Origin of the sequence: Bacteroides sp. 51, assembly GCF_010500965.1 — a bacterium.
GTDB lineage: Bacteria > Bacteroidota > Bacteroidia > Bacteroidales > Bacteroidaceae > Bacteroides.
The window spans coordinates 1-57,671 of sequence record NZ_QVMI01000033.1 but is presented as its reverse complement, the minus strand read 5'-3'; the positions used below and the strand labels follow the sequence as shown (position 1 = coordinate 57,671).

51 protein-coding genes and 1 pseudogene (1 of these 52 running past the window's edge) are annotated in these 57,671 nt (G+C 42.2%); 34 read left to right on the top strand and 18 right to left on the bottom strand.

What is annotated here, in order from left to right; genetic code table 11:
• The 6 genes in view from D0T87_RS19545 to D0T87_RS19520 are tightly spaced (at most 38 nt apart) and all read left to right on the top strand, a layout consistent with a single transcriptional unit that may run on beyond the window.
• On the top strand, positions 1 to 503 hold the 3' portion of the coding sequence (locus D0T87_RS19545; RefSeq protein WP_163177217.1) for a glycoside hydrolase family 2 TIM barrel-domain containing protein. The gene continues 2,617 nt to the left of window position 1, outside the view; the window shows 503 of its 3,120 coding nt (coding positions 2,618–3,120); the start codon falls outside the window, past its left edge; it ends in the stop codon at positions 501 to 503.
• Between the two features lie 18 nt (positions 504 to 521).
• Positions 522 to 2,471: a glycoside hydrolase family 97 protein gene (locus tag D0T87_RS24730; RefSeq protein ID WP_239063781.1), complete on the top strand. Its 1,950-nt coding sequence runs from the start codon at positions 522 to 524 to the stop codon at positions 2,469 to 2,471.
• Positions 2,472 to 2,509: 38 nt separating this feature from the next.
• On the top strand, positions 2,510 to 4,129 hold the full coding sequence (locus D0T87_RS19535; protein WP_163177215.1) for an alpha-L-fucosidase: 1,620 nt from the start codon (positions 2,510 to 2,512) through the stop codon (positions 4,127 to 4,129).
• Positions 4,130 to 4,166: 37 nt separating this feature from the next.
• The gene (locus D0T87_RS19530) at positions 4,167 to 6,185 is read left to right on the top strand and encodes a glycoside hydrolase family 97 protein (protein WP_163177213.1); all 2,019 of its coding nucleotides are present in this window, start codon (positions 4,167 to 4,169) and stop codon (positions 6,183 to 6,185) included.
• An 8-nt stretch (positions 6,186 to 6,193) separates the two neighbouring features.
• Positions 6,194 to 7,069: an esterase family protein gene (locus tag D0T87_RS19525; protein ID WP_163177211.1), complete on the top strand. Its 876-nt coding sequence runs from the start codon at positions 6,194 to 6,196 to the stop codon at positions 7,067 to 7,069.
• 9 nt (positions 7,070 to 7,078) lie between these two features.
• Positions 7,079 to 9,361: a glycoside hydrolase family 3 C-terminal domain-containing protein gene (locus D0T87_RS19520; RefSeq protein WP_163177209.1), complete on the top strand. Its 2,283-nt coding sequence runs from the start codon at positions 7,079 to 7,081 to the stop codon at positions 9,359 to 9,361.
• Positions 9,362 to 9,720: 359 nt separating this feature from the next.
• Here the strand turns inward: D0T87_RS19520 and D0T87_RS19515 are convergent, their stop codons facing one another.
• Complete coding sequence (locus D0T87_RS19515) at positions 9,721 to 10,020, bottom strand: hypothetical protein (RefSeq protein WP_163177207.1); 300 nt, start codon at positions 10,018 to 10,020, stop codon at positions 9,721 to 9,723.
• Between the two features lie 143 nt (positions 10,021 to 10,163).
• On the opposite strand from D0T87_RS19515, the gene D0T87_RS24725 reads away from it, so the two are divergent.
• From D0T87_RS24725 to D0T87_RS24715, 4 genes and pseudogenes are all read left to right on the top strand, one after another.
• On the top strand, positions 10,164 to 11,048 hold the full coding sequence (locus D0T87_RS24725; RefSeq protein ID WP_239063779.1) for an IS1634 family transposase: 885 nt from the start codon (positions 10,164 to 10,166) through the stop codon (positions 11,046 to 11,048).
• Positions 11,045 to 11,713 (top strand): hypothetical protein, encoded by a 669-nt coding sequence (locus D0T87_RS24720; RefSeq protein WP_239063777.1) that lies wholly within the window; start codon positions 11,045 to 11,047, stop codon positions 11,711 to 11,713. Before D0T87_RS24725 ends, D0T87_RS24720 begins: the two co-directional genes overlap by 4 nt.
• 26 nt (positions 11,714 to 11,739) lie before the next feature.
• A pseudogene (locus tag D0T87_RS19505) lies at positions 11,740 to 11,928 on the top strand (PcfJ domain-containing protein); the annotation flags it as partial.
• A 25-nt stretch (positions 11,929 to 11,953) separates the two neighbouring features.
• Positions 11,954 to 12,640 (top strand): hypothetical protein, encoded by a 687-nt coding sequence (locus D0T87_RS24715; protein ID WP_163177206.1) that lies wholly within the window; start codon positions 11,954 to 11,956, stop codon positions 12,638 to 12,640.
• Between the two features lie 158 nt (positions 12,641 to 12,798).
• On the opposite strand, the gene D0T87_RS19495 is transcribed toward D0T87_RS24715, so the two are convergent.
• The 8 genes from D0T87_RS19495 to D0T87_RS19460 all read right to left on the bottom strand — a co-directional run bounded on the left by D0T87_RS19495 (position 12,799) and on the right by D0T87_RS19460 (position 21,547).
• Positions 12,799 to 14,193, bottom strand: coding sequence for an IS1634 family transposase (locus D0T87_RS19495; RefSeq protein ID WP_203558741.1), 1,395 nt, complete (start codon positions 14,191 to 14,193; stop codon positions 12,799 to 12,801).
• A gap of 613 nt (positions 14,194 to 14,806) precedes the next feature.
• Positions 14,807 to 15,898 (bottom strand): nucleotidyl transferase AbiEii/AbiGii toxin family protein, encoded by a 1,092-nt coding sequence (locus D0T87_RS19490; RefSeq protein ID WP_163177202.1) that lies wholly within the window; start codon positions 15,896 to 15,898, stop codon positions 14,807 to 14,809.
• A 41-nt stretch (positions 15,899 to 15,939) separates the two neighbouring features.
• Entirely contained in the window at positions 15,940 to 16,650 is a 711-nt protein-coding gene (locus D0T87_RS19485) for a DUF6577 family protein (protein ID WP_163177200.1), read from the bottom strand.
• A 129-nt stretch (positions 16,651 to 16,779) separates the two neighbouring features.
• Positions 16,780 to 17,670: a toprim domain-containing protein gene (locus tag D0T87_RS19480; RefSeq protein ID WP_163177198.1), complete on the bottom strand. Its 891-nt coding sequence runs from the start codon at positions 17,668 to 17,670 to the stop codon at positions 16,780 to 16,782.
• 80 nt (positions 17,671 to 17,750) lie between these two features.
• Complete coding sequence (locus D0T87_RS19475; RefSeq protein WP_163177196.1) at positions 17,751 to 18,824, bottom strand: AAA family ATPase; 1,074 nt, start codon at positions 18,822 to 18,824, stop codon at positions 17,751 to 17,753.
• Complete coding sequence (locus D0T87_RS19470; protein WP_163177194.1) at positions 18,817 to 19,143, bottom strand: helix-turn-helix domain-containing protein; 327 nt, start codon at positions 19,141 to 19,143, stop codon at positions 18,817 to 18,819. Before D0T87_RS19470 ends, D0T87_RS19475 begins: the two co-directional genes overlap by 8 nt.
• 187 nt (positions 19,144 to 19,330) lie before the next feature.
• A complete protein-coding gene (locus D0T87_RS19465) occupies positions 19,331 to 19,612 on the bottom strand; it encodes a helix-turn-helix domain-containing protein (protein ID WP_239063775.1) in 282 nt (93 codons plus the stop codon).
• A gap of 537 nt (positions 19,613 to 20,149) precedes the next feature.
• A complete protein-coding gene (locus D0T87_RS19460) occupies positions 20,150 to 21,547 on the bottom strand; it encodes a hypothetical protein (protein ID WP_163177192.1) in 1,398 nt (465 codons plus the stop codon).
• A gap of 544 nt (positions 21,548 to 22,091) precedes the next feature.
• Here D0T87_RS19460 and D0T87_RS19455 point away from each other — a divergent pair.
• Complete coding sequence (locus D0T87_RS19455; RefSeq protein WP_163177190.1) at positions 22,092 to 23,315, top strand: site-specific integrase; 1,224 nt, start codon at positions 22,092 to 22,094, stop codon at positions 23,313 to 23,315.
• Positions 23,316 to 23,377: 62 nt separating this feature from the next.
• Here the strand turns inward: D0T87_RS19455 and D0T87_RS19450 are convergent, their stop codons facing one another.
• Together D0T87_RS19450 and D0T87_RS19445 are read right to left on the bottom strand one after the other, a co-directional pair.
• Entirely contained in the window at positions 23,378 to 24,655 is a 1,278-nt protein-coding gene (locus tag D0T87_RS19450) for an ImmA/IrrE family metallo-endopeptidase (RefSeq protein ID WP_163177189.1), read from the bottom strand.
• A 204-nt stretch (positions 24,656 to 24,859) separates the two neighbouring features.
• The gene (locus tag D0T87_RS19445) at positions 24,860 to 25,384 is read right to left on the bottom strand and encodes an antirestriction protein ArdA (protein ID WP_163177187.1); all 525 of its coding nucleotides are present in this window, start codon (positions 25,382 to 25,384) and stop codon (positions 24,860 to 24,862) included.
• Between the two features lie 782 nt (positions 25,385 to 26,166).
• On the opposite strand from D0T87_RS19445, the gene D0T87_RS19440 reads away from it, so the two are divergent.
• The 16 genes from D0T87_RS19440 to D0T87_RS19365 all read left to right on the top strand — a co-directional run bounded on the left by D0T87_RS19440 (position 26,167) and on the right by D0T87_RS19365 (position 41,946).
• Positions 26,167 to 26,499 (top strand): hypothetical protein, encoded by a 333-nt coding sequence (locus D0T87_RS19440; protein WP_163177184.1) that lies wholly within the window; start codon positions 26,167 to 26,169, stop codon positions 26,497 to 26,499.
• A 1-nt stretch (position 26,500) separates the two neighbouring features.
• Positions 26,501 to 26,821, top strand: coding sequence for a DUF4134 domain-containing protein (locus D0T87_RS19435; protein WP_163177229.1), 321 nt, complete (start codon positions 26,501 to 26,503; stop codon positions 26,819 to 26,821).
• 50 nt (positions 26,822 to 26,871) lie between these two features.
• Entirely contained in the window at positions 26,872 to 27,237 is a 366-nt protein-coding gene (locus D0T87_RS19430) for a DUF4134 domain-containing protein (protein WP_163177182.1), read from the top strand.
• Between the two features lie 5 nt (positions 27,238 to 27,242).
• Entirely contained in the window at positions 27,243 to 27,548 is a 306-nt protein-coding gene (locus tag D0T87_RS19425) for a DUF4133 domain-containing protein (RefSeq protein ID WP_163177180.1), read from the top strand.
• 39 nt (positions 27,549 to 27,587) lie between these two features.
• Complete coding sequence (locus D0T87_RS19420) at positions 27,588 to 30,284, top strand: conjugal transfer protein TraG (protein ID WP_163177178.1); 2,697 nt, start codon at positions 27,588 to 27,590, stop codon at positions 30,282 to 30,284.
• A 17-nt stretch (positions 30,285 to 30,301) separates the two neighbouring features.
• The gene (locus tag D0T87_RS19415) at positions 30,302 to 32,857 is read left to right on the top strand and encodes a hypothetical protein (protein WP_163177176.1); all 2,556 of its coding nucleotides are present in this window, start codon (positions 30,302 to 30,304) and stop codon (positions 32,855 to 32,857) included.
• A 19-nt stretch (positions 32,858 to 32,876) separates the two neighbouring features.
• Positions 32,877 to 33,584: a hypothetical protein gene (locus tag D0T87_RS19410; protein ID WP_163177227.1), complete on the top strand. Its 708-nt coding sequence runs from the start codon at positions 32,877 to 32,879 to the stop codon at positions 33,582 to 33,584.
• A 14-nt stretch (positions 33,585 to 33,598) separates the two neighbouring features.
• Positions 33,599 to 34,330, top strand: coding sequence for a DUF5045 domain-containing protein (locus D0T87_RS19405; RefSeq protein ID WP_163177174.1), 732 nt, complete (start codon positions 33,599 to 33,601; stop codon positions 34,328 to 34,330).
• 42 nt (positions 34,331 to 34,372) lie between these two features.
• Positions 34,373 to 35,515, top strand: coding sequence for a hypothetical protein (locus D0T87_RS19400; RefSeq protein ID WP_163177172.1), 1,143 nt, complete (start codon positions 34,373 to 34,375; stop codon positions 35,513 to 35,515).
• 95 nt (positions 35,516 to 35,610) lie between these two features.
• Positions 35,611 to 36,225, top strand: coding sequence for a conjugative transposon protein TraK (gene traK / locus D0T87_RS19395; RefSeq protein ID WP_163177170.1), 615 nt, complete (start codon positions 35,611 to 35,613; stop codon positions 36,223 to 36,225).
• A 1-nt stretch (position 36,226) separates the two neighbouring features.
• Positions 36,227 to 36,559 carry a hypothetical protein gene (locus D0T87_RS19390; RefSeq protein WP_163177168.1) on the top strand — a complete coding sequence of 111 codons (333 nt, stop codon included), beginning with the start codon at positions 36,227 to 36,229 and terminating at the stop codon, positions 36,557 to 36,559.
• Positions 36,546 to 37,742, top strand: a complete 1,197-nt coding sequence (gene traM, locus D0T87_RS19385; protein ID WP_163177166.1) for a conjugative transposon protein TraM — start codon at positions 36,546 to 36,548, stop codon at positions 37,740 to 37,742. Before D0T87_RS19390 ends, traM begins: the two co-directional genes overlap by 14 nt.
• A gap of 16 nt (positions 37,743 to 37,758) precedes the next feature.
• Positions 37,759 to 38,604 carry a conjugative transposon protein TraN gene (traN, locus tag D0T87_RS19380; RefSeq protein WP_163177164.1) on the top strand — a complete coding sequence of 282 codons (846 nt, stop codon included), beginning with the start codon at positions 37,759 to 37,761 and terminating at the stop codon, positions 38,602 to 38,604.
• A complete protein-coding gene (locus tag D0T87_RS19375; protein WP_163177162.1) occupies positions 38,601 to 39,107 on the top strand; it encodes a hypothetical protein in 507 nt (168 codons plus the stop codon). The genes traN and D0T87_RS19375 overlap by 4 nt, the downstream gene beginning before the upstream one ends.
• Positions 39,104 to 39,751, top strand: coding sequence for a DUF1566 domain-containing protein (locus D0T87_RS19370; RefSeq protein ID WP_163177160.1), 648 nt, complete (start codon positions 39,104 to 39,106; stop codon positions 39,749 to 39,751). Before D0T87_RS19375 ends, D0T87_RS19370 begins: the two co-directional genes overlap by 4 nt.
• A 5-nt stretch (positions 39,752 to 39,756) precedes the next feature.
• Positions 39,757 to 41,946 (top strand): type IV secretory system conjugative DNA transfer family protein, encoded by a 2,190-nt coding sequence (locus D0T87_RS19365; protein WP_163177158.1) that lies wholly within the window; start codon positions 39,757 to 39,759, stop codon positions 41,944 to 41,946.
• A 32-nt stretch (positions 41,947 to 41,978) separates the two neighbouring features.
• Here the strand turns inward: D0T87_RS19365 and D0T87_RS19360 are convergent, their stop codons facing one another.
• On the bottom strand, positions 41,979 to 42,431 hold the full coding sequence (locus D0T87_RS19360) for a RadC family protein (protein WP_163177156.1): 453 nt from the start codon (positions 42,429 to 42,431) through the stop codon (positions 41,979 to 41,981).
• A 511-nt stretch (positions 42,432 to 42,942) separates the two neighbouring features.
• Here D0T87_RS19360 and D0T87_RS19355 point away from each other — a divergent pair.
• Genes D0T87_RS19355 through D0T87_RS19345 form a run of 3 tightly spaced genes read left to right on the top strand, consistent with a single transcriptional unit; the run spans position 42,943 to position 46,170 of the window.
• Positions 42,943 to 43,998, top strand: coding sequence for an MBL fold metallo-hydrolase (locus tag D0T87_RS19355; protein ID WP_163177154.1), 1,056 nt, complete (start codon positions 42,943 to 42,945; stop codon positions 43,996 to 43,998).
• An 11-nt stretch (positions 43,999 to 44,009) separates the two neighbouring features.
• Positions 44,010 to 45,302: a patatin-like phospholipase family protein gene (locus tag D0T87_RS19350; RefSeq protein WP_163177152.1), complete on the top strand. Its 1,293-nt coding sequence runs from the start codon at positions 44,010 to 44,012 to the stop codon at positions 45,300 to 45,302.
• A gap of 7 nt (positions 45,303 to 45,309) precedes the next feature.
• Positions 45,310 to 46,170: a ComEC/Rec2 family competence protein gene (locus D0T87_RS19345; RefSeq protein ID WP_163177149.1), complete on the top strand. Its 861-nt coding sequence runs from the start codon at positions 45,310 to 45,312 to the stop codon at positions 46,168 to 46,170.
• Positions 46,171 to 46,359: 189 nt separating this feature from the next.
• On the opposite strand, the gene D0T87_RS19340 is transcribed toward D0T87_RS19345, so the two are convergent.
• The 6 genes from D0T87_RS19340 to D0T87_RS19315 form a co-directional block, all read right to left on the bottom strand.
• Positions 46,360 to 46,587, bottom strand: a complete 228-nt coding sequence (locus tag D0T87_RS19340) for a hypothetical protein (protein ID WP_163177147.1) — start codon at positions 46,585 to 46,587, stop codon at positions 46,360 to 46,362.
• 172 nt (positions 46,588 to 46,759) lie between these two features.
• Positions 46,760 to 47,092: a molybdenum ABC transporter ATP-binding protein gene (locus tag D0T87_RS19335; protein ID WP_163177144.1), complete on the bottom strand. Its 333-nt coding sequence runs from the start codon at positions 47,090 to 47,092 to the stop codon at positions 46,760 to 46,762.
• A gap of 42 nt (positions 47,093 to 47,134) precedes the next feature.
• Complete coding sequence (locus D0T87_RS19330; RefSeq protein WP_163177142.1) at positions 47,135 to 49,006, bottom strand: ParB/RepB/Spo0J family partition protein; 1,872 nt, start codon at positions 49,004 to 49,006, stop codon at positions 47,135 to 47,137.
• Positions 49,007 to 49,695: 689 nt separating this feature from the next.
• A complete protein-coding gene (locus D0T87_RS19325) occupies positions 49,696 to 51,642 on the bottom strand; it encodes a DUF262 domain-containing protein (protein WP_163177140.1) in 1,947 nt (648 codons plus the stop codon).
• A 7-nt stretch (positions 51,643 to 51,649) separates the two neighbouring features.
• Positions 51,650 to 53,407, bottom strand: a complete 1,758-nt coding sequence (locus tag D0T87_RS19320) for a DUF262 domain-containing protein (RefSeq protein WP_239063773.1) — start codon at positions 53,405 to 53,407, stop codon at positions 51,650 to 51,652.
• 75 nt (positions 53,408 to 53,482) lie between these two features.
• Positions 53,483 to 54,088 (bottom strand): M23 family metallopeptidase, encoded by a 606-nt coding sequence (locus D0T87_RS19315; RefSeq protein ID WP_163177136.1) that lies wholly within the window; start codon positions 54,086 to 54,088, stop codon positions 53,483 to 53,485.
• A gap of 269 nt (positions 54,089 to 54,357) precedes the next feature.
• On the opposite strand from D0T87_RS19315, the gene D0T87_RS19310 reads away from it, so the two are divergent.
• Genes D0T87_RS19310 through D0T87_RS19295 form a run of 4 tightly spaced genes read left to right on the top strand, consistent with a single transcriptional unit; the run spans position 54,358 to position 57,572 of the window.
• Positions 54,358 to 55,122 carry a DUF4099 domain-containing protein gene (locus tag D0T87_RS19310; protein ID WP_163177134.1) on the top strand — a complete coding sequence of 255 codons (765 nt, stop codon included), beginning with the start codon at positions 54,358 to 54,360 and terminating at the stop codon, positions 55,120 to 55,122.
• 3 nt (positions 55,123 to 55,125) lie between these two features.
• Positions 55,126 to 56,697, top strand: a complete 1,572-nt coding sequence (locus D0T87_RS19305) for a hypothetical protein (protein ID WP_163177132.1) — start codon at positions 55,126 to 55,128, stop codon at positions 56,695 to 56,697.
• Between the two features lie 27 nt (positions 56,698 to 56,724).
• Positions 56,725 to 57,096 (top strand): hypothetical protein, encoded by a 372-nt coding sequence (locus D0T87_RS19300; RefSeq protein WP_163177130.1) that lies wholly within the window; start codon positions 56,725 to 56,727, stop codon positions 57,094 to 57,096.
• Positions 57,097 to 57,098: 2 nt separating this feature from the next.
• Complete coding sequence (locus D0T87_RS19295) at positions 57,099 to 57,572, top strand: PH domain-containing protein (RefSeq protein WP_163177128.1); 474 nt, start codon at positions 57,099 to 57,101, stop codon at positions 57,570 to 57,572.
• Positions 57,573 to 57,671 lie beyond the last annotated feature (99 nt).

The window sequence follows — 57,671 nt, the reverse complement described above, 5'->3', positions numbered from 1 at the left end:
TCGAAGCCACCTACCAGCCCGAGAAAGAGAACATCCCCCTCATGCCCAAGTTTGGCATGCGGATGTGCCTCGCCCCAGATAGGAACGAAGTAACTTGGTATGGCCGCGGCGAGTTCGAGAACTATCCCGACCGCAAAACCGCCGCATTCGTCGGGCTTTACCGCCTGCCGCTCCACCGGTTCATCACCCACTATATCGTGCCGCAAGACAATGCCAACCGGTGCGATGTACGCTGGCTCTCCCTCGGCAATCCCGCGGGTGAAACCATCAAGATCACCGGCCTGCAACCCCTCTGCTTCCGCACCTGGCCTTACGGCGAGGACGATTTGGAGCAGGCCGAGCATATCCACGAGCTTCTCACGCGCGATTTCATCAACCTGAACATCGACCTGAACATCCACGGCGTGGGTGGCGACGATGGCTGGGGCGCCCGCACAATGGATAAGTACACGATTGACGGCAACAAACCGTACCATTATGGATTTATCATAGAAACATATTAAATAAAATAGCAAATAATCATGAGAATCTTTATCATCATCGCAGCCCTGCTGGCCTTTTCAATCGGTAGCGTTGCGCAAACAGTAAATTTGAAATCCCCCAACGGGGAAATTTCCCTCGCCATCAACCACGGAGGCGAGTTATCCTACACCGTCTCCTACCGCGACACACAGATAATCAATGAATCCCGACTCGGCTTCGAGTTCCAGAATGAGCCCGATATGCGCGGCGGTTTTACTCTGCTGAATACCCCGCAAACTATCGTCCAAAGCGATTCGTGGACACCAGTCGTCAAAAACAAACACGCCCACATAGAGGTGCAGTGGAATGAAACCCACCTTGCCCTCGTCGAGAAAGACGGCGAACGCCGCCGCATGGATCTCTACTTCCGCGCCTACGACAACGGCATCGCCTTCCGCTACCAACTGCATGGCAGTAATACCATCGGCAACCGCGCCATCACCCGCGAGTTGACAGGATTCTCACTACCGGCGCACGCTCACGCTTGGGTGGCTGAATACTACCCCGCTTACACATCGAGTCAAGAGAGCGAGTTCAACAAAAAAACGATGACGGAAATCACTGCACAGACCGTGGCGGGACTGCCATTGCTTGTTGAGGTGGACAAACAAAACTATCTCGCTATTACCGAGGCCAACATCGACAACTACCCCGGCTTCTACATCGGGGGCACCGAGGCAGGGCAGCCAGGTTCTCTTACTACCAAGCTTTCCCCTCTGCCCAGCGAAAAAGAAGAAGGTATCAAAGCCCGTTTCGACGACCGTATCTACACGCCTTGGCGCGTGGTGATGGTGGGCGACAACCCCGGCCGCTTCATCGAATCGGAGATTGTGCAGTCGCTCAACCCGCCCTGCGCCCTCGACGACACATCGTGGATACGCCCCGGACTGTGTGCGTGGGACCACTGGTGGAGTGGAGAAGTAAAGATGGAAATGCCCGTCATCAAAGAATACATCGACTTTGCCGCCTCACAGGGATGGCCTTATATGCTTATCGATTGGCAATGGTATGGTCCTTTCAACCAGCCTGAGGCCGACATCACCAAGCCCGCACCTCAAATCAATATGCCCGAAATCCTGGCTTGTGCAAAAGAGAAGAACGTGCGTATCTGGCTTTGGCTGTACAGTACAGACGTAAATCGCAACAACGCCTTTGAAGAAGCCTTCGCCCTATACCAACAATGGGGTGTGGCAGGCATCAAAATCGACTTTATGGACCGCGACGACCAGGAAATGGTGAACTGGTATCGCAAAATCATTCGCACCGCTGCCAAACATCAACTGATGGTGAACTTTCACGGCTCGTATAAGCCCGATGGCATCGAGCGCGCCTATCCCAACATGATGACCCGCGAGGGCGTGCTGGGCGAGGAATATTCCAAGTTTTCCGACCGTATCATTCCCACGCACAACGTCACCCTGCCTTTCACCCGTATGTTGGCCGGACCGATGGATTACACACCGGGCGGTTTCCTCAACGTAACGCCCGAGCAGTTTAAGCAGCAATCGCCCACCATGGTCATGAACACGCGCTGCGCCGAACTATCTAAGTTCGTGATTTATGAAAGTCCGTTCACCGTGTTCTGCGACCATCCCAAGCACGTGCTCGGCCAGCCGGGTAGCGACTTCCTGCAAATCGTCCCCACGGTGTGGGATGATACCCGCTTTATCGACGGCTATCCGGGCGAGTTTATCGTGATGGCGAAGCGTTCGGGCGATGAGTGGTTCCTCGCAGGGATGAATAATGAGACGGTGCGCACCGTTAGCGTTAATACCAACTTCCTGCCCGCCGGCAAGTACGAATTAGAGTATTGGGAAGACCAGCGAGGCGCTGGAGCCAAGTCTCCAACGAAGCTAAATAAGAAGCGCATGGTAGTACAAGCGGGTAAGCCGATAAAGATACAGATGGTTAGCGGCGGCGGGTATGTAGCTGTACTTAAACCGCTCTAAAATCATTCATAAACAATAATCAAAATAGGAATAGACTGATGAACAAAGTTACACTAAAAACATGGCTACTATCCGTAGTCCTTACCGGGGCATTAGCTGCCCCTGCCCATGCGCAGAGAGTTGAACCCGCTGCTCAAGGCAAGTTCGCTCCTACCTGGGAATCTCTATCAGCGTACCAAACCCCCGAGTGGTTCCGCAACGCCAAGTTTGGCATCTGGGCGCACTGGGGCCCACAGTGTCAACCCGAAGCCGGCGACTGGTACGGCCGCGCCATGTACGAAGAAGGCGGCGACGCCTACAAAGTACACCTCGAAAAGTACGGCCACCCCTCCGAGTTCGGCTTCAAAGACGTGATCAACGAGTGGAAAGCCGAGAATTGGGATCCCGAAAAGCTTGTAGCCCTCTACAAGCGCACCGGCGCCCAGTATTTCTTCGCCATGGGCAACCACCACGACAACATGGATCTGTGGGACAGCAAATACCAACGCTGGAACTCAGTAAACATGGGTCCCCGGCGCGACATCCTCGCCGAGTGGGAGCGCGCCGCCCGCAAGCACAAGCTGCCCTACGGCGTCAGCATCCACTCCTCGCACGCCTGGACGTGGTACGGAACTGCCCAGGGCGCCGATAAAACCGGCCCTTACGCCGGAATCTCCTACGATGCCCGCGTGGTACGCAAGGAAGACGGTAAAGGCAAGTGGTGGGAAGGCTACGACCCCGAAGAACTATACGTGCAGAACCACTCTCTCAGCGGTCACGCCTGGGGCGCGTGGGACTGGCCCGAAGGCACCTCCGTACCCACCCAGGCGTATTATGATAACTTCTTCGACCGCACCGTCGACATGATAAACCGCTACAACCCCGACCTGGTTTACTTCGACGACAGCGTGCTGCCGTTCTTCCCCATCGACAACACCGGCCTGGACGTCGTGGCGCACTATTACAACCAAAACATGAAGCGCAACAAAGGGAAGCTCAACGCCGTTGTCTTCGGCAAGAAGCTGCAAGATCAGCACAAGGAAGCCCTCGTTTGGGATGTCGAAAAGGGCGTGCCTTCCACCCTGCAAGACAAGGCCTGGCAAACCTGTAGCTGTCTCGGTACCTGGCACTACAACCGCTCTACGTACGTAGATAACTGGTACAAATCCGGCAAAATGGTCATCCACATGCTTGTCGACATCGTCAGCAAGAACGGCAACCTATTGTTAAGCGTCCCCATGAAAGGCGACGGCACCATCGACGATAAAGAAGAAAGAATCCTTGAAGACATCGCCGCCTGGATGGACGTCAACAAAGAGGGCATCTTCGACACCCGCCCCTGGCGCATCTTCGGCGAGGGCCCCTCGGCCGAGACTGAAATTCCGCTCGACGGAGCGGGTTTCAACGAGGGCAAGAACAAGCCGTACACTGCCGCCGATATCCGCTTCGTGGAGAATGGCAAGACGCTGTATGCCCACGTAATGGAGTGGCCTGCGGATGGCAAGGTATTAATCAAATCGCTGGCATCGGATAGCCCGTACCATAGCGGTAAGATAAAGAAAGTAGAACTGCTCGGCGCCGGCAAAGCGGATTTCCAACGGACGAAGAATGGTCTGCTGGTGAGTTTGCCGAAGGGCGGGAAGCCGAATGAGATTTCGCTGGTGCTGAAGATAAATTAAGCCCATTAATAAATCATATAAACCAATTAAAATAACAATGAAACAAACCCTTTTAATCCTTTTAATAACCTGCCTGGGGTCGCTGCCCCCCGTCTCGGCCCAGAAGCAGCATAAAGCCGCTTCCCCCGACGGTCGCATCACCGCCACCGTCACCCTCGGCGACAAGCTCACATACACCATCGCCCACGACGGTGAAACCATCCTCCACGAATCCCCCATCTCCCTCACCCTGAGCAGTGGCGAGGTATGGGGCGACAAACCCCAGCTTGCACAAAGCGCTCAAAAGAATATTAGGCAAACTATCGCCTCACCCTTTTATCGTAAAGAAAAGATTGACGACGAGTACACCCTGCTCACCCTCAACTTCAAGAAGCAATGGGGCGTTGAATTCCGCGTTTACAACGACGGCTTGGCCTACCGCTTCGTCAGCAAGCGCGCTAAACCCTTCACCATCGCCGGCGAAGAAGTGGCCTACAACTTCGGCGACGACGTTACCGCCACCGTGCCCTACGTCATGTACGGCGACGACGGCAACTACGAATCGCAATTCCATACCTCGTTCGAGAATACCTACACCACCGAGAAACTCTCCCGGCTCAATAAAGAACGCCTCATGTTCCTGCCCCTCGTGGCCGAAACCGCCAGCGGAAAGAAAATCTGCATCAGCGAGTCCGACCTCGAAAGCTACCCCGGCATGTTCATGAGCAGCGCCCATCCGCATGGAGACCTGGCAACGGCACCTTGCCGCCTTACGGGTATATTCGCAGCCTATCCCCGCACCTCGAAGCTCGGCGGACATAACATGCTGCAATTCGAGGTCACCGAGCGCGAGCCTTACATGGCTAAGGTAAACGGCCCCCGCACCTTCCCCTGGCGCATGGCCATCGTCACCACCGCCGATAAAGATCTGGCCGACAGCGATATGACCTATAAGCTCGCCGCCCCCTCGCGCATTGCCGACATCTCCTGGATCAAGCCCGGCAAAGTAGCCTGGGACTGGTGGAACGACTGGAACATCACCGGTGTCGACTTCGTCGCCGGCATCAACAACGACACCTATAAATACTACATCGACTTCGCCGCCGCCAACGGCATCGAATACGTCATCCTCGACGAAGGCTGGGCCGTGAACCTCAAGGCCGACCTGATGCAGGTGGTCGACGAAATCGACATCAAGGAACTCGTCGACTACGGCGCCGCCCGCAACGTCGACATCATTCTCTGGGCGGGTTACCACGCCTTCAACCGCGACATGGAAAACGTCTGCCGCCACTACTCCGAGCTCGGCGTCAAAGGTTTCAAGGTCGATTTCATGGACCGCGACGACCAGGAGATGGTAGAATTTAACTACCGCGCCGCCGAAACCTGCGCCCGGTACAAAATGATCCTCGACCTGCACGGCATGTACAAGCCCGCCGGACTGAACCGCACGTATCCCAACGTCCTCAACTTCGAGGGTGTTCACGGGTTGGAGCAGATGAAATGGTCGTCGGCCGAAGTCGACCAGATGAAGTACGATGTTACTATTCCTTTCATCCGTCAGGTGGCCGGCCCGATAGACTATACGCAGGGCGCCATGCGCAACGGCTCGCGCGGCAACTATCACCCCTCGAACTCCCAACCGATGAGTCAGGGCACCCGCTGCCACCAGTTGGCCGGCTACGTGGTGTTCGAATCGCCCTTCAACATGCTCTGCGATTCGCCTACGAACTACATGCGCGAACCGGAATCGTTAGAATTTATCGCTTCTATCCCCACTGTATGGGACGAAACCATTACCTTAGACGGTAAGATAGGCGAGTACATCGTCACCGCCCGCCGCAAAGGCAACACCTGGTACATCGGCGGCATGACTAACTGGGATGCCCGCGACCTGCAAGTCGACCTGTCTTTCCTCGGCGAGAAAGCACGCACGGCTACGCTGTTCAGGGATGGGGCGAATGCGCACCGCAATGGAACTGATTATAAGAAGGAGAGTATTCAGTTGAAAGGGAATAAGGAATTGGATGTTCATCTGGCACCTGGGGGCGGGTTTGCGCTTCGGGTACAATTATAAAAGACAATATGAAACGAATCACACTATCCATTATCGCGCTCTGCCAGCTATGCCTGGTATTCGGGCAGTGGGGGCCGCAAAGCAAAGTCCTTCACGAGAGCATGCGCAGCAAAGTGCTCAACGCCCAGCGCGAGTATAGTATTTATCTCCCCAAAAGCTACAACGCCGGGCCCGACAGGAAGTACCCTGTCCTCTACCTGCTCCACGGCATGACGGACACCGACAAAGCCTGGTTCTGGCGCGGACACGCCGGCGAAGTGGCCGACCAGCTCATCGCCTCCGGCGAGGCTGTCGAGATGATCATCGTATCGCCCAACGCCGGCGGCAGCTTCGACGAAGGCCACTGGAACGGCTACTTCGACATGCCCGGCTGGAAGTACGAAACCTTCTTCTACACCGAATTCCTGCCCCACATCGAAAGCACCTACCGCATCATAGGCGACAAAGCCCACCGCGCCGTGGCCGGTCTGTCGATGGGTGGCGGCGGAGCCACTGGATACGGTCAGAAGCATCCTGAGCTGTTCTCGTCCGTCTACGCCATCAGCGCTTTAATGTCTATTCCGCAGGAACACCTGGGCGGGGCGCCTCGCCCCCCGGGGGATAAGCTGGCCATCCTCACCCAATCCGTGATAGACAACAGTTGCGTGAAGTTCGTGGAGGAAGCCGACGAAGCGCGGAAGAACCAGCTACGCACTGTCAAGTGGTTTGTGGATTGCGGGGATGATGATTTCCTGCTCGACCGGAACATCGAGTTCTTTCAGGCCATGCGCAGGGCACATATTCCATGTGAGTTTCGCGTAAGGGATGGCGGGCATACGTGGGAGTATTTCCACTCGGCGCTGTATACCTGTCTGCCGTTTGTGAGTCGTAACTTTATCAATTAACAATATATTATGAACCAAACCATCAGAACCGCTACGCTATTCATGTCAATAGCCGCCGTAACCTCCTGCCAGACCCCGCAGGGAAACCCGGCCGGAGCGCCTCGCTCCCCGCAGGAGAAGCTTACTGTGAACGATAAAAAGATCAACGAAATCATTGCCGACATGTCCCTCGAGGAAAAGGTCGAGATGCTCCACAGCAAAACCATCATGTCGTCCGAGGGTGTTCCCCGTCTGGGCATCCCGGACATTAAATACGCCGACGGACCCTTCGCCGTGCGCGAAGAAATTGGCGACGGCTTCCGCCCCCTCGGCTGGACAACCGACTCGGCCACCTACTACCCGACCGGCTCGGCACTGGCCGCCACCTGGTCGTACGACCTCGCCTACGACTACGGTAACGCCCTCGGAACCGAAGCCCGCCGCCGTGGGAAAGACATCATCCTCGGCCCGGCGATGAACATCCAGCGACTGCCGATTGGCGGGCGTACGTACGAGTATTTCAGCGAAGACCCCGCCCTCAACGCCGTACTCGCCGTGGGCTACACCAAAGGGATGCAGGACGCCGGGACCGCCGCCTGCCTCAAGCACTACGCCCTGAACAACCAGGAGACGAACCGCGGTAGCGTCGACGTCATCATCGCCGAGCGGCCGATGCGCGAAATTTACCTTAAAGCCTTCGAGGCGGCCGTGAAAGAGGGTGGTGCCATGAGCGTGATGCCTGCTTACAACAAGGTGAACGGCTACTACGGCTCCGAAAACAACCACCTGAACAACGTTATCCTCCGCGGCGAATGGGGCTTCAAAGGCATGACCGTTTCCGACTGGGGAGGAACCCACAGCACCATGGGCGCCGCCCTCGGCGGACTTGACGTGCAGATGACGGGCGATAATTACTTCGGCCCCGCACTGATTGATTCCGTGCGCGCGGGCAAGCTCAACGAAAGCATTGTCGACGACAAAGTGCGCGAAATCCTCCGCCTGCGCTTTGCCATCGAACCCATTGCGGACGACAAGGCCAACACCGTTAAAATCTCACAGAAGGAGCAACAGCAAGTGGCTTACAATGTGGCCGCCAAATCCATCGTATTGCTTAAGAACGAGGGAGCCGTGCTGCCCATCAACACCGCCAAGGTGAAGAAGATAGCCGTTATCGGACTCAATGCCACCGCCACCACCGCCTCGGGCGGGATGGGAGCCGGCGCCAAGACACCTTACGAAATCACCCCGCTGCAAGGGCTCAAAAACCGCATCGGCAAGGGTGTGGAAATCAGCTATGCCCCCGCCTACAAGCACTACATGGGCATGTTTGCCGGGTACCGCGCCGGCACGACCGAGATAGCCCAGACTCTCGATGAAGCGCCCGACGCTAAATTGCTGGCAGAAGCCATTGCCGCCGCCCGGGGTGCCGACCTGGTTCTCTTCTTCGCCGGAACTAACAAGTTCATCGAGAGCGAGGGCATCGACCGCGAAAACATTCTATTGCCCGTGAGCCAGGATATCATCATCGCCCGGCTGGCCGAGGTGAACCCGAATATCGTAACCGTAGTCGTATCCGGCGGCCCATGCGATTTGAGGGTAGTTGACGAGAAATCTAACGCCGTTGTACAGGCCTGGTGGAACGGCCTTGAAGGCGGGCATGCGTTGGCCGATGTGCTGCTAGGCAATATTTCGCCATCGGGCAAGCTACCTTTCACTTATCCGCTGAAACTGGAAGATTCGCCTGCTTTCGCCCTGGGCAACTTCTCGAATGATGTGGTGACCGACGGCGATGTCTTTGCCGCCCAGTTCCGTCACGATATCGTTGGCGAAACGGAGTACGACGAGAACGTCCGCTCACCTAAGGCGTACTATTCCGAAGGTCTGCTGGTGGGATACCGCTGGTTCGATACGAAGAACGTACCGGTGCTTTATCCTTTCGGCCACGGGCTGTCTTACGCAAGTTTTGAATATGCCAATATCAAAAGCGATAAGAACAAATATGGCGCAGATGATGTGATTAAAATCAGCTTCGATATAACCAATAAAGGCGTAATGGAGGCCGATGAAGTGGTTCAACTTTACGTCCGTCGCCCCGGCGCGAAAGTGGAATGGCCGGAAAAGGAACTGAAAGCTTTCCAGCGGGTCACGCTCGGCGCGGGCAACACGCAGACCGTTACGCTCGAGGTGCCGGTTGCGGAATTGCGCTACTGGGACGAGGCTGCAAACGGCTGGAAACTGGAAAACGGAACGATTGAGGTTCTGGTGGGCGGCTCTTCGGCCACGTTGCCGCTGAAAGCTACTGTTACTATCTAAAGATTTTGAACCGCAGAGTTACACAGAGTTACGCGGAGTTTTTAATTTCCATGCGGCAACGCAATGAAAACTCCGCGTAACTCTGCGGTTCAAACCTCATAACCCCATCTGATAAGTAACTGTTCGTAAAGTGTGCTGCTTTTGACAAAGAAGTGCGTTGCCTTTGGCTCAGTTTTGCAACCACTTTTGTCACAACTGTGCCAACCGCCTTTGGCACAGTTGTGACATCGCGAATGCACTCTGCTGCCATGCTAAGTGCACTCTGGTGCCATAAGCACCGCACTTTTCTACCATAAGCAGCGCACAAAATTGCCTTAAGCATGGCACAAGATTGCCCTTAGCAGGATATGGATAATTATCTACATTTGAGGTAGTTGCCACTCTTTCCCGAAATAAGTACTCAATACTCCCAGTATAATGTCGTTTAACGGATAGGCGACGCCATTTGAGGTCAGTGCAATAGATACTTTTTCTGTAGTGAAATAAAATGTAGTTGCTTGAAAACCGTCTATTCCACCTGTATATCCATAACCTTTCATGTCATAAAATGGGACCTGTATCAAACCCAAACCAAAATTGTCCGTTACTGTGGTCATTTGTTTCAGACTTTCGTCCCTGACGAGTTTTTTCTCAAATAAACAATCGAAAAAAGTATTCAAATCAAAAGGGTTTGAGACAATATATCCTCCTGACTTCATCACTTTTCCTTGCCATCATATAGCGCACAATGATAATCAGCATATTAGCTTATAAAAATGGGTGACTTTGGGTGACGCAAGCGTAAAATACGTACCTTTACCCTATGTTTGTACGGAAGAAAAAGAATCGCTCAGGAAGCATAAGTATTGTTGTGGTAAGTAAATCACACGGGCAATTCAAGGAGGTAAAGAGCTTTGGTGTTGCTCAGACAGAGAGTGAAGCGCAAAATCTTTATCAAACAGCCCTCCGGTGGCTAAGAACCTATAACGGTCAACAAGATCTTGACTTCGAAAATAATAAAGACCGGGAGATTGAAGAGACCAAGCGAGTAATCGACAATATGGATGCCGTATTGATTAACGGGACTCAGTTGCTTCTTGACCGCATCTATGATGATATTGGCTTCAATCGCATACCTGACGAGATATTGCGTCATCTTGTTACTGCGCGTGTATCTCAACCTGCGAGCAAACTCGCTACCACAGAATATCTTAAGTCTTATTATGATGAAGATATAGACCTAAATCATATCTATCGATATATGGACAAACTGTACAATACTCAACAGGTATTAGTACAGCAAATTAGCGTAGCACATACGCAAAAAGTCCTTGGAGGTAAGATTGGCTTAATGTTTTATGATGTTACTACTCTCTACTTTGAATCGGCAAAGACAGATGAGTTACGAGAGCCCGGTTTCTCAAAGGATGGAAAGACTGCCGAGTCGCAAGTTGTACTTGGCTTGTTGGTTAGTGAAGGCGGTTATCCGTTATCGTATTCATTGTTCAACGGAAGCCAATATGAAGGTTACACGATGATACCTTTGATAGATGACTTCAAGCAGCGTTTTGCACTTGGGGAAGACTTTATAGTTGTGGCAGATTCAGGATTGATGAATAGAACAAACGTAGAATTATTGCGCAAAGCCGGTTATAAATACGTTATTGGAGCTCGTATCAAAAGCGAAGGGCAGCAAGTCAAGAATTGAAGAATTGGATACTTGAGCAGAATAAGGAGAATTATCGCTCTCATGAATACAAACGCAATAATGGAGAACGTCTTATCCTCCATTACTCTGAAACAAGAGCCAAGAAAGATGCCTACAATAGAGAACGAGGTATTGCTCGATTGCGAAAGGCTTGCAAAAGCGGAAAGTTGACCAAACAACAGGTTAATAAGCGTGGTTACAATAAATTCCTTGAGATTAGTAAGAATATAGAGGTTGTTATCAACGAACAAAAGATTGCCGAAGACAGCCTTTGGGATGGATTAAAAGGATATATTACCAATACCTCTTTGGAGGCAGACAGAGTTATTGCTGAATACCACGGCTTATGGGTTGTAGAAAGAGCTTTTCGTATATCAAAAGGCTCATTAGAAATGCGACCTATGTTCCACTTTACAGAAAGAAGAATAGAATCTCATGTTTGTATTTGCTTTATTGCCTATAAGGTATATAAAGAATTAGAACGAATCATTCATGAGAAAGGAATACCTCTAAGTGTAGGCAAGGTACTTGATGCAGCCAAAACAATCACTACCATCAGAGTGGAGTTGCCTGAAAATGGGGGATTCTACACCAAGACACTATTCCTAACTGATAAGCACAGAGCGATACAGCCTCTGTTTGATAGGCCGGATAAGGAAAAATGAGGAGGGTGACGCATTGACGAAGTCAGGAAGAGAACTCGCTGATACTTTCGGCAACCATTAACGGAAAGCGTATTGAAACCATAGAGGTATCATTAAAGACATTCCAAGTAGTTCAAAGCAGGGGTGCATGCAATTCCAACACGGAGTATCACGAACGTATTATCAATCTTGTAAACAAAAACATCAATCTCATTCAAAAGAGAATAGCAGCATAATTAAATAACACAAATTGTGGGTATCATGGCACAGGAAAGAATGGAAGATTGGATGCAAGAAGCAAAAGACCTTGCAAAAGCAGAACGGGAACTGAAAATTGAGCATTGGGTATATATCTCCTTTGAAATCCGCAACCCTGACAGAAGTCGGGAGGTTCTTCATGCGATAGACATACCTTGTAATATGTTAGGCCGTTGGCGGTGGCTGATTAACTGGCGAAAGGCTAAGTTAATATGTAAGTACCCACGAAAGAACATAGACCTAACGTTTTGCTATTACGACAAGCGAACAGGCTTACATACAGGTTTTGACTTTATATTGGGGAAAGTAGCTTCGGCAAAGGCACAAATAACCAAGGCCGAAAGAGCAATTGCCCGATACATCGACTGCAATAAATGCAATCTGTTTTTCAATATAGAAACGGACGAGCAATTACAAAAGGCATATAGCAAGTTAGAACAAAAGAAAGAAAATTATCAAATATTATATGATATGTTACAGGAAGAAGTAAAAAAACATGGGGAAAATAGCGATAAATACAAGCTATTTATCGGTTTCAAAAAATTGGGGGAGTTTTCCTCAATCTTGGAGGCTAAACAGTATGCAGACCAAACAGGGCAGACAGGCAGGTTCAGCTTGTTAGGAAACAAATATTATGACTCTTGGCATATTTCTCAATGGGATATAAAAAACGAAGAAAAAGGAACATAAAACACGAGGCGGATTTTTCCGCTCGGCTTCTTTCATGATCCATTCTGGAAAAAGAAATGGTAAAGTAGCATGTCTGATAGCCGAATTAATTGTTTTTTTAATCCCTGCCGTTTGTGTAAATCGCGGGTAGTCGCTCCTGTTTTCGCCAATGGGACACCCTAAGAATTTTTGAGTACTAATTTGTATAATTCCGTTTGCTTCTCATCCATTGCAAGCGGATATTGTCTCATCTTTCCCGATGAGGGTAGCATTACATTTATTTGATACATTCTTTTTGTTAATTCTCCAGCTTGTTTGAGTGTTATTTCGGACTTGTTGTTCTTTAGTATTCGTTCTAATTCCAGCATGATAGTGTATGCTGTAAAGGAGATGCAAATATGCGCCTCTATTCTATTCCTTAAACGATGGTATATTGGTCTTATTCTCAGATCGGTTTTATTCATTCTAAACGCTCTCTCAATAAACCACAACTGCCGGTAATTGTCGATAATTTCCTGAGCTTTCAACCTACTATTAGTCACAAAAGTTTTGATTCCATCCCATCTGGCATCACCTTCAAATTTCTCATAATCAATCTCTATACGAACATCGCCTTCCATTCGAAGGTATTTATTGTATCCTCGGTTATTGATGCTGGCTTTGGTTAGTTTTCCGCTTCCTATCCTTTTCTCCAACTTTCTAAGCCCCCTTTGCCTATTCTCCTGATCTTTGTATGCGCGTTTTTCCGAAAGAGATACTATAATCCGCTGATTTTTAGACTTCTTAATAACGGCACATTCTCCATTCTTTAACGATAAATTTAATATCTGAGTTTGAATCTCGTTTGATTCATTCTTGTGTCTTCCTCCAAGGATATACTTGTATCCGCTCTCTTCTAAAAGAACTATATTGGCCTTTGATAACAGACCTGCATCGGCAATCACAATGGGTTTCTTTAGAGAAAAGCGATGCTCGAACTTTTCCAATGTAGGAATCAGGGTGTGTCCTTCAAAGATATTGCCCTCAAACAAGTCATAACCTATTGGATTACCTCCTGCTCCTACCAATAAACCTAAAAAGATTTGAGGGCACTGATGCTTCCCATCCTTGGAAAATCCGGTTTTGCGAAGATCGTCTTCATCACTGGATTCAAAGTAAAGAGTAGTCATGTCATAAAATACAACGCTAACTTTACCTTTTAGTACGCGTTTAGTGTGAGCAAAACTAATATCTTCAACTTCCGACTTGAACCTATCGTTTAATTTATCCAGAAAACGATAAATATTATGAATCTCCCAATTCTCACCTAAATAATTACGCAGGTAATCAATTGTTTTTAGCTTGCTACCCGGATTGTACAAACGGGTGATAACCAAATGACGGAATAGTTTATCTTCTATTCGATCGTAACCAATCTTGTCGAATAAACGACCATAAATCAACTCGGGACCAATAACTTGTACCTGATTGTTACTAATGGAGGATAGTATGTGTTCGTATTGTGTTTCTTCTTCATCCGCAAATAACTCCAAGTTCCCGTTGAGCTGCTTCAATATCGAACGGGCTTTAAGCATAAGAGTGGATATTTCCTGTTCGCTTTTTTTGCCCGAACCAATACTCTCAACAACTCTGTATCTACCTCCAGATTTGCTTATTATTTGGACACTTATGCTCCCTGATTTATTGCGCTTTTGACGGATAAACATCCACAAATATACAACGGGACACCCAAATTGGCAAATTTGAAAAATTAATCGATTGAAAATCAGTTAGTTGAAAAACAAAAAGGAACCACTGTCGAAAACAGGAAAAAGGAACATAAAACACGAGGCGGATTTTTCCGCTCGGCTTCTTTCATGATCCATTCTGGAAAAAGAAATGGTAAAGTAGCATGTCTGATAGCCGAATTAATTGTTTTTTTAATCCCTGCCGTTTGTGTAAATCGCGGGTAGTCGCTAACAACACTGATCGCCTTTTCCATGAGGGAATCATCCCCCTTTTATATTGAATTTCTTAACTACCTCAAGCAAATTTCCACGTTCAATACCAGCGTTTTTGTTGTTTATAGTCATGGAATGGCGGTTTACATATCCCCGTGTCGACGGATCAACGGAAAATGTAAAATCATACGTGGAGTAACTTTGGCTCTAATACATCCTACTTCATGTACTGCGATTTATATATCATCTATGCCTTTTCATTATTGTTTATTGAATTTTGCATTATATCATAAATCTGATACAGATAGAAGAAAGCGTCCCTGTCAGACTTTTTAATCTTATTCAGTTTGGTGTTCATTGGTTCTGTTATCTGCCAGCCAATTAATTCAGGCAAAATATCTGGGCTATATCGCTTTATTTCTGTTTTCCCATACTTAATCAATGTTGCGATATAAGCTGCTTTAGCAGCACAGGTTATCGCCTTCTCAAGATGAAAAGGTTCTGAATATATAAAGCTTCGAACCTGAATTATACCTTTCTGTAGTATCTCGAAATTCGCTTTTCCGTGATTACCACGCAAGCATATTTCCAAAGCATTATCAATGATATCTTCCAAAACATCAGTAACAGAGCATTTATCATGTCGATAAGCAATCTCCGTTTTAGCAAAAGAAGTAAACACCTCGGCCACAATTACCGGATTGTCTATACGGTCACATAAACAAGCTATATCGTATAATTGCTTGATAATTTCCATACCCATTTCCTTTTCTCCTTTCAGGTAAGGTATTCCAGTGGTATTTGGCGCAAAAGCAGTCAATTTATCTCCGAGAATGTTGTTGAAATCGGGAACATTTACCTTTGCCAGTTCCCCTGTCGTATCAACAAAAGAACCTGCAATGAATACTTCCGTTATCGTAGTGTAGTGAATATCTTCTCTCAACACATCCAACAATACGTATGATTCTTTTCCTTCCACTACCGATTCAAAAAAGATCTGGTAATGATCTTTGTCAATTTTTGACTTCACTTTCCGTTCCTGTTTTTCATAGCGGGTGAATCCGTAATCCTTGCATATTTTATCAAGAATATCCTCCAAACTTTTTTCTTTGTCCGGAACAATTATGTCAATATCTATGGACAAACGACGTTTTTCGGTACCTAACAACAGCAGCAAAGCGGTTCCCCCTTTAAAAACGAACTCTAAATCAGATGTGGCTAATCCCTCCAAGAGCATGAGTGCCCTGACAACTTTTTCCACAAGAATCTTATCCGCATTCCTTTCTTTCTTGGAAACGGCTTCAATCCAGCTTTTGGAGGCACTTTCTTTCTTAATCATAAAAACAACAATTCGGCAATTTTATATATTTATTGCCAGTTTTATATATGTTCAATTATTCCTTCTATTATCTCCCTCTTATGCTTACGGGTCGCATAACGAAGCATAGTATTCCGGTTAAGTGTATATTTCTTAAAAGCGGTGCGAAAGATCATAAAAATCTCATTTCCTTGAAAAGAGACGAATTCAGCATCGGTAGCCAAATCAACCAAAATTTTTTCGAGCGTAGCCACATAAGTATCATCGGATTTTCTAATAGGCGCTTCGGAGATTAGAGGACGTACAATAATGGTGTCTTTAAATTCGGAGATGCCATCGTATAAATTACCCACCAACATGACTTTAGAGAACTTCTCTTTTAAGGCATAATACATCGATTCCAACACACCTCTCTCCACATCTACAAACTGCACATTGAAATTAATCAAGTGTTGGCTGAAATGGTTTACACAAGACAAATCCCATTGACAGTATTGAGTTAGCAAAAACTTATTGCTGATAACCTTCTCAATATCTTTCATCTTTTCAGTAACCCGTGGTATGAACACTTCATTTTTACCTAAATGGTATTGTCCTCTGCCAATTCGTTGAAGAACCCCTGACTTTACAAGTGTTTTAATTCTCAGATATATAGTGGACTGTTTGATTCCCGGCTCTTTTTCACTGTAGAATGAATAAAGGTCGGAAACCTGTATGGTGGACACATCAATAAATTGTGATCTAAGTCCTTCTATGTTTAACTTTGTACTCATCTTCACATTTTTATTGGCACAAAGGTATGACAATTCGGCAATAAAACAATAAAAATGCCGAATTGTTATTTTAAAATTCCATTCCGGCCACAACGACGATACGGGGCTTCCAAACAACAACTACTACCCTCATGGGAATTTCTTTTTGTCTCGTAAAAAATCATTCAAATCCTTGTAGAGTGGATAAGCTGCAAACATATCGCAGACTCTATTTCCTAATAATTCCTGCAAAGTGTCCACAGTCCTTCTCCCGGCTTCATCATTGTCAAGATAACAATGAATGAAATCATATTTTTTTATGGGTTCGATAGCTCTACTGACATTACTTACCGAGTTCAGAACAATATAATCCATAGATTTGCTTTCTTCGGTTATTCGTCCCATCTTCACTAAAGTCAAATAGGAGAGGTAATCCATAAAACCCTCAAACAAACAACAGTATCCTCCTTTTAATCTCCCCGATTTTCGGATGATAGATATATCCTTTGGTGCAATACACCCCTTAAAATAAGGATTACGGATTTCATATCCACCGGCAATATTGGGGAAAGCAACAGCAAAATATCCTTTTTTATTACACGTATAATGCACTTCCTTACATTCGCGCTGCCCAATATCCAAATCAATACCCCGGGAGTGCAGATATGATTTCAATGCTGCATGATTCATGTTCACCACTTTTAAATTTCTGAACTGATCCGTTAGCCGTTCTCCATCTGGAGATATTGGTGTTCTTATTCGGGGAGCCAGTGCCGGTGCAGCATTCTCTATGAGTTTGATCAACCGGGAAACATCCTTTGAACTGTAGAGCAGTTCTGCCAGATCAATGATGTCACCACTTTGAGCCGTTCCAAAATCATACCATAGATTTTTATCTTTATTGACTTTGAATGACGGCGTTCTGTCTTCCCGATATGGAGCACGATACCAAGCTGACTTAGCCGACTCCTTTGTAGGTATAAAGCCGATAGCTCTCAGATAATCCACCAGGTCTATTTGCTTTATTTGAGCGATATTCATAATGTTTTCTTTATTATTTATTGCAGTTCGACATAAATTTACCATATATAGCCCCGAAGTAAACTAAACTTCTTTCCATATTATATGGGCTCCTCATTATCAAAGGCTTTAGGATCATAAGAGTAGGTTTTGTCTTTTTTAGTAATCACTCCTTTTCCCATCAGGAACTTATTCAGTTCTACACACACGTTCCGTCCCCGTTTATAGCCGATGGCCTCATAACCTTTTTGCAGGGATTTGAGCATATTCTCATACCCGGAAATAGGACCTTCCGAAAATACATTTTCCAACGCGCTCACATGTTGCTCTTCTGTCAATACTTCAAAGAGAGGCTTGCGTTCTGCCTCAAACGTATAACTATCCGCAAGTTCAGGCAGCGCCTCGTTATTGATTTTAAATGCGAACGGGGTAAATTCTTTTTCCCGGATGTGCATAGCTTTCACTTGGCTGATACTACTATCAAACGGGCTTTTCGTGACTTGGAGTATTGTTTCAGCCTTGTTATTCAGTTCTGTACCTATGTGCCCACGTGTATTGTCATCACCCTTATTAAGATGCAGCACCGTATGAATATGCAGGTCGTGCACGCTGGACCACCGCATCAAGTCATTGATAAGCTCTACCGATTCACTGGGATTGTTGATATCATACATGAGATCACGAATACCGTCAATCACAACGAACCCAATATTCGGGTCTGTATCCAATGCAAGGTTAATAATCTGCCTTCTGTGCTTGGGAGAATACTCACGGAGCATAAAAAACTCCAGTCGTTCATTCTCACGGTCAGTAGGCATTCCGGCTAAAATCAGTATCCGCTCTAACACCTTATGACAATGACATTTGCTCTGCTCTGTATCTACATACAGCACCTTATGCTTTTCTTTCGGTAAGGTTGCCTTGTAGCGCAACACTTCCTTTCCGGATAATGCCGAAGCTACAATAGCCGATACATTGAAAGTTTTCTTGCTCTTCGGCTTTCCGGTCGATGCACTGAAGTTCCCTAATGTCGCAATGGTAATACCGTCCACTTGTACAATCTCCGGCGGATAAGCATATACATCCGTTACTCTAAGTCGGATGAATTCCAAAATCTGCTCAAAGGCACTTTCGTCTATATCTTCACCCAAACTAATCTTTCTGTTCTCAATCATGATTTAATACCTTTTCGTTTTCACATACTACACTCGCCTCTGAATGATTCCGGCACATCCATTCATCCAATTCTTGTTTGTTGAAATAAATCAATTTGCCAGTTGGTTTATAATACGGTATATCTCCATTTCTTGTCAACTTGTAAAGTTGGCTATTGGACAGATTGAGATATTCACGGGCCTCCTTGAAATTGAGCGTGCCTTTGATACAATAAAGGGCACTCTCTATTTTTTCCATCCGTGCGATAATATAGCTTAGTTTTAATAAGCAGGTGGAGCACACGATGGCATCGCCATCTTCTATATTTTTCTTTGTCATCAGTTTTTGCTTAATAAAATTGTCATATAAGGAGAGATTTCACTCCTATGTTCACTCTGAAACCAGTTTCAGCGGACAAATTTAGTTTGAACATAAAAGTCAAGGACATTTACCGCCTTGATACTATGCTATTATCAGGCTAACTATCAGGGCAGGATGCTCTATTTCTTATTTTACTCTCCATTTTTTATAAAACCTCACCTTTTTGTATCCTTTCCACATCGGATAATTTGTAACGAACCTTGCTACCCACTTTGGCAGAGACAAGATAGCCCTCTTTGTTCCAACGCCATAACGTGGACCGGTCAACTTTCAGTCGTCTGGCTGTTTCCTCAGCTGTCAGATATACTTCAGGTTTGTTCTCTCGTTGGTCAAGTAACTCTCCAATAGCTTTTTGAACTACACGTTCCAAATCGCCCTGAGAAACAATCATCAGCATTTGCGAATTTTGATTCCTAAATTCTTCCATCGTATTTTAAAAGGTAGGTTTGTTAGCAGCCATCATTAGCGACACATTCACCACTGCACCTACACCAGTCTCCACACGTTACATGATGAGATAACGGCTTTGATGGATGCAAAACTAATGTGGAAAAACAAGATTACAAGGGCTTGAAACACAGCTTAACAAATTGATTTTCTGGCGTCATTCATTCGCTTGTACACGCACGTGAATATATAAATATACAGTCAAAATTTACTCGATTTAACTTCAGAAAAAATAGAGATATAGACAGAAGGCACATCTGATTATACATTGTGTATCTATAAAATAGACAAGTATTATTCTTTTGTTTGTGACAGACAGCGAGGTGACAAATTAAGCGCCACCTTACCTCATGGATAGACAGTAAAAAAAGAAGTGAGGTGTACAGATAAAACAAAAATCAGGCTAACAATCTTTAACGTAAGATGATTAACCTGATTTTATTTTTAGTGCAGAATATTGTTCAGATGCTATTCAGAATGACACTTTTCGTCATATCCTTTCCTGTATCTTTCCATATTATTCATCAATAATATTCAACTCCTTATCTACCTTACATATAGGTTGATCAAAAGCTACACACATCAGCGTGAAACGATCTTTCATTTCCATCTTTGTATAGCGGTTTACAGCCTCACTACCCTCCTTATGCAAACCAGCGGCATACATATTGATTTGTATTTTATTCATTATATCCACATGTGTCTTCCGGCAAAGTTTGCTACTACCAAACAGATAAAGGGGTTTATGTACATTATCATTCAATTCGTCATCAAAAACCTTACACTCACGGTTAATTTCACAATGTTGCAGTAGCAGTTTTATCTTGGCGTTATATCCACTTTTACCTGTAACATATTTCAATATAGGAAAATTAAACTGCCATTTCTTAATCAAATCAAGAGCGTAACGCAGGATAGGAGTTTCAATCTCGGTATTCTCAACATTTTCGCGTAAAGTTTTCTTCGGCAGATAATGTATGAAGGGGATACCATCTTCGGTTACTTTGACTTTGCCCATAGACAATGCCTGAAAATCTGCGATACGACAACCAAAAGCGCATTGCAGCAGAAAGCACTCTTTGGTTTCCTGAAGCGTAGCAGGAACTTCCGTACGCATAACTTTCAGTAGCTCATCTTTATAAAGATAAACCGGTTCATCATAGCGTTCTTTTAATACCATAGCTTTTCTTTTCTTCCCTAACTTTCGAAATGGAGAAGCAACTATCTCTTCCTTATCTTCAAGTTCATTGAAAAACGCTTGTAACTTTTTTAGCTTAGTAATAGTCGTATTCATATCTCTGGGCTGACAGGGTATATCACGTTTCTTTTTATCATCATACAAGTAGGAATATTTTTCTACATACTCATATTCATTTGTAAAAAAGTAACGGAGATCCATCAGCATATCAGCAGTAAACTCAATGGGCGTTATGCTTCTGAGATTCTTTATTGCCAGAAATCGCTCCAGCGTACCATATACAACGCGATAGTGCTTCATGCGACCTTCACCAAATATACCATCCCGATAGCCGTCCGCAATAAATCTGTCAAATCGCTCAAGCATGGTCATTTCAGCTTTCTTTTGACTTCGAGTGTCCGGATTCAGCACCAAATCAATTGCGTCCTCAAATATCTCACCATTAATATTCTCTTTTTGCATCTTTTCGCACACAGAGTGATAAGCGGCATGTATGGCATCCATTTCACGGTCAATGGCCAGTTTAAGTTCCTTATTAAAAACCGAAACCTTTGGCTTGACATTACCATTTTCATCAAACTTGGCTATATCTTTCAGAGCAGCTCTGATCTCACTTTTATGATATAGGTCAACTTCCCTGCCATCGCGCAAACGGAAACGCAACTTGATATCGCCTTCCTTTTTGGTTGTTCTTAAAAAGATGGTAACTCGTTCCATAACTTATTGAATTTTGAATATTTTCATGGTGGTGCAAAGATAGTCATTTTGCACCACAGAATCAAAAAACTGCACCACATAAATTCAATAAGATGAAATAAAATTTAATGTAAACAACTGATTATCAATTCAAATTCATTCACTTTCATTTCAAGCACATTTAAATAACAAGCCCCAGGCGGATCACAAAAACGGCTTTTTAGCCGTTTTTTTTTGCTCTCAACGGTCGTCTGATGAACGTCTGTGAGATTCGAAAACAAAAATCAATCAGCTCATTTTCAAAGCATTACAAATCCATTCGATTAAAATCCAATGATGAATCGGAAGGATGTTAGACTGTGCCAAATGTCTGTAATATGGCTAATTCCGGTGACCATTTGGTGGCCGTAATTAAACCTAACAATTCATGGACACCAGAGACTAAGGTTAGATGCTGATTAGGAGATAGTTACCTCATTCTTTTCTTACTCAAATAAAGTAATTTTGCACCGAGATTTTGAATCCTTTTGGAAGAATCTTAGTGCGCTAAAAACAAGAAAAGAATATGCAAAATTTTAAAGTTTCCTTCTATCTGAGAAAGAGCCGAATGAAAAAGGATGGAAAAACGCCTATCTACATCAGGCTACATCTCAATCGTGAGCGTATTGATGTCGGTTCAACCGGTTACAGTATTAATGAGTCTGAATGGGACAATACTAAGTTTCGTTCCAACAGTAGAGTTGCGGAAGCACTTAGGCTAAACAACCTACTTGAAGTACTACAAGCGGAATTCCTGCAAATTTTCCGAAGATTCGAGTTCAGTGAAGAGCTTTCTCTTGACTTGATTAAAGGTCAATACCTTAATAGTCTGGCAAAAACAAAAGATGACACCTCTTTTATGGATTTCTTCAATAGATATATAGAAGAGTCCAAAGAAGAGATTGGCAAGACTCATGGCAAGTCGACTCACACTCGTTATGCACTCACTCGAAAAATATTTGAAGAGTTTCTTCGTTTCAAGTACAAACGTTCGGATATTCAGTTTCGGGAGCTCAATTACAATGTAATCTATGACTTCGAGAGATTCTTGAGAGTACAGAAAGAGTATGGTAACAACAATACCCTGATGAAGAAAATGCGCGTACTGAAAACGGTTATGATTTCAGCACAGAAAAGAGGTGAACTGGATCACGATCCTTTTGTGGGCTATAAGATTCGTTTTGACCAGACTGATCGTGGATTCCTTACGGATACTGAAATAGAGAAAATCATGAATAAGGAGTTTTCGATTAAGCGTCTTGAGGTAGTGCGAGACATTTTTATTTTTTCTTGTTTTACCGGTTTGGCGTATATTGACGTACACAATCTTACCAAAGAGAACCTTGTTGAACTTGATGGCAAGATGTGGATTATGACTAAACGCCAAAAAACGGACGTGCCAAGCAATATTCTTTTATTGGATATCCCCTATTCCATTATATTAAGATATGAAGGGAAAGACAAGAACGGGCGTTTACTACCAATTCTATCCAATCAGAAAATGAATTCGTACTTGAAAGAAATTGCTGACCTCTGTGGTATTGAGAAGAATCTGAGCTATCATCTGGCCCGTCATACCTTCGCAACGCTGGCTCTTAGCAAGGGAGTCCCTGTTGAGTCTGTTAGTAAGATGCTTGGTCACACAAACATTAAGACTACACAAATTTATGCTCGTATCACTAATAAAAAGATAGAACATGATATGCTAGCCCTTTCCGAAAAGCTCAAAGGATTTGGTGGTAGGAAATAAATGCATTAATTACCGTATTTCATTACTGTCTGCTAAAAAGTAGACAGTAATGTATACTGCAATTAAAAGAAATCTTTAATAAGTTTTGTACGTCCTCTATTCTCGATAAAATCATATTCCATTAAACGATATTTTGCCGATTGCTTTGATACATTATATTGCTTACTTATCTCATTTGTTATGCGATAAAACGCATTAAGATTACACACTTGATCATCCAAGATAATCCTATTTCCTTTTATTTTATCATAATGGAAACGTTGCAAAACTAATGCTTTGAATGAATATTCAGGCATAAGCAAGTTGCTTGCAAAAGCATTAGCCTGTATTTCCATTCTCTTAATGGTAGTATCAGTAACACCAGCATTAATCGTATCTTTTGTATCGAGGTTGTAAGTCATAATATTTGATAAAAAATCTTCATGTAATACATAATGGCCAATTTCATGGGCAAGCGTAAACCTCCATCTATGGCTGTTTGGAGGTAGCTGATTAGTTACATAAATTGTTGTTGGAAAAAAAGTTATTTTGCCCAGAATTTCCCTGTCTTTCCAGTATCCTAAATCCTCATCAAAAACAAAAGTTACTAAATGGTCATTCTGTAAACATTCACATAATAAGGCTAACGACGTTTCTTTTATAAATCGAAAAACATCTGGTACGCATTTTTTCAATAAAGATTCTGCCATACCCTGGATTTTTGCCGTACTAATATATGGAATGTCCAATTGTTCAACTTTACTATCTGACATTTCGTCTACTATACTTGATTGTTGTAGATAACCTATCCAACTATCACAACACACAACATCATATACACAAAAAGGAATGTTTAATGCTTGATTACGACATAAAGCATCTACAATGAAATCCATTTGTGAATTCGAATTTCCAAAACTATTTTTGCGATGAATATCATAAACCAAACTACTATCTGAAGAAATTCTAGCTAAGGCAATACCTTTTGAACGAGCATACGTTAAGCCTTGTTGGGAATATGCAGAGGTTGTTATCATTGTACCTTTGACATTATAACCTGCTATTTGAGATAGCTTACTAGCAAACTCTTCTATATTATCTATTGAAACTTTGCCTTTATAGTTTTTACATTCATAGACATGGAGGACTGAATAGTGATTTGCATCTGGATATGTTACTTCAATAGATACATCTACAATAATGTTTGAATCTCTATCCTTAGAGTAATAGGCCTTTTGCTTAAAGATTTGGCAAAACTTACTATTCGCCAAATAATCATCAGAGGCAAGTAATCCTTGAAGCAAACTGTATACTTCTTCCTCCAATTTATCACCTTTTTGTTTTGTACTTAATCTTCCCATAAATAATGATTAAAACACGTTGTAAAGATAAGTATTTGAGTTAATACATCCTTCATTACTATCCACTAAAAAGTGGACAACAACGAAGTGTAGGTACGGTCATACTCTGCTATCACCATTTAGGATGTCATCGTTGTAGCATTCTTGTTAACAACGCCAAAAAGGCGGATTGCTCCGCCTTGAATCAGATTTTCGGCAAACCTATTAGTGCCGAAACACGTAGCCTTCGTCGAACCAGTAGTCGGTCATAAATAGGTCGCGTGCGTACTTTTCATAATCGAAATACGTTTTTGCAAATTCCGGCAGGTCGTAGCACTCTTCAACGATTTCATACGCATAATCTTCTTCATCTTTGTACGCGCCCTGAAAGGCATCCTCGAAAGAGGAAATCAGGTCGTTTATATCTTTGGAACTAAGATCGTGGCTTTCGTGGTTCAGCCAGACAGCGAATGCCGCCTTTTTATCTTCGTCCATATCGTCTATGGCTTCGATAACTTCAAAGATGTTATCGGACAGCCAACTTTCTGATATAAGTCCAGAAGGTATATTCTCCCAATCCTGAAACATTAATTCCGGGTCTTCCTCGTCCTTGTGTAACTCGTGGCAAGCCTCGTAAAATTCATCTTTATCGGAATAATCCGAAAGGTCTAACCACTTACCAAAAATTGAACCTTCATTGTACTTAGCGTAAGTTCCTACATAAATCCGTGCTTCTGATATATTTTCCATAACCTTAATTTTTAATCGGCATCTGCCGGGTTGATTTTTTATTCGGGTGCATATCCGGTGTAGGAGTTAGGAATGTCAAGTATTCACGGGCAAAATACGCTCACCTGTCAAGGAAAGAGGAAGATTTTCACGAGAACCGGCAAGGCTTGTACTTTACTGTCCGTTAAGATTCCGTAAGCACCTTTGCGCCATGATAGAAAATAACCTGTCAGGCAGTTGCTGTATGTATTAAGGTGGGAAATGGTTGATGCCGCATTTTTAAGACTTATGCTTATTGATGGAGTGTCTTAATTACATGTGGTTGCTTGTTGTAGTCGATAAAGAACATAAAGATGCTGTCGCTTTAACTCAGACGAAAGGATAACTGTAATCAGAGAAGATTGGGAATGCCTGGCTTATACAGGAAAGTAATGCAGTGTACATTGAAGAATGAGTTATTGTATGGGCTAAGGTACATCTGGTCAGAGGCGCTTTTCTAGTTCTTAATAGGTTGCCGGATAATCCATACGACCTGTTTCTTTCAAGGAATCGCTTATAGGTATGATTAGAAGGTATGATTAGATTGCAAGCGAAAATTGTTGTTAAATATCCGCTTAATTCTACAGGAATGTTTTTGCAATCGGAAATTCGAGTATTTCTTAGGCTCAATCAATCACCGATAAATAAACAATAAACCAGAAGAAATGAGCCCGTTTGTGATTTTCGTAACAGTTCTCACTGTTGCATACATTATATATTTTGGTGTAACGATAACCAGTGATCTGTATAGCAAGAAAAACCAAATGAAAACCAATGAAGATTTCTTTGATGTTTCTTCCATGAATGAACCCAATCAGGCCATCGAAGTAAATGAAGCTAAAAATGGTTTTCGAATCGGAAATGAGGAGAAAGTCAACAATAAAGAAGCCGGTACTTCTATGTCTTCCACTCCAATAGAAGAATCTCTCAATCCGACACTTGCTGAAAAGAAGATTTGCGAAATGGTAGAAAAGATGGAGGATATCGATAAAGAAAGTTCGTCGGCTATGGACCAGATGGAACTTGAAGAAGCATTACGCCATATAAACAAAGGTAATTCCAATCTATTTGCAACGACTACACGTGACAAATTCTAAAATAAAAAGAAGTATTGCATCAGCGATAAGTTCTCTTGTTGCTGTAAGTGCTAGTGCCAAATCTGGTGGTGTAGATTACAGTTGGGGTGCAGATGCACTAGCCATGATGCACGATTACGTGGTGACGATGATGCTCTATGTGCTTTATCTGACTTATGCCATTGCAGCTATTGTGGTTATCTACGCCAGTCTTCAAATATACATCAAGATGAATGTAGGAGAAGAAGGTGTGATGAAAGAAATACTGATGTTAGTCGGAGCCTGCCTGTTTATGATTGGAGCATCCATCGTTTTCCCTGCTTTCTTCGGCTACCGGATATAGAGAGACTTAACAAAAGAAGAATATAGTATTAATTTTTAAAGGTAAAAAGAATGTTTCAGAAAATCAAAAAGTTTATGAAGGGCGTTTGCTCTTCCGAGAGAATCGGGATGATGGTTCTTATGTTGCTTGTCGGAACGGTCGCAGCCTTTGCGCAAAATTCAGCAGGTGATTATTCGGCAGGTACTACGGCACTTGGTACCGTGACAGAAGAAATTGCGAAGTATGTACCGTACGTCGTCAAGTTATGTTATGCTATTGCGGGTATTGTTGCCGTGATTGGGGCTATCTCTGTATATATCAAGATGAACAACGAGGAACAAGATGTCAAGAAATCTATCATGATGATTGTGGGTGCTTGTATTTTCCTGGTTGCAGCTGCGCAGGCTCTACCTCTGTTCTTCGGAGTATCCAGCTAAAACAAATGGCTACCGACTTTACTCCCGACAATCGTTACGTGGAATATCCGTTATTCAAAGGTTTGCAAAAGCCTCTGGAGTTTATGGGTATTCAAGGGCGGTACATCTATTGGGCAGCGGGTGCTATAGGTGGAGCCATTATCGGCTTCATCCTGGCCTACTGCCTGATAGGTTTCCTTGCCGGATTGATTACACTGGTCGTTTCTCTTGGAACCGGTGCCGCCTTTATTTTTATCAAACAGAAGAAAGGGCTGCACAGCAAAAGGAACGACAAAGGTGTATTTATTTATGCCTATTCAAAGAGAATGTAATACAGTGGCGAAACTTCTTTTATTCTAAGACAAACGATAATGACTCTATACATCATTCTTTTCTTCATTGCTTTACTAATAGGTATGGCTATATCCGTGGCTGCTTTTGGTACGGGAGGTAAGCGAAAGCATATCTTCCGGGACATCTATTTTTCGGTCGAGGATAACAATGGAATTGGGATTATATATACCAAAACAGGTGAATACTCAGCAGTACTGAAAATAGAAAACCCTGTACAGAAGTATTCAGCCAATATAGATAGTTACTATGAGTTTGCTCATCTGTTCTCGGCCATCGCACAAACTTTAGGGGAAGGATATGCATTACATAAGCAGGATATATTTACCCGGAGTGAGTTTGAACCGACAGGTGACAGCGACAAAGAATTCTTGTCGAAAGCCTATTTTGAATACTTCAAGGGACGTAACTATACCGACAGCCACACTTATCTGACTATTACTCAGGAGGCTAAAAAGAGTAATCTGTTTTCTTTCGACACTAAGAGGTGGAAAGATTTCTTAGTGAAAATACGCAAGGTTCACGATCAGTTGCGTGATGCCGGGGTTCATACCGAATTTTTGGACAAGGAACATGTAAATGAGTTTGTTGATCGGTACTTCGCCATGAACTTTACTGATAAAACCGTCTCGATGAATAATTTCAAGGTGGATGAAGAAAGTATTGAGATGGGCGACCGTAAGTGTAAAGTGTATAGCCTTGTGGATGTAGATTGCGTCAATCTACCGGGTATTATTCGTCCATTTACCAATATAGAGGTAAATAATACAAGTATGCCCGTAGATTTGGTTTCCATGATAGACAGTATCCCCGAAGCGCAGTCGGTTATTTACAATCAGATTATATTCATTCCGGGACAAAAGAGGGAACTGGCTCTATTGGAAAAGAAGAAGAATCGCCATGCCAGTATTCCGAATCCATCGAATGAAATGGCTGTAGAGGATATTAAGAGAGTGCAGGAGGTAGTTGCACGTGATAGCAAACAGTTGGTATATACGCATTACAACCTTGTGGTGTGCTGTCCTAAAGAGACTGATTTACAAAAGCCAACCAATCACCTGGAAAATAGCTTCGGACGTATGGGGATTCATATTTCAAAGAGAGCTTATAACCAATTGGAACTGTTCGTTAATTCATTTCCGGGTAATTGCTATGGAATGAGTGCAGATTATGACCGGTTCCTAACATTAGGGGATGCAGCTACCTGCCTGATGTATAAGGAACGCATTCAGCACAGTGAAGAAACACCCCTAAAGATTTATTATACCGACCGACAAGGTATTCCCGTTGCCATAGATATTACAGGCAAGGAAGGACATAATAAGTTGACTGACAACTCCAACTTCTTCTGCCTGGGGCCAAGTGGAAGCGGTAAGTCATTCCATATAAACAGCGTTGTGCGTCAACTCCACGAACAAAATACCGATGTGGTGATGGTTGATACGGGCCATTCGTATGAAGGACTTTGTGAGTATTTGAACGGTAAGTATATCAGTTATACCGAAGAGAAACCGATTACTATGAACCCATTCCGCATCGACCGCTCGGAACTCAATGTGGAAAAGACCGGATTCCTGAAGAATCTGGTATTGCTCATTTGGAAAGGGGCACAAGGCACTGTCACAAAAACCGAAGACCGGCTTATCGAACAGGTTATTACGGAATACTACGATGTTTATTTCAATGGGTTCAGCGGCTTTACTCCTGTCCAAAGAGAAGATTTAAGAAAAAGCCTGTTGATTGATGATCGCAATAATAGTCGCTCGTCCAATGAGAGTGAAAAGGAACGTTTGATACGTATCGAATCGGAAATAAATGAGATTGAAAGTCGCAGAAAGGAGCTTCGGGTAGCTACCCTTTCTTTTAATACGTTCTATGAGTATTCGGTTCAGCGCATTCCGGACATCTGCCACGAGAATAATCTTATCGGGGTGGATATCTCCACTTACCGTTATATGATGAAAGATTTCTACCGGGGTGGCAATCATGACAAGACGTTGAATGAGGAGATGGACGGGACGCTTTTTGATGAGACATTCATCGTTTTCGAGATCGATGCCATCAAAAATGATTCTTTGTTATTCCCGCTTGTGACACTCATTATTATGGACGTGTTTTTGCAGAAAATGCGTATCAAAAAGAACCGGAAAACCCTTATAATTGAGGAAGCCTGGAAAGCTATAGCCTCCCCTCTTATGGCAGAATATATTAAGTTTTTATACAAAACTGCCCGCAAATTCTGGGCGAGCGTGGGAGTTGTTACACAGGAGATTCAGGACATTATCGGCAGTGAGATTGTTAAGGAGGCCATTATCAACAACTCGGATGTAGTTATGTTGCTCGACCAAAGCAAGTTCCGTGAACGTTTTGATACGATTCAGGCGATTCTGGGACTAACGGAGGTAGACTGCAAAAAGATATTTACCATCAACCGATTGGAAAATAAGGAAGGGCGTTCGTTCTTCCGTGAGGTATTTATCCGCAGAGGACAAGTCAGTGCCGTATACGGTGTGGAAGAACCCAGAGAGTGTTATATGACTTACACTACCGAACGGGCGGAGAAAGATGCATTGAAGCTCTACAAAGCGGAGTTGGGTTGCAGTCACCAAAAAGCCATAGAGGCCTATTGCAAGGACTGGAATCTGTCGGGCATTGATAAACCTTTGCCGTTTGCCCGGAAAGTCAATCAGGCCGGACATGTATTGAATCTGAAATAAGAAAGAAGTCGTTTAGAATGAAGAAATATCTGTTCATATTCATTGTAAGTTGTGTATTTGCCATACAGGCAAAGGCACAGTACGTAAGGGTTAACTACGATAAAAAGACGGTTGCGGCAATGGCCGGTGCGTATGGCACAGAGGCGGTTGCGGAAGCCTACTACAACGAGCAGGTAAAGGCTATTATGGATAAATACAATACTGCGGAAATAGCTGCCGCAGGAATCTTCGCATCCAAATACTTGGACCGTAAAGGACTAACGGAACTCGGTATTTTAAGTAGCAATACAGAGAACTATTACTACCGTCGTATCTACAATATGGTCAGTAGTAAGATTATGCCTAAAATATGGACAGTGGCCGGTATGATGCTTCATTCTCCACAGACAGCACTTTATTGGGGCAGTTACCTGATGAAGATTTGCGCCGAAACAAAATCTCTCTGCATGCAGTTTGAATCGGTAGTAACCAATGGCAGCTTGTCATTCAAGGATATAACTTTTCTGGAGCTTGACCCAAGAATAGCACCCTTATTCAAACTATCAGAGTCCGGAAAGATGGATTGGCAGGGCCTGTTTGATGATTTGGGTAATATTCCGCACAACTTTGCCAAAGAGAACCTGCAAGCGGATATTGACAGTCTTTATAAGATGGGTGTTAATCTGGCTACTTCGGGCATCGATAATTTATCGGGCAATCTTTTGGGCGAAAGTAGTTTCAATGACCTGTTGCAAGGAAAGAAAGAAACCATCATTCATACGGTCAAAAATAGTTATGAGTTTTATAACCAGTTAGATCGTTCAGCGGGTAATATATTGCTTTCGTTAGTCGGTGGAAAGGAGAATGTGGCCAATCTGTTCAACATCGGTAACTACAACATCACATCCTGGATGACTGATTATATGCGTGAGGGTATGGGGCAATATTACACCCAACGCTGGTATATCTATCGCCGCAATGCCGGAACAGAGGTTCTTTGCAATTATGATCCGCCAACCGATGATAACAGTGTTCTCAATGGTGGGGAGTGGACACGTTTCTCCACATCTGATGCTGGCTTTTATCCCAATGCCACACAGATTGAGCAGATATTGAGTAACTCGGAAAGATATGCCGGATGGTCGAGAGCGAAAGTCAACCAACTGAACAGCGCGAATGACGGATATACCTATAACATCAGTTATTCACGTTCCGGTTATGTTATTACCAAAGGTGGGAAGCAAACCAAAAAGGCTTATGCCTATCATATCTATGTGACCAGAAGTTGGAATCATACGGACGAAATTTATGAAGACCTATTCGACTCCTATACAATGGATTTGAATACTTTCAGGGCACAGTTGAATGCCCGTCTGTCGGAATACAACGATAATGAAGAGGGTTATACCTATTTCATCGGAAGTGATGCTAAAAAATATTATCAGACGACCGATGAAGCCAAGCTCAAAGGATGCGAAAGTGTAATTATCAGTGTTACCTGTGGTGATGGTGTTACGCTGGCATCGGGAACTACCCAATACAAATGTCGTACCTGTGGTGGCAGTCTCAATGCCCATTCAAAGGAATGTGTGATGCAAACTTCGTTGTCAGGAAGCAATGATCTCGACTTGTCCGAATTGGATGAAAAAGAAAGGGAGTATACCAAAGAAATAAGTTTGCTACGGAATCTGATCGGGCAACTGGAGAGCGAGAATGCCATTCTCATTAAGAATATCGCTTCGGCAAGTATTGAAGATGCCGCCCGGTACAGGCAGCAATACAATCAAAACAAAACAGAGATAGCCCGGTTGAATTCGGAGTTAGCTTCCTGGCAGAAGAAAATGGAGGAACTGGCGGAAGCCCGTGCCCAGGCCGCAGAAGATAATACCATCCAGACCGATGACTATTACCGCATCCCGGCCATTATGAAGGATTGCAAAACCGCCTACAGCCTGATATGGCAAGGTGACGGATGGTGGGAAGGATATACTTATTACCGTAAAGCAAGCGCTCCGAATATTAATGGAGTCATCACATTCAAAGCGAATATCAGTATTACAAGAAAGCCGAAATATTTTCTGGGAATCAAGATACACCGTGCCATCATACAAATCAGCTGGGAACTGACGGCAGAATATACCGACACGGAGGTAATGGATATTTTGCAGTTAGACCCCGATAAGAGCGATGCGGAAAAAGCTAAAGAGGTAAATACCCGTATTTCAGAGATCATACGCCAGTATCCGTCCTGCGAAGTAAGTACCGAATATATCAAAAGCGCACCGCCTGAAAAAGATCAAAGTGAAGACACTTATCATCTGTTATGGTCTTCCGACCGGTTGCATGTTGCCCGCCAGGTAGATATGCGTCTGACTAAGATTTATGCAGATCTAGTCTCTTTAGAGAAGATGATGCATTATAAATTGTCCATTATTGATGTGCTTAAGAATGTTGCTCCTGTTATCAATGATGAACAAGGGCGTAGGTTAACGCTCGTTGAACAATGCCGGAAGCGTTGGCTACATGGTGCTGCTGGCAGTCTGCACTCGATAGATTACAACGGTAAATACGAGGAGGAAAATGGCAGGAAATAACTACATATCTCTGATAATAATGGGAATTTTGCTATTTATTCCCAGCACAATCAAAGCACAATGGAGCTTTGACGTCCCGGTAGTAGAAGCCTATATCAATGACCATAAGCAACAGCGAAGTTTATTGCTGGCACGCTCTACATTGGAACTAAGCAATCGTCTATTGCATGAATACAGCAGTGAGGCAACGGTGGAATACAAAGAATTGAATGTAGATCTTGACAAGTACACCCGGGCATTTGATGTTATCGATGTACTCTATCAGTCTTTGCGGACGAGTTTGAATGTTCATTCCACTTACAATACAGTGAGTGACCGCATCAGCGATTATAAGAATCTGTTGGAAGATTATCAGGAGAAGGTTATCAAACGGAACAAAATCTCTTTGGCTGACACCTTGCTCATCAGCGTCAATCGGCGGTGTATACAGAAGATAGCCGATGAAGGAAGTCAGCTGTACCATTCATTAAATGATCTCCTACTCTATGCGACAGGAGTTGCCGCCTGTTCCACCTCCGATCTTCTTTTACTTTTAGAGAGTATCAATACGGGATTGGATAATATAGAGAAACATCTCAATAAAGCCTATTTTGAGACCTGGAGATATATACAGTTGCGGATAGGTTATTGGAAAGAATCAATCTACCGAACGAAAAACAAGGCTGAAATCATTGAGGGAGCCTTTGGCAGGTGGAGAGAGTCAGGGTTGAACCCATATAATCAATAATAAACATCATAATTATGAGAAAAGTAATATACATACTGGGATTTTTATCGGGCATAACAGCGACGATCAATGCCCAAAGCATCACTTACAATCATGATGATGCTAAAATGAATCAGGTTACAGTGATGGAGATTGGTTCCGGTAGCCTTACCCCCTCGCAGTACTACACCCTGCTTCACCGTTCTTATCAGAAGAGTGCTGCATCAAAAAACAAACTGGCTTTCCGAATGGCGGCGGGTATTAACCTTTACAATCAGGTGGATGATGCGGAAGCGCTTGACTCGGCTATGCAAAATCGGGCAAAGATTGAAGCACTGAACATCGCCGATCGGAGCGGCGGTGCCCTGGACTTGGCATGGATGGCTGAAAGTGGGAAGTTAAATAGTAAAATGGAGGATTTCGAGCAGAATATCCACAGGATACAGGAAGTTGGAGGAACCACCAATGAGCAAGAACATTGGAGAGCGTATTATAAGGTATATCAAAGTGCCATCAAAGCTACACAAGATGCCTATATGCCCAATGCCCAGCGGAAAAAGGAATACCTACGCATCCATGCGGATGTGGCCAAAAAGAATGAAACCCTCCTACTTTATCTGGTACGCCTGTCTAAAGCAAGAAAGACATCCGCGTTGCTTGCGGCAACGAACAACAGAGAGAATAACAAGGCGCGAATTGTACGAAATGCAATGTCTCGTTGGCGGGGTGCCGGCTGGAATACAAGCGGTCGCGGATTAGAAGAGTAAAGCTGTAATATAGATAATAACAACCCATAAAAAGGTAATAAAATGGCGGATAATATTCTTTCCGATTTTGGCATCAACATTCTTGAAGAAGAAATTGATGGTGTAATCTTCCAAACCAATGAGTTCCTCTGCGATGCCACATTTACAGGATCACAAGGACCGTTCTGGTGGATTTTACAGATGTGTATGGCATTAGCTGCACTTTTCTCTATTGTTGTGGCGGCGGGAATGGCTTACAAGATGATGGTCAAGCATGAACCGCTGGATGTAATGAAGCTGTTCAAGCCACTGGCCATAGCTATCATCATGTCGTGGTGGTATCCACCGGCCGATACAGGAATGAACCGTAGCGGCAGCAGCTGGTGTGTATTGGACTTCTTTTCTTACATTCCCAATGCCATTGGCTCTTACACGCACGACCTGTATGAAGCGGAAGCCACCCAGATCAGCGATAAATTCCGGGAGGTACAGGAACTAATCTATGTACGGGATACCATGTACACTAACCTCCAGGCACAAGCAGACATTGCACATTCGGGAACATCCGATCCGAATCTGATAGAATCTACCATGGAACAGACCGGAGTAGATGAGGTAACCACCATGGAGAAAGATGCCAGCAAATTGTGGTTTACCTCTCTGGTAAGTGGGGCTACAGTCTGTATTGATAAGATAGTAATGGCCATTGCACTCATTGTGTTCCGCATCGGTTGGTGGGCAACTATCTATTGCCAGCAGATATTGCTGGGAATGCTCACGATATTCGGCCCTATCCAATGGGCGTTCTCGCTATTGCCCAAATGGGAAGGAGCCTGGGCGAAATGGCTGACACGTTACCTGACTGTGCATTTCTATGGTGCTATGCTCTACTTCGTAGGTTTCTATGTCCTATTGCTCTTTGATATTGTATTGTGCATTCAGGTAGAAAACCTACAGGCAATCACCCAGTCGGAAACCACGATGGCGTCCTATCTTCAGAATAGCTTTTTCTCGGCAGGTTATCTGATGGCGGCAAGCATTGTCGCCTTGAAGTGTCTGAATCTGGTACCCGACCTGGCAGCATGGATGGTGCCGGAAGGCGATACCGCATTCTCCACCCGAAACTTTGGCGAAGGTGTAGCCCAACAGGCAAAGATGGCAGCGAATGGAGCAGTGACTTCGGTAACAGGGGGAATAATGAGATAGAAGCCTCCGTACCCTTACGGAACCATGAACTTCGGGGAGTTGGGTTCTCCGACGACGGTAAATCAGATAAAACACTCGTATAAACAGAGAAAAATATGGTCATCAAAAACTTAGAAAACAAAATCAGGCTTGTCACGATTATCTGCGGATTCTTTCTTGTCGGATGTATCCTGATTAGCATATCCAGCATCTGGACCGCACGGGGCATGGTGGTTGATGCCCAACAAAAAGTGTATGTATTGGATGGGAATGTGCCTATCCTTGTGCAGCGAACCACCATGGAGGAAACATTGGATGTGGAAGCAAAAAGCCATGTGGAGATGTTCCATCACTACTTCTTCACTCTGGCACCTGACGACAAGTACATCAAATACACTATGGAGAAAGCCATGTACCTGGTAGATGAAACCGGTCTGGCCCAATACAACACCCTCAAAGAAAAAGGCTTTTACAGTAATATCATGGGAACAAGTGCCGTATTCAGCATCTTCTGCGACAGCATCCGGTTTGACAAGGAAAAGATGGAGTTCACCTATTATGGTCGCCAACGCATTGAACGCCGCACAAGTATTTTGACCCGCGAGTTGGCCACCGCCGGAAAGCTTAAAAGGGTGCCACGAACCGATAACAATCCGCACGGACTATTAATCGTGAACTGGCGCACCCTGCTCAACAAGGATATCGAACAAAAAACTAAAAATAACTACTGATATGGGTTGGAAGAAAATGATTTTCGGAGAAAAGATGCCTGACAAGGAGGATCCGAAGTACAAGAAACGATATGAAAACGAGGTGGCATTCGGGCGGAAGACAGCCAAATTCCTGAAGATAGACAAGGCCGCCGGCTGCGTACAACGATTTGCCTGCGCATATCCCAGATTGTTTCTGGCCATCGTCTTCGGTATCGTCATTAGTTGCCTCACAAGTAATATCTATCGCATGGTAACGGTCAGCCGCATGCAGAAAACAGAGCAACATGTTACAGCCACCCAGAAACAGGAAGAATTACTCAAACAAAAGCGTAACAGCGATGATAACAGATAAGATTCATTTCAAACAGCCGAAGTATATGCTCCCTGCCATACTCTATCCGCTCTTGCTGATAGCCGGTTATCTGATATTTGACATATTCGAGACCGAACCGGTAGAGAAACCAAATGAGTTACAGACCACTGAATTCCTCAACCCCGAGTTGCCGCAAGCACAGATTCACAACGATGGCATTGGTGGTAAATATGAGAGCATGGTGAAATCCTACGGAAAGATACAGGACTATTCCGCAGTTGAAAATATTGAAAGAGATGGTAATGAAGAAAACAAAGAAGATTATGACTCCAAATACACGGAAGACGACCTTACCCTCCTCGACACAGAAGCGGCACAAAAGACGGAAGAACTGGAGAAACTACGCCGCTTGCAAGACATGCAGGAAAAACTGAGACTGAGTGCGGAAAAAGGAAAAGATATATTGGCTGACTCCTCAGCCATACAGCTGCTGAATGATGTCGACAGGCTGGCTCGAAGTAGACAACGGGAGCAGGAAGCCCTTGCCGAGCTTAACAAGGCATTAGCAGAAGCCCGCCTGAAAGGCCGGGAGAATCCGGATACACCCCAAAAAGATACAGACACAGCGTCTTCCATTGATGAAGATCCGGGGAGCAATGCAGTGGTCAAAGCTATTAAGAAACCATCCGATTATTTCAACACACTCGCTGAAAATGAGCCGGAACCACGGTTGATAAAAGCCATCATAGATGAAGAAGTAAAAGCTGTGGACGGTTCGAGAGTACGTCTGCGTCTGCTCGATGATGTAGAAATCAACAAACTGGTTGTTCCTAAAGGTTCTTATCTATATGCTATCATGAGTGGTTTCGGTAGCCAGCGGATGAAAGGAAATGTCAAAAGCCTGATGATAGCAGATGAACTGGTAACAGTGAGCTTGACACTCTACGATACGGACGGGATGGAAGGGCTATATGTACCAAGCAGTTCTTTCCGGGAAACTTCAAAGGAAGTGGGCGCCAGTGCATTAAATGGTAATGTAAGTATGAATAATGGTTCGACAGGAAATAGCTTTACCCAATGGGGAATGCAAGCTGTGCAAAACGCATACCAGCGGACAAGCAATGCACTTTCCAAAGCAGTTAAGCAGAACAAGGTAAAGCTCAAGTATGGAACTTTCGTGTATCTGGTGAATGGAAAAGATAAGAAAATGACAGATAGATAACAACTAAGAATCCGATATGAATATCAAACAAAAGATAACAGCCCTCATACTGGGGCTGGGAATTGTAAGTCCCATGTTTGCACAGCAGACTTACGAGGAAATGGAACAGCTTACAGTCAACGAGCAGGTGACAACGGTTATAACAGCCTCGGAACCAATCCGCTTTGTAGACATCTCTACAGATAAGGTCGCAGGCGACCAACCTATCAATAACACTATCCGGCTGAAACCCAAAGAAGGCGGTCATGAAGATGGTGAAATTCTGGCCATTGTCACCATCGTTACAGAGCGCTACCGCACACAGTACGCATTACTTTATACCACCCGGATGCAGGAAGCCGTAACAGACAAAGAAGTGGAGTTCTCGGAAAGACGTATTTACCACAACCCGGCAGTATCATTATCAACCGAAGATATGTACCGTTTTGCCCGGCAGATATGGACCTCTCCCGCCAGTTTCCGTAATGTAAGCACCAAGAAACACCGGATGACAATGCGACTAAATAACATCTATGCCGTAGGAGACTATTTCTTTATAGACTTCTCCATAGAGAACCGTACCCATATTCGCTTTGATATGGATGAGATACGTATCAAGTTGGCGGATAAGAAGATTTCAAAAGCAACCAATGTTCAGGTTATAGAAATTAAGCCTGAACTAAGTTTGGAACAAACTAAATCCTTTCTGCGCGGATATCGCAATGTGATGGTGATCCGGAAAATGACTTTTCCAAATGACAAGGTATTGACCATCGAGATCAGTGAGAAGCAAATCTCTGGTCGTACAATTGCAGTCAATATCGACTACGAAGATGTATTAAGCGCCGATAGTTTTAACCACGCTTTATTGATTGAGGAATGAAAAGACTATTTATACTATTGGTGGCAGTCTTGAGTATGAGTACTGTTGCGTTGGCTGATGATGGGAGCGGAAAGGTTCAGGTAGGTATTGGCCTGCTTTATGAGAATGGAATGGATATGACAGTAGGCTATGAATATGAAACTCGTTATCACAACGCATGGGAATTCTTCGGGAATGCATATCTGAAATGGGAGGACTGTCTCTCGTGTGGGCATATTTGTCCGGATTCCTTTTGGAAAAGCTATAATACCTGGGGAGTGGGTGCCGCTTATAAGCCTTGTGTAGTCAGAGGGCGCAATAATTATGGGAACCTCCGGTTAGGCGGTTCTCTGGGATCTGACCGGCATGATATACTGGGCGGCATTCATATAGGTTATGAACACAGTTACTCTTTACGGAAAGGGTGGCAACTTTTCTGGCAGGTAAAAAGTGACGTAATGATTGAGGGCAAGGACTTGTTGCGTACAGGTATAGTAATTGGTATTAAAATACCGACAAGATGAGACAGATATTATTTGCATGTTGCACAGCCGTTCTATTAGCAGCTTGCGACGGACATTTGAATTTTCCGGATACCACGATGAAAGTGGGATATATTCTCTGTACGGACGGAAATGTGATGAGTTATGAAGATTATATAAAATCTGGTAAGGAAGCAATCGGAGTAGTTTTCCATCTGAACCATAACGGAGAAACTGAAGGAGATGGTTATGCCGTTTATCTCCACGACCTTTTACCTGAAGCTTTTGCTGACAGCATCGGCACCAGTCAGGGAACATCTGCTGATGTGACGGCTTATGATGGAAACGAGAATACTTTCGCCTTATTCGATACCGGTGATGTTTCATCACCCATGGCGAAACAGGTGCTTGATATTTGGTACTACGGACAGAGTGCTTACATACCTTCTGTGGCTCAAATGCGTTTGCTCTATGCTGCAAAGAACAGTGTCAATCACTATATAGAATTATGTGGTGGAAACCCGCTGCCGGATGAGCCGGATCGTTGCTGGTATTGGACATCTACCGAGGTGAAAGGACAAGAAACGTCTAAGGCCTGGTTATATTCATTGGGCAGTGGAGCCATGCAGGAAACACCCAAGTTACAGGGACACAAAGCAAGACCGATTATCACATTGAACAGATAAATCCGATGGAAGAAAGCAAAGAGCTACAGGGTGCGTATAAGATATTCAGGGCAGTGATTTATATCTCTGTACTGATGGAGTTTTTTGAATATGCCTTCCATCCGGAGGTATTCGATCACTGGAATGGAATCGTATGCGATGTACACGACCGCATCAAGACTTGGTTTATCTATCATGACGGGAATCTCGTTTACAGCAAAGTAGCTACATTCATGCTTATCTGCATTACATGTGTCGGCACCCGTAACAAAAAACATCTGGAGTTTGATGCACGTAGGCAGGTGCTTTATCCCCTGGTTGGCGGGGTGTTTTTTCTGGTGGCATCTGTGTGGCTGTTTGGGCACTCTATAGATATGCGCCTGTACACTTTACCACTGAATATTATTCTTTATATGGTTGCAACGGTGATTGGAACCATACTGGTGCATGTAGCGTTGGACAATATCTCAAAGTTTCTCAAGGAGGGTTTGTTAAAAGACCGGTTTAACTTCGAGAATGAAAGCTTCGAGCAGTGTAGCCAGTTGCAAGAAAATGAGTATTCGGTCAATATTCCCATGCGTTACTATCATAAAGGGAAGTTTCGCAAAGGTTGGGTAAATATCGTCAATCCGTTTCGTGGAACATGGGTAGTGGGTACTCCCGGTTCGGGTAAAACGTTCTCGATTATAGAGCCGTTTATCCGTCAGCATGCAGCCAAAGGATTTGCGATGGTGGTGTATGATTACAAGTTTCCGACCTTAGCTACCAAACTTTATTATCATTACAAAAAGAATCAGCAGCTCGGTAAACTGCCTGAAGGATGTAAATTCAATATCATCAACTTTGTAGATGTGGAATATAGCCGGAGAATCAATCCGATACAAAAGAAGTATATTTCCAACCTGGCAGCGGCCAGCGAGACGGCCGAGACACTTTTAGAGTCTTTGCAGAAAGGAAAGAAAGAAGGTGGTGGCGGTAGCGACCAGTTCTTCCAGACTTCCGCAGTGAACTTTCTGGCTGCCTGTATCTACTTTTTCGTAAACTATGAACGGGAACCGTATGATAAAGACGGAAATATGTTGTATGCAGAGAAAGTGCAAGATAAAGAAACCGGTTTTTGGAAGCCCACAGGAGTAGTTCTTGCCCGAAAAGGTGGAGAAAGAGTGGAACCGGCTTATTGGTTAGGAAAATACTCCGATATGCCTCATATTCTTTCGTTCCTTAATGAGAGTTATCAGACAATCTTTGAAATACTGGAGACTGATAATGAGGTTGCTCCTTTGCTCGGACCATTCCAGACTGCGTTGAAAAATAAAGCCATGGAGCAATTGGAGGGTATGATCGGTACGCTTCGCGTCTATACCTCCCGGTTGGCAACCAAAGAATCGTATTGGATATTCCACAAAGATGGTGATGATTTCGACTTGAAAGTATCAGACCCCAAGAATCCATCTTACTTATTGATTGCCAATGATCCTGAAATGGAGAGTATCATCGGGGCACTGAATGCGCTGATTCTGAACCGACTGGTAACACGGGTAAATACCGGACAAGGCAAGAATATACCTGTAAGCATTATTGTGGATGAGTTGCCGACACTTTACTTTCACAAGATAGACCGATTGATTGGGACTGCACGAAGCAACAAGGTTTCGGTAGCACTCGGTTTCCAGGAACTGCCACAGCTAGAGTCTGATTATGGAAAGGTAGGTATGCAAAAGATTATAACCACAGTTGGTAATGTAGTAGCCGGCTCAGCGCGTTCTAAGGAAACTTTGGAATGGTTGAGTAATGATATCTTTGGCAAAGTAGTGCAACTCAAGAAAGGTGTTACCATTGACCGGGATAAGACAAGCATCAATCTCAATGAAAATATGGATAACCTTGTGCCCGCATCCAAAATCAGTGATATGCCAACAGGATGGATATGCGGACAGGCGGCACGGGATTTTGTGAAGACAAAGATTGGCGCGAATGGGAATATGAATATTCAAGAGTCGGAAGAGTTCAAAACATCCAAGTTTTATTGCAAGACGGACTTTGATATGGATGAGATAAAGAAGGAGGAACAAAGCTATGTGGATCTACCGAAGTTTTATACGTTTAAGTCGAAAGATACCCGGGAACGTATTCTTTATTCTAACTTTATACAGGTGAATCAGGATGTTAAGGAGATGATTGATGATATATTCATGAAGAAAAAGAATGGTAAATGAGCTGTGCATGTGGATGATGAGCAAAAAAAGGGCTACAAAAGCCCTTCATCTGTAAAACTTGTATAAGTTTCGTCCGTAATTATCAGGTGGTCTAATAGTTGAACTCCGACTGTTTGACAGCCTGCTTTTAGCCGCTCGGTCAGCGCAATATCCTGCCGACTAGGCAGTGTTGCGCCACTCGGATGGTTATGGCAAATCATAACAGCTGCGCTGTTTGCTTTCAGGGCGGTTTGCAGGATTATACGAGTATCGACAGTAACCTCGCTTAATCCGCCCTTGCCAACGCATAATATACCTAACACACGGTTGGCACGGTTCAGGAACATCGCATATATTTCTTCGTGATGTTGCATGCAATCCTTAAAAACTTCAGCAAATATTTTGGAAGCATCCAAAGAACTTTTAACTACGAAACGCTCTGATGCTTTCACCTGGTCTTTGTAAGACACGGTAATCTCCGGAATGAAAAAATAATCTACTTTCATGACGCAAAATATTAAATGATTAAACACTATTTTTTTGCTTTCACGCCCACAGGAAATGCGCTCACTTCGTGCAAGGTTTTGGGTAAGAATACTACCTCAAAAGTGTGGAGATTGTTGCCGGAAATACTCCTACGGAGTGCCTGACCTTGCAACTTGTGAGTGATTTCCTGTAACTTTGCTTGAAAATTAGTGGGGAGTCATTCTTCTCTTCGGCTTTTTGCTTCTTTTTCTCCCGCATAAAGCTTTTCTCTCCATTTGATTTTATATTGTTCATCAATGACACTAGTGTTATCCAATGGTTCAAACAGAAATATAGAGAGCTTCAAGAGTAGTTAAACGAAAACCTAATATAGATAAAAGTAAAGGCTTTAAGATATTACTACCACTATCTACACAATGAGAGTAACCGTTTACATGTTATTTACTGCCATTTTGTCGGGCAAGTGACACTTTTTCACTTTTTAAACATGTGGCACTTATTTTGTGAATAGTTCTTAAAATGCTTTTATTTATGAAAATAACAAAATATGAAATTGACCTATTAAATGTAAAGGCAGCTGATGCTTGCTTGATTCACTTTTATGACGAGAATGAGAATGACTATGTTGTTCTTGTTGATGCCGGAAACTATAGTGATGGTAAAACTATTATAGATTTTATCAAAGCACGGTATAAGAAAAATAGAATAGATTTAGCAATATGTAGCCACTGTGATAAAGATCACTTTGGTGGGTTCATTTATCTTCTTGAACAAATAAGAGATAACACAAAAGACAAGATTGAGATTGCGGAATTCTGGGTTCATGATCCAGCTGATCATATTTTATTGGGACAGGTCAAGCGTATTACTAAGACTGAGACCTTAAAAGTTAGAGCTCGTTCGGTATTTGATCTTGGGGCTAAAAATATGCTTGATATTTTGGATGGCCTAACTCACAAGATAAATTGGGTTGAGCCTTTTTCTGATGCTGGTGACCATAGTAAACAACCATATAGTGCATTTGCTTTCGATTCTCACATAGAAGTGATAGGTCCCTCTGTATCGTATTACGAAAGCCTTGTTCCAAATTTTCGAAATGAACTAGATTGTAAAGATTACACCACATCAGAGGAAGAAGATTCTACTGTAACGTTAAAGGAAGGTAAAGTATATAGCAAAACATTAGATGATGCAGGTGACGATCCATCTAGCCACAATCAAAGCAGCGTGATTTTTGTATTTAAACCCGATGATGCAAAGATATTCCTATTCATGGGGGATGCAGGTCGAGCTGCAATAGATAATCTAAAATATACGCAAGATAAAAACACAATTAAGAATGTATATTGGTTAAAAGTCCCTCATCACGGGAGCAAATATAATTTAGATAATGACATGATAAGTTATATCAAACCAAGCATATCTTATATTTCCACAGAAAAAATAGGGTGCTATTTAAGCCAGGCAGTTGTTAATGCATTGAAACAATGCGGAGAAGGAGTGTATTCAACGCATAAGCATGGTAATATATGGTATCACATAGGCACAAACGCAAGAACTGATTATTCTTCAGCAACGTCTTTATAAAGCTATAAAATATGGCAAAAAATACAGAAAAAATAGGATTAGCATTATCCGGTGGAGGATACAGAGCAGCGGCCTATCATATTGGGACGTTAAGAGCATTAAACAGATTAGGAATACTGGATAATATAGATGTTATTTCATCAGTTTCAGGAGGTTCTATCACTTCTGCATACTATGCTTTGAATAAGGATAATTATGATGATTTTGAGCAATCATTTATGCGGAAGTTACAAAAAGGAGTGTTGACAAGTTCAATAATCAACCTAATTGTAGTTGTTCTATTGATAATCCTATCAATATATTTTTTAGGATGGTGGGCATTATTCCCTTGTTTGTTGCTCTTATTTTTCTTTGGTTACCAGCTACTTCATCTTAGTTTCTGGATTAAGAAATCATATAACAGATTGTTTTTTAAAAAATCAAAACTATCTAACTTCCCTACTAAACCCTTGATTGCCATTAATTCAACAGATGTAGCAACAGGAACCTTGTTTACATTTTCACAAATGAAAATGGCAGGGTATAAATATGAGGGGGAGAATAAGGAAATTATTTTTAACCATGAGGAATTTCCTGTGGCAGATGCTGTAATGGCATCATCTTGTGTGCCATTTGCTTTCTCTCCAGTCAAAATTAATAAAAAGTATTATAATGTCCCTTTCAAAAAAGGGGAAAAGAAACCTCTGCTGATTGATGGCGGATTATATGATAACCAAGGTGCACATAAATTGAGTGAAGAGTATAGTAGTTATCACACACAGTATATAATAGTAAGTGATGCCGGCGTTGGAGATATGAGTGCAAAATGGGCATTTAATATACCTTTAATGCTTGTCAAAACAGCTAATATAATGATGAGACGTATTAAAACGTTCCAAATGCGAAATAATATCTATTCTAAACATGGCAATTACATGAGATACGCTTATTTATCATTAGAGTGGGATGTCAGTGATCGACCAATTCGAGGATTTATTGACAATATAGCAAAAGACAATATCGCTCCAGAATTATATAAATGCCACAATATCAATGAAGAGGATGTTACTTATTTAAAAAGTAAGGATCGTACCATAAGCTCTGCTGCTTCAATAAATTTAATGGAGCATTTAAAACAAAACATAAAATGGCAAGAATTAGTGGCGATTATGCCAACTAAGGAAGAGCATAATGTAGCCAAGGCTGTTAGTACAAATCTAACTTCCTTAAAACAAAAGCAAATTGAGGCGCTTATTAAACATTCTAACTGGTTAACAGAAATCCAAATAAGGTTATATCTACCATATTTAATAGTAAATACCTAATATAGAAATGACAAAAAACACGAGATTCAGAGCTTACCAACTGAGCACACCAGGTTCTTCGTTTTCATATAGTGTAGATAATCATTTTACACTTATTGAGGCACGCATAAATGAGGTAAATGGGCCGAAGATTTTAGCAGAAATGAAAATAACTGGCTGTGACACGATAGATTGTTTGCACATTACTAGCTGGGATCAAGATCATTGCAACTATGAGGAGCTGAAATTGATCTTACAGTATCTAAAACCCAAAAGAATAGTTCATCCAGGCTATGCACCAGATACACATTGTGGAAAAAACTCTTTGAAGGCAATAAAAGAGTATTGTTCTGCTAATTATATCAGCAGATGTGAGGTATCACACAATTTTGTCACTAGTTTGGAACCTGGTACAAGATTAAAATATAATAATATTATATATAACCCTACATCAGAAGCAGATAATCATAATGATAATTCTATTGTGCAGTTATTCAGAGCAGGTCGATTTACAGTATTAAGTCTTGGTGATTGTGAAGATGCTGCAATCGCAAGCAGAATAATGAGTTGCGGCATGGCCAATAGTGAAACTGACGTTATGATATTGGCACATCACGGAGCTGATAATGGATTTACATCCAGAGAATTTATACAGAAAATCAAACCAAAGATTGCTATTTGTTCCTCCGATTTTAGTAACCAATATGAGCATCCTAAACAAGAAATTAGAAATCTGCTTTATCAAGAAGGCGTAACCTTATTTACTACAAAAACTGGAGATGTAATTATTACATGCGGAGAAGATAATAATGTAAAAGCATATAATCTAAAAAACAATAGTGAAGACGTTAGTTCGACAAAAAGATTTACACCTAAATGTACTGTGTAACCCACTTGTTTATACTAGTTCTCCATTAAACAGTGAATCATAGCTTAAAAAATAGTGGGGAGTCATTCTTCTTTCCGGCTTTTTGCTTCTTTTTCTCCCGCATAAAGCTTCGCTTACTGCTCATGGAAAAAGAAGTCCGGGCAAGGTTTCCGCCCGGATTCATGCGCCTAAATCGTCTTTAAAGCATATTTACAGTCCGTTTTCAACCATATAACGCAACCGGTCAGCCACCCACTCGGCAGAGGGATAGCGTGGATATTTGAATGTTCTACGACTCAAATTCTCGATTATTACTACTTCCTGCCGAAGTTCTATGCTGTGGCAGTCGGGTTCTATTTCATGCAAAAGTTCCTCCAGAGCATAATAATCCTGCTGATTGGCTATAATGGGATTGTCTGTGTATATGTCTATTCTCATACTTCCCCGTATTTGTCCGTTTCACATTCGATTATTTCGACTTCTGCCCTGTGGCTATATAAGCCATTTTCTTTGGCATAATCTATCGCTTTCGCCTCGGAAGTGAAAACACCGAAAAATACACGGCTTGCTCTTGTACGGTATATATCTGTCTGAAATAATACGAAAACTATCATGCTGTAACCTCCATTATTTTGTCTATACGCCCGTATAACATGGCTCGTAAACTAGTTTTGTCTATCGCTCTATATTCCTGGTAACTACCGTACTGTTTCACTACATAGGTTTTTAATACGTCCGAAAAGTCAAAACACCAACCACCGAGTGGAATGGCACTTTTGAAATAGGTGTTGTTATTTACTTTTTCAGTTATCCAGTTCTTTTCGTCCCGGTCGATTTTCTTTCCTGTGTTCAACCTCTGCCGAAGTTCATACACTTTTGACCCTGTAAAATTTTCAAGTGGTTGGACATCCCACTTTACGAATTTTATTGCTATTGCGTTCATTAATGTTGCTTATTTATTAGGGTAGGATTGCTCCTACCCCTGTTAATACTGTAATTCACACCCTACCGCCTCGGCTTTGGATCGTTCAGCTACTTTTACTGTCTGCTTGGCAGTTTTGCCTTTCTTTATCGCTTTCCCGTCCGCTTCTTCGTGCTTCGCTGCCTTAGCGGTCTGCTCTGTCTTTTCCCCTTTAGTCTTGGCTTTAGCTTTCTTTTCAGCTTTTTTCAGTTCTGCGATACGTTCATCTAATCGAGCGTTTTTCTTACCATATTCTTCCTTATGGGTATTTACAATCGTCTCAGCCTTTTCAGGAAGATGTTGTTTTGAGAATGCCAATAATATACTGCCTTTCTCATCAGCTACCGTATTGGTGCAGTCGGTTAGATGGTCATACAGATAATCACGCCGGATGATGGCTTTCTGTTCTTCGGTCAGCGAAGAAGCTATTTTGAGTTTCTTCTCATCTGTCAAACCGTAATAGTCGTTTTCTTTCAGTCTTATTATTGGGTAGTGACAACGGCGTAACTTGGACAACATAAAGAAATACATTGCTATTTCTTCGTCTTGGGTAAATGCCGACTGCGGTATCTGCTCCGTACGTAAGAGTTCTTTCAAACCTTCTGCGGTCTTTTCATTCGCAATTTCGTTGTTACGTTTCTTCTTGGCGGTCAGTTCGTCAATTAGTTGTTCGTTGCTTTTAGTATCTTTGGTGGCTACCTCTTTATAGTACAGATTTACCTTCTTGTCCCCAATCTTGGCATATACACGGATTTTACCCTGCTCTTTGAGTTCTTCAAGGTGTGCTGTCTGCTTGTCATACTGCTCCTGTGCCTTGTTGTGTTTTGCTAGTGCTTTATCATAATCTTCCGTCTTTTTATAGTCGGTCGTTTGTGGGGCTTTAGGTGCGGTTGGGTATGAATGAAGATTATATGTTTGTACATTCTTGAACTCGTATCCACCTTTTTTGACTATTTGTGTTGCCTCGTTCTCATAACCATACTGTTCCCCGATAAAGGTAAGTTTCGGATCTGTAAGAGCTATGGCTTGAGCCTGTTCTACGAGGTATGCCTTCTGCTTATCCGATAAACATTTTTTATTGGTACATTTACCACATCCGCTACCCTCAGCGAACAAGTCGAAATTATTGCTATTGTGAGCGCATTTCAGGCACTTGGTTTTATCAAATTGGTAATTATCAAGGTTACTTGTGTAGCAATTCTGTATCCTATTTTCTAACATTCCGGCGGAGATATAGCACCATTCACCTGTGCCGTCCTTACCTAAACGGTCGTTCAGAATTTCCTCTTGTATCTTTTTCTCATACTTGCTTATCACTATTCCCGCCGATGCAGTCAGTTTTCCCTCTTTGACGAGTTTGGCAATACTTGGGATAAGATCGCAAAGTTTTAGCATTTGATAGATATTCTTTTCACTCTTGCCAAATTGCAGGGCTAGGCTCGGTATATCATATCGCTTTGTACTGATAAGTTGTTTATATGCTTCTGCCGCTTCCATTGGGGGCACATCTTCTCTTTGCAGATTCTCGGAGATTGAAAGGTCATACGCTTGTTCATCCGTTATCTCCCGAATGATACAAGGGATTTCTGTAAGTTTCAACATCCGGCAGGCACGGAAACGACGCTCTCCACAAATGATTTCGTAACGGTCACCTCTTGTACGTACCGTTATGGGTTGAATAAGACCATGAACATTGATGTTCTGCGCCAACTCACTTAGTGAATCCGCATCAAAGGTTTTACGTGCGTTATAATTGCTTGGTTCTATCAAGTCCGATGCAATGTTTACGGATTTAGTTTTAGTACCTACGGGGTTTTGTACCACTACTGCGGTAACTACTTCGTTCACTTTCTCTACTGCTGCTACGGCTGTGCCATTGTTCTTAACTACTGTCATAATTGTAAATATTAAAATGTTGATATTAAAAAATACATAATGATGATTGGAAGGGTGGAAGTTTGACGTTTCATATTTTTTTCTGCCTGTTTCATAATTTCCGACCTTTTTTTAACTTCAATGCTGCTCGGAGCCGGTATGGAGTGTTCGAGTTTCGGGGGCATAGAAAGGTTCGGGTGTAGAACCGGCAAGGTTTGAGCGAACAAATACGCTACGTGCCGATGAGGTATGTCGGAAGATTTTTCGTTGAACCCGTAGGGCTTGACCTTGTGGGGACGTTAAACACACGAGAATACTTTCGCGCCTGAAATCGAAATACTCAGGTAGGCTTTAGCGCATACCGCTAAAAGGGGGAAGAAATTATAAAGAGAAACAGGCTGAAAAAAGGAACCACAGCTATAATTTGAAGGACGAGCGGTGGAAATTCAACTTAGAATCGGATTTGATTCCACTTTTAACTAAACAGCAGGAAGATGGAATTTCTGAATTATATTGAGTTACAAAAACAGGTACATCATCGCATACTTTTCTATAGAATATTATTCTCAGAAAAAATATTTTACAGGCTTATGAGGTAGGAAAGTCTATTTCAAATTAAAAACCAAGAACAAACGAAAATAATAGTAACATGTGTGTGTTATTTACAAACAGCAATGACAACCCATTTTATTGGAGAAGAATGGATATTTTTAATTGAGATATTTTATAAATAGTTCTTTAGCCTCTTGCTCTTTTTTGCTAATTTCATTTTCATCCCATTTATTTCCACGTTTTATACAATTCATCATGTCTTGAAGTTTCAAACTATATGATTTCATTTCTAAGACGCTTCCAAAATTTTCATTCTTAGCACCAGGAAGATTATTCGTAAATTTTGAATTCATACCTCTACTAATCAAACAAAGATTACCAAAACTGTGCAATGATCTATATTCCATAGGTTCTTGGTTTGTTGGATGTTGTGGGTAGAAATGTTCCACACTGGTTCTGTAGGAATAGTCGAAATCTGTTTTATTTGATTCAAGCCATAACAGATAGTCATAGAAATTAAACACGAAATTTTCAACATTTTCGCCAACCTGAATACTGTCGTCTATATTAATACCGTTCCAATTCGCCAATTCTATATTATTAATAGGGTTGGTTTTATTTGAGTAGATAATCATTTCAAATGGTATTTGTTCTATGGCCAGATATCTGTCTAACATGTAAGCCTTAGCCAGCTTAAATAGGTATTCGGAATAGTCACTACTTGAAGCATTCCTGTGATGGTAGATATAATTCAATGCTGCATTCATCCAATGCTTGTTGGTGGGCGTTGGAGCCGAAACATGAAACATAGATAGAAGCATAATAATCATACGATTATCTGGAGCTTCTATTTCTTCAGGATCCGTATCTTTCGAAAATGTATCTTTATAATAATACTTGTCTTTTTGTGATTTCTGTGGAAGAAGCTGTTTTAGTGACCATTTTTCTTGATTTCGTTTTATGATATACTTATCAAAAAGCACTCTTAAATCTAAAAGGGTAACGATAAAATTCTTTGCAAAGGCTTTTTGGTCATCGGATTGTTCAATAACACGTTTAAAAATCTTTAGAAGTTTTTTATCATCCAGTACAATTTCAGAATTGTTGGGAAACATAATCTTTAAAATATGCAACAGAAAGTTCGGGAAAGAAATAATAGAATGGTACGATTCAGGAACCTCCTTTTCTATCGTGTCCTCCCATGGCTTCTTATAGAGAATTCCTATTTCGTCTTCGTTGAATAGACAAGACAGAGACTTCTCATTCTCATCCGAATTATCTACTTTTATATTTTTGGTGAGATTGGAACTGATTTCATCGAAACTTGAGACCAGCTTTCCTGTTCCATTATTATCAAAAATAGTTATTCTTATATCCTTATAAAAATTCATCTGAACATATCTATCCATATTTGAACAAGCTTCCCAAATAAGGTTGAATGTAGCCATGTCTATATTATCATCCTTAATAGGATCCATTAACTTCGCTTTTATTATTTCATGTTGTTCGAGTTGCTCTCCACGAGAGTTCATAATTTCAAAGTAATGGTTTAGATTAGTTTCTTTTGGTACTTCGATACGTAATATAATAACCTGATTCAATAAATATGCTACAAAAACATCCAAATCCAATTCTTTGTCTCTACAGATTCTTTCGATAATACTCCATGATTTATTATACACTCCTATAATATCGACATTAATTTCGTCATCATCTAAACGACTTGATGGATCTTTATAAATAGCGTTTAGTGTGTAATTAGAATTTTCTCTGTGGTCAAAAGAAACATTTATTTTTTTGTACCATGATAAGAGGACAGGTTTGTGGGCTTGTATAGAGCAAGCAATAATTGAGAGAGTTGTTGTTCTTTGCTGTCCATCAATAGTTTCGTAATATCCTTCTCCATTATTAAAGCGCGGGAAAACAATAAGGTTACCAATGTAATAATTACTGTTAGGGTCATCCTTTGCATAATCAGCAATATCTTGAATCAATTGAGTAGTTTCTTCGACACCCCAAGTATAATTACGTTGGTATATAGGTATGCGGTATTCACTCTTTTCTAAAAGGTCTTTCACCGTTAGTTGTTCAATATCTTTAGCCATGATAATCTTAGTAATATAGTTCTTGAATTATATTGTCCGCATTTCTTGCATTTTGTTCTTTGGGTAAAAACTGAATTGAGAGATTTATAATATCATATGGACTTTGTGAATCCCGAATAGCCTTAAACATTCTTCCCATAGTCGCCTTATTATCTATTGTAGAAAGTTGAATACTGAAATGTGCCAATCTTAGTGCATATACATACTTGAATATTTTACGTGTAATTTTATTAATCTCTTCATATCCATATCGGTCTATATAATACATAAGAAGGCTATTAAATAGTTGTCTAACATACATATCACCTTTCCTGTTTCTGTTGGGGTATTTATTGAGTTTATCTATAATTTTGTATGCAGAAGCTGAATTGCTTTCACTGTCATACACTTTATAGTGTTCGCAGTTAGTGACATGGTTGTATAATTTGTTATAATGACGAATCATATCAAAAAAACGACTACCATTGATACAAGTTTGGTCTAACTGGAACGGAAATTCCATATTAGAACCATCAATATTTCTAGTTATATCATTGGAGTACCTATGTGAGAAATAGTGACAAATAAGTTGTTGCATATAGAAAGGATATCGTTTATCACCAAGTGATATTCCTTTAAAGACATCAATGTCGCTTTTTGTAAATTCTCTCCCGGAATTATTCTTTGACCACTTTTTTATTCTATATAGAGTGAGGAATAAGTTTACCAGATGATTTGAATTTTGTCCTTGCCAATAAGTTATATTACTACTGTCGTTTTCTGAAAACGTATTTATCTCTCTAAGATGAAACGCTTTCAAAAGATCGTGTGGTTCTAAATCTTTTCCTCTAGCATTTTGTGAATCGAAGAACTGGAAGGCTTCTGAAACTTTAGGTAGTTGCACCATCACAAACTGGCAGTTTTGCAAAAGGAAATCAAGGAATTTTGAATCCAAGTCCTCAATTCTTTCCTTTATAGCAGTAAGATTCTCTCTTACATGAGCTATTGAATGCTCGTTCTTAAATTTTGTTCGTTTCCAAAACGTATTTACTTTATCTTGTACCTCTTGATATGGACTCTTCTGTGAAATATCCTGTTTAGAAAAAAGCACGTGCAAGATAAGTGATAGTGTGACAATTCTTTGTTGACCATCAACGATGTTATTATCGTTCAGAACCAATGTTCCAAGACGATACTCTTTATTTTTTCGAAAGGCAAGGAGGTCATTAATTAATTGATTTACGTTTTTAACAGTCCATTTATATGGTCTTTGATATTCTGGGATCACAAAATTATTAAATGGTAAGTTCTTTATTTGAACAATAGATGTAGTTAGTTCATTTACTTTCATTAGGTCTGCCAAAGGAAGTGTTTCTGTTACATTACCTCGATCTTCATTTGTATTATCATCTATATCCTTCAATATTGGGTCGAAAATATTTGAGAGATATTCAAATCCTTCAATAATATCTTCAGGTGATTCTACATGCTTCGCGTATCTGCATCTTCCCTGGTTCCGTTCAGACCATCTATGCCAACTTAAATTGTTATGTTTGCGTGATTCGTCTACTAAAGTCCTCCAAACGTCATTATAATCATAAGAACTATACTTTCCTTCCAAATGCAACTCCACAAACCCTTGATAGTATTCATAATGAACATCGGAATCATTATTTAGTATCGTATTCAACTGGATAAATCGATTATTATGCCGATGATTGATTTCGAAATTATATTTCCTTTTCTGAAATATTTCGTTGAGTTTCGGAACTAATATGTTCTTCAAAGAATCTGAAATTTTAAGGTATGTCATAATTTAAAAAAACAATTTTACCTGCAAAAATAGTGATAATTGAGTGAATTATTCTTCTTCGCGCACCTCCTTTATATATTGAAGTAAAATATTCGGGTTAACATACTTCCCATCGCACTTAACTCCCAGATGAAGGTGTTCTCCGGTCGATTTCCCAGAATTCCCAGTAATAGCTACAACTTCCCCGGCTTTCACTTTTGAACCCGTCTTTACCAAAACACTAGAAAGATGGCAATAGCTTACCGTATAATTGCCATGCCGTAGGATGGCAAATATACCTGATTGCTTGTCCTGTCCCACCTTAACCACATCCCCCTGCATCATAGCATAAACCTCATCATTCCTGGCATGAAAGTCAATGCCATTATGCTGTTTGCGTTTACCTGTAAAAGGATCTCTGCGCATTCCATAAGGAGAATTAACCACCATACGATCCAAAGGATAAGAAACACTCAAGTATTGCTGTATCCATTTACTTGAATTCTCCGACAGTGGTTCTCTGTTTATTGCAGTGGAGTCCGGTTGTTCAATTTTACTTATATCTTTCTTCTCTCTTATCTTATATATTGATGAAGAAGGGGTAACCGTATTAAATTGGGCGTGAGACAACACGCATATACTCAATAGGATAATTAGTACTATAACATTTTTCATACAGCAAAACTACAAGAATTACCATATACCTTATTTTTCAACATTATACATTAATAATTTTAAGGTTATCATACCTGGTTATCATACTTCGAACAGATTATGGCATAATTTCTGAGAATAAGAATTAACCCTTATACAGGTATGATCGTAGGTATGAAAGAACATTTATTCTTTAATTATTCTCAATTCAGAAGCTATTCATATCCGCATTAAGACAGATCGAAAAAATGTATTCTACATTTGCCTGTATCAGTAAACGTAAAATGAATATGAATAGAACCCTATTTAACGAAGACGAGATACCGTATGATAATCTCGCAAACTTTGGCTTATCCAAAGAAATGATTGAAGATTTACCACTCGGTGTATTACAAAGGATTAGCAATGGGCACCGCTCTCCAGTGTTACCTATTCGGGTAAAAGACGACAATGGGACTGTTTACAATGGTCGCGCCCGCTTTCAATTAATCCCATATGAGAACGGTAACGTAAATATAGTATACTTCCCGAAACTATTGGTGAATGAACAGATTCCATTCAGCAAAGAACAACGTATTCGATTAGACGAGGGGAAATTAATCATTGCACCCATAATAACGCCAGATGAACAATCCATTATGGCTTTTCATCAGATTGATATGGAAACGCTACAAGTCTTATCTGTTCCTACATCAGTTATTGAAAATAATCTTCAAATTCTGACCGATGATTTCAAACTAAGCGACGCTGAACTTAATTGTCTAAAGAATGGCAATTTACTCACCATTTCTATTGAAGAAGATGTCATCACAATGGGGATCGACCTGAATAATGATAAAGGTATTCACCTGTGTGTAGGCAATGAACAAATATGGAAAGAGCAAAGCAGAAAGGATTGGAACAAACATAACTATGGCTGTTTCGGATGCTGGGCTATGGATGATGAAGGTAATTTGGATTATATATCTGAAGAAGATTATACCGAAGAAATGTGGGATGAGATGAAAAAGAATGGAGCTATGCGAAAAGCTCAGGCACCTGCTCATAGACTTTAAATTATGTCAACCAGAAAGAATACAAATCCAATACCTCTGAATTTACCACCGGAATTACAGGAATTACTTATCAAGAACGGAATGCGTGCGCAAATCACAGGAAGCAGCAATGGCTTTAAATTGATTGTGCAAGGTCATGACTCACCCTTGTTGACCTATCCCATCAGTGAGAAACAGCTTACCGCACTCACTGATTGGGGAACGAACTATGTCAATAAGCGAAGTTATAACACCTTTGCTAGTATCGTTGCAGCAGATTTTGATATGCCAAAGGATTTTGTCCATGCCCGCAATGCCAACGGGCGTGTAGCCATGGGGCTGCATGGTTATCGGATTGGTACCGGAGAGTATGGTCGTACCGGAATGCCACGACCTTTTCATGTTTTTGGAAATCGGTTTCTGGGATGGACAGCCCGCGGGCAAGAGGGATTTCACCTTAGACGGATTGGCGGTAATCTTTATCATCCCGGAGCGCCCATGGTACCGGAACGCCCCGATGGTAGGATGAAACCCGGAGAACTGCAATCAGGTGGATATGGCTTTTACTATAAAGGTCAAACCACCGCTCCTGTGGCGCAACGAGATGTATTACAGGATTTACAAAGTGTGATAACACCCATTCATACCCAACCCAGAAATAACGAACCGGCCAAACCATACAAAGAGCTTATTACATCTCCGGTGTATTTCAGCAATGAAAAATGGCAGGAATGTTTGAGTAGTCATGGTATAGTCATTGATTCACAAACCAAGACATTGACCATTCAGTCATCAGCAGTCCAAGCTGATTTTCAGTATGATCTGACAGAAGAAGAAGTTAAAGCTCTTACGAATAACTCCATCAAAGAAGTCTCTATAGAGAAGCGATTAAACATTTTGGAGGATATTATCAAGGAGGATTTCAGCGAAGCCATTACCATGGATATGCTGGATAGTAAGCAACCCATTGGAATTGCTTTACTACCATCTGTCAGTGAAGATTTGAGCCACAGGCAAGAATATGAGAACAGACAAGTCGGTAATAAGAACATTGAAGAGATACATCCGGAGCAACTGCATTCTAAAGAGGCAGTCGTTATGAATGGCAATGACCTGAAGTATCTCAACGAAAATAAAGGCTGGTATCGGGAAGGGCGCCACGGGCGTGAAGTAACAGTAGATGACATCCGTGTGGAGCCTGCGACAGAGGGAAAATACAGAATGACAGCTATCATTGACGGCAAAACTGTAAGCCATGAAATTTCCCAAAAGCAGTATGACAAGTTTATAGCTATTGATGATTATCACCGTATGAAACTTTTTTCTAAGATATTCGGTGAAGTGGATATGAAATCCCGTGATCAGGTGAGTGTCGGAACAAAAATCGGTGCAGCTCTTTTAGCCGGAGTAACCGTTTTGGGTGAGTTAGGGAGAGGACCGCATCATCCGGGACCTTCAGTATTCATGGAGCACCATGGACCGGGGCATAGAGTCTATTTCAAACCTGGGGTTGACACTCCTGCGGATGTGGCCGCCAGAACTTTTGAAGCAGCAGCCAACGCAGAACAGCGACAATCGGATTTGTCACGTAGGTAAAATGGAGTTCACATAACAAAGAATAATATGAGAGAATTAACTTACGAAGATAGCCAGTCCAAGCAGAACCCCATGAAAGAATATATGGAAAGCTTGCGAAATCAAGACGATATATTCTCGGGAGATGAATATCTGCTTCCATCTGATTTATTAAAAATCTATGGAAAGTACGAGATTGCCTGCGAAGAATATCATTCAGCCAGATGTAGTGGATTGGTCTGCAAAGAGGATTTAGAAGACATTGGTAATGAGTTAAAAACAGCATATAAAGAGTATAGAACAGCGATGAAGGATGCTGTATCGCAATATCAATCGGTCACAGTAAACACAACGGCGGAGAGTGATATTCACAAAGAGAACGATCAGGAAGAAGAAAGGAGTTATCGTTTTCATAGATAAATATGAGAGAAGGAACAATATTAAGATTCAGAACGATATTTCTGCAACCTCATTGGTTGCAATTCATCATTAATGAGCTACCGAGTATTCTGTTTACAGGCAGTTGTCTGATTATAGGCGGCATTGATGAGATTCCGTTTGCCCATTTGTTTCTGATAGTAGCAGTGGTATTGTCCTTACGCCTATTGTATGCCTTTGTCTATCTTCGACGGGTGGAGTATCGCATTAACGGTGAGCAGCTCATTATGGAACATGGTGTATTCACAAGAAGGAGCGATTATCTGGAACTCTACCGTATTGTTGACTTCAACGAGCATCGAACCATACTACAACAAATCTGCGGATTGAAGACTATCACTATTTATTCGGGCGATAGAAGCAATCCAAAACTGGCAATTTTAGGCGTGAAAAACGATCTCGATTTAGTCTCGCTTATACGTGAACGGGGCGAATATATTATGGAGAGTTGCACATAATATATTTTATGAAGTGCTATTCTTTATGTAAAGAATGACTCTATAGCTACATTTATAATATTGATATTTAAGCAATTATGGTTTTACTTGTCATAAATA

Bases quoted from the DNA above. Each gene is read 5' to 3' on its own strand.
- D0T87_RS24730 (WP_239063781.1), top strand. From the start codon at position 522: ATGAGAATCTTTATCATCATCGCAGCCCTGCTGGCCTTTTCAATCGGT.
- D0T87_RS19535 (WP_163177215.1), top strand. From the start codon at position 2,510: ATGAACAAAGTTACACTAAAAACATGGCTACTATCCGTAGTCCTTACC.
- D0T87_RS19530 (WP_163177213.1), top strand. From the start codon at position 4,167: ATGAAACAAACCCTTTTAATCCTTTTAATAACCTGCCTGGGGTCGCTG.
- D0T87_RS19525 (WP_163177211.1), top strand. From the start codon at position 6,194: ATGAAACGAATCACACTATCCATTATCGCGCTCTGCCAGCTATGCCTG.
- D0T87_RS19520 (WP_163177209.1), top strand. From the start codon at position 7,079: ATGAACCAAACCATCAGAACCGCTACGCTATTCATGTCAATAGCCGCC.
- D0T87_RS24725 (WP_239063779.1), top strand. From the start codon at position 10,164: ATGTTTGTACGGAAGAAAAAGAATCGCTCAGGAAGCATAAGTATTGTT.
- D0T87_RS24715 (WP_163177206.1), top strand. From the start codon at position 11,954: ATGGCACAGGAAAGAATGGAAGATTGGATGCAAGAAGCAAAAGACCTT.
- D0T87_RS19495 (WP_203558741.1), bottom strand. From the start codon at position 14,193: ATGCTTAAAGCCCGTTCGATATTGAAGCAGCTCAACGGGAACTTGGAG.
- D0T87_RS19490 (WP_163177202.1), bottom strand. From the start codon at position 15,898: ATGATTAAGAAAGAAAGTGCCTCCAAAAGCTGGATTGAAGCCGTTTCC.
- D0T87_RS19485 (WP_163177200.1), bottom strand. From the start codon at position 16,650: ATGAGTACAAAGTTAAACATAGAAGGACTTAGATCACAATTTATTGAT.
- D0T87_RS19480 (WP_163177198.1), bottom strand. From the start codon at position 17,670: ATGAATATCGCTCAAATAAAGCAAATAGACCTGGTGGATTATCTGAGA.
- D0T87_RS19475 (WP_163177196.1), bottom strand. From the start codon at position 18,824: ATGATTGAGAACAGAAAGATTAGTTTGGGTGAAGATATAGACGAAAGT.
- D0T87_RS19470 (WP_163177194.1), bottom strand. From the start codon at position 19,143: ATGACAAAGAAAAATATAGAAGATGGCGATGCCATCGTGTGCTCCACC.
- D0T87_RS19465 (WP_239063775.1), bottom strand. From the start codon at position 19,612: ATGGAAGAATTTAGGAATCAAAATTCGCAAATGCTGATGATTGTTTCT.
- D0T87_RS19460 (WP_163177192.1), bottom strand. From the start codon at position 21,547: ATGGAACGAGTTACCATCTTTTTAAGAACAACCAAAAAGGAAGGCGAT.
- D0T87_RS19455 (WP_163177190.1), top strand. From the start codon at position 22,092: ATGCAAAATTTTAAAGTTTCCTTCTATCTGAGAAAGAGCCGAATGAAA.
- D0T87_RS19450 (WP_163177189.1), bottom strand. From the start codon at position 24,655: ATGGGAAGATTAAGTACAAAACAAAAAGGTGATAAATTGGAGGAAGAA.
- D0T87_RS19445 (WP_163177187.1), bottom strand. From the start codon at position 25,384: ATGGAAAATATATCAGAAGCACGGATTTATGTAGGAACTTACGCTAAG.
- D0T87_RS19440 (WP_163177184.1), top strand. From the start codon at position 26,167: ATGAAAACCAATGAAGATTTCTTTGATGTTTCTTCCATGAATGAACCC.
- D0T87_RS19430 (WP_163177182.1), top strand. From the start codon at position 26,872: ATGTTTCAGAAAATCAAAAAGTTTATGAAGGGCGTTTGCTCTTCCGAG.
- D0T87_RS19425 (WP_163177180.1), top strand. From the start codon at position 27,243: ATGGCTACCGACTTTACTCCCGACAATCGTTACGTGGAATATCCGTTA.
- D0T87_RS19420 (WP_163177178.1), top strand. From the start codon at position 27,588: ATGACTCTATACATCATTCTTTTCTTCATTGCTTTACTAATAGGTATG.
- D0T87_RS19415 (WP_163177176.1), top strand. From the start codon at position 30,302: ATGAAGAAATATCTGTTCATATTCATTGTAAGTTGTGTATTTGCCATA.
- D0T87_RS19410 (WP_163177227.1), top strand. From the start codon at position 32,877: ATGGGAATTTTGCTATTTATTCCCAGCACAATCAAAGCACAATGGAGC.
- D0T87_RS19405 (WP_163177174.1), top strand. From the start codon at position 33,599: ATGAGAAAAGTAATATACATACTGGGATTTTTATCGGGCATAACAGCG.
- D0T87_RS19400 (WP_163177172.1), top strand. From the start codon at position 34,373: ATGGCGGATAATATTCTTTCCGATTTTGGCATCAACATTCTTGAAGAA.
- traK (WP_163177170.1), top strand. From the start codon at position 35,611: ATGGTCATCAAAAACTTAGAAAACAAAATCAGGCTTGTCACGATTATC.
- D0T87_RS19390 (WP_163177168.1), top strand. From the start codon at position 36,227: ATGGGTTGGAAGAAAATGATTTTCGGAGAAAAGATGCCTGACAAGGAG.
- traM (WP_163177166.1), top strand. From the start codon at position 36,546: ATGATAACAGATAAGATTCATTTCAAACAGCCGAAGTATATGCTCCCT.
- traN (WP_163177164.1), top strand. From the start codon at position 37,759: ATGAATATCAAACAAAAGATAACAGCCCTCATACTGGGGCTGGGAATT.
- D0T87_RS19375 (WP_163177162.1), top strand. From the start codon at position 38,601: ATGAAAAGACTATTTATACTATTGGTGGCAGTCTTGAGTATGAGTACT.
- D0T87_RS19370 (WP_163177160.1), top strand. From the start codon at position 39,104: ATGAGACAGATATTATTTGCATGTTGCACAGCCGTTCTATTAGCAGCT.
- D0T87_RS19365 (WP_163177158.1), top strand. From the start codon at position 39,757: ATGGAAGAAAGCAAAGAGCTACAGGGTGCGTATAAGATATTCAGGGCA.
- D0T87_RS19360 (WP_163177156.1), bottom strand. From the start codon at position 42,431: ATGAAAGTAGATTATTTTTTCATTCCGGAGATTACCGTGTCTTACAAA.
- D0T87_RS19355 (WP_163177154.1), top strand. From the start codon at position 42,943: ATGAAAATAACAAAATATGAAATTGACCTATTAAATGTAAAGGCAGCT.
- D0T87_RS19350 (WP_163177152.1), top strand. From the start codon at position 44,010: ATGGCAAAAAATACAGAAAAAATAGGATTAGCATTATCCGGTGGAGGA.
- D0T87_RS19345 (WP_163177149.1), top strand. From the start codon at position 45,310: ATGACAAAAAACACGAGATTCAGAGCTTACCAACTGAGCACACCAGGT.
- D0T87_RS19340 (WP_163177147.1), bottom strand. From the start codon at position 46,587: ATGAGAATAGACATATACACAGACAATCCCATTATAGCCAATCAGCAG.
- D0T87_RS19335 (WP_163177144.1), bottom strand. From the start codon at position 47,092: ATGAACGCAATAGCAATAAAATTCGTAAAGTGGGATGTCCAACCACTT.
- D0T87_RS19330 (WP_163177142.1), bottom strand. From the start codon at position 49,006: ATGACAGTAGTTAAGAACAATGGCACAGCCGTAGCAGCAGTAGAGAAA.
- D0T87_RS19325 (WP_163177140.1), bottom strand. From the start codon at position 51,642: ATGGCTAAAGATATTGAACAACTAACGGTGAAAGACCTTTTAGAAAAG.
- D0T87_RS19315 (WP_163177136.1), bottom strand. From the start codon at position 54,088: ATGAAAAATGTTATAGTACTAATTATCCTATTGAGTATATGCGTGTTG.
- D0T87_RS19310 (WP_163177134.1), top strand. From the start codon at position 54,358: ATGAATAGAACCCTATTTAACGAAGACGAGATACCGTATGATAATCTC.
- D0T87_RS19305 (WP_163177132.1), top strand. From the start codon at position 55,126: ATGTCAACCAGAAAGAATACAAATCCAATACCTCTGAATTTACCACCG.
- D0T87_RS19300 (WP_163177130.1), top strand. From the start codon at position 56,725: ATGAGAGAATTAACTTACGAAGATAGCCAGTCCAAGCAGAACCCCATG.
- D0T87_RS19295 (WP_163177128.1), top strand. From the start codon at position 57,099: ATGAGAGAAGGAACAATATTAAGATTCAGAACGATATTTCTGCAACCT.